The organism is Sphingopyxis sp. sgz302558 (genome assembly GCF_057220455.1).
In genome coordinates this window covers 591920-649590 of the sequence record NZ_JBXPUZ010000001.1, presented here as the reverse complement: position 1 = coordinate 649590, position 57671 = coordinate 591920, and the positions used below count along the sequence as shown (strand labels likewise).

Annotated in this window: 48 protein-coding genes, 1 pseudogene and 1 riboswitch (1 of these 50 cut by a window edge); of the genes and pseudogenes, 25 read left to right on the top strand and 24 right to left on the bottom strand. The window is 63.6% G+C overall.

Annotation, left to right across the window (positions count from 1 at the left end):
- The 6 genes and pseudogenes from AC2TC0_RS03135 to AC2TC0_RS03110 form a co-directional block, all read left to right on the top strand.
- Positions 1-18, top strand: partial view of a dipeptidase gene (locus AC2TC0_RS03135; RefSeq protein WP_484716024.1) — the final stretch only. 1161 nt of this gene lie to the left of the window's left edge; the window shows 18 of its 1179 coding nt (coding positions 1162-1179); the start codon falls outside the window, past its left edge; it ends in the stop codon at positions 16-18.
- Positions 15-1025: a bifunctional riboflavin kinase/FAD synthetase gene (locus AC2TC0_RS03130; protein ID WP_484716023.1), complete on the top strand. Its 1011-nt coding sequence runs from the start codon at positions 15-17 to the stop codon at positions 1023-1025. The genes AC2TC0_RS03135 and AC2TC0_RS03130 overlap by 4 nt, the downstream gene beginning before the upstream one ends.
- Before the next feature lie 20 nt (positions 1026-1045).
- A pseudogene (locus tag AC2TC0_RS03125) lies at positions 1046-1308 on the top strand (GIY-YIG nuclease family protein).
- A gap of 126 nt (positions 1309-1434) precedes the next feature.
- Entirely contained in the window at positions 1435-4635 is a 3201-nt protein-coding gene (locus AC2TC0_RS03120; RefSeq protein WP_484716022.1) for an isoleucine--tRNA ligase, read from the top strand.
- 135 nt (positions 4636-4770) lie between these two features.
- Positions 4771-5304, top strand: a complete 534-nt coding sequence (lspA, locus tag AC2TC0_RS03115) for a signal peptidase II (protein ID WP_484716021.1) — start codon at positions 4771-4773, stop codon at positions 5302-5304.
- A 7-nt stretch (positions 5305-5311) separates the two neighbouring features.
- Entirely contained in the window at positions 5312-5731 is a 420-nt protein-coding gene (locus AC2TC0_RS03110; RefSeq protein WP_484716020.1) for a DUF3035 domain-containing protein, read from the top strand.
- A 106-nt stretch (positions 5732-5837) separates the two neighbouring features.
- On the opposite strand, the gene AC2TC0_RS03105 is transcribed toward AC2TC0_RS03110, so the two are convergent.
- Together AC2TC0_RS03105 and dxs are read right to left on the bottom strand one after the other, a co-directional pair.
- A complete protein-coding gene (locus AC2TC0_RS03105) occupies positions 5838-6272 on the bottom strand; it encodes a hypothetical protein (protein ID WP_484716019.1) in 435 nt (144 codons plus the stop codon).
- Complete coding sequence (gene dxs / locus AC2TC0_RS03100) at positions 6269-8200, bottom strand: 1-deoxy-D-xylulose-5-phosphate synthase (protein ID WP_484716018.1); 1932 nt, start codon at positions 8198-8200, stop codon at positions 6269-6271. The genes AC2TC0_RS03105 and dxs overlap by 4 nt, the downstream gene beginning before the upstream one ends.
- An 81-nt stretch (positions 8201-8281) precedes the next feature.
- Here dxs and AC2TC0_RS03095 point away from each other — a divergent pair, with 81 nt between their 5' ends.
- Positions 8282-9340, top strand: a complete 1059-nt coding sequence (locus AC2TC0_RS03095; RefSeq protein WP_484716017.1) for an MBL fold metallo-hydrolase — start codon at positions 8282-8284, stop codon at positions 9338-9340.
- Here AC2TC0_RS03095 and AC2TC0_RS03090 read toward each other — a convergent pair.
- Both AC2TC0_RS03090 and AC2TC0_RS03085 read right to left on the bottom strand, forming a co-directional pair.
- Positions 9257-9562 carry a hypothetical protein gene (locus AC2TC0_RS03090; protein ID WP_484716016.1) on the bottom strand — a complete coding sequence of 102 codons (306 nt, stop codon included), beginning with the start codon at positions 9560-9562 and terminating at the stop codon, positions 9257-9259. The two genes, AC2TC0_RS03095 and AC2TC0_RS03090, sit on opposite strands and share 84 nt — an antisense overlap.
- The gene (locus tag AC2TC0_RS03085) at positions 9559-11028 is read right to left on the bottom strand and encodes an Nramp family divalent metal transporter (protein ID WP_484716015.1); all 1470 of its coding nucleotides are present in this window, start codon (positions 11026-11028) and stop codon (positions 9559-9561) included. Before AC2TC0_RS03085 ends, AC2TC0_RS03090 begins: the two co-directional genes overlap by 4 nt.
- A gap of 128 nt (positions 11029-11156) precedes the next feature.
- Between AC2TC0_RS03085 and AC2TC0_RS03080 the strand changes: the two genes are divergently transcribed.
- On the top strand, positions 11157-12584 hold the full coding sequence (locus AC2TC0_RS03080) for an HD-GYP domain-containing protein (RefSeq protein WP_484716014.1): 1428 nt from the start codon (positions 11157-11159) through the stop codon (positions 12582-12584).
- Here the strand turns inward: AC2TC0_RS03080 and AC2TC0_RS03075 are convergent.
- Together AC2TC0_RS03075 and AC2TC0_RS03070 are read right to left on the bottom strand one after the other, a co-directional pair.
- Positions 12573-13598, bottom strand: coding sequence for an alcohol dehydrogenase catalytic domain-containing protein (locus tag AC2TC0_RS03075; RefSeq protein WP_484716013.1), 1026 nt, complete (start codon positions 13596-13598; stop codon positions 12573-12575). The two genes, AC2TC0_RS03080 and AC2TC0_RS03075, sit on opposite strands and share 12 nt — an antisense overlap.
- A complete protein-coding gene (locus tag AC2TC0_RS03070; protein ID WP_484716012.1) occupies positions 13598-14017 on the bottom strand; it encodes a DUF4267 domain-containing protein in 420 nt (139 codons plus the stop codon). Before AC2TC0_RS03070 ends, AC2TC0_RS03075 begins: the two co-directional genes overlap by 1 nt.
- A 110-nt stretch (positions 14018-14127) precedes the next feature.
- On the opposite strand from AC2TC0_RS03070, the gene AC2TC0_RS03065 reads away from it, so the two are divergent.
- Positions 14128-15027, top strand: coding sequence for a LysR family transcriptional regulator (locus AC2TC0_RS03065; RefSeq protein WP_484716011.1), 900 nt, complete (start codon positions 14128-14130; stop codon positions 15025-15027).
- A 73-nt stretch (positions 15028-15100) separates the two neighbouring features.
- Here the strand turns inward: AC2TC0_RS03065 and AC2TC0_RS03060 are convergent, their stop codons facing one another.
- The 4 genes from AC2TC0_RS03060 to AC2TC0_RS03045 all read right to left on the bottom strand — a co-directional run bounded on the left by AC2TC0_RS03060 (position 15101) and on the right by AC2TC0_RS03045 (position 18982).
- On the bottom strand, positions 15101-15682 hold the full coding sequence (locus AC2TC0_RS03060) for a uracil-DNA glycosylase family protein (protein ID WP_484716010.1): 582 nt from the start codon (positions 15680-15682) through the stop codon (positions 15101-15103).
- Positions 15679-16365 (bottom strand): DUF6445 family protein, encoded by a 687-nt coding sequence (locus AC2TC0_RS03055; RefSeq protein WP_484716009.1) that lies wholly within the window; start codon positions 16363-16365, stop codon positions 15679-15681. Before AC2TC0_RS03055 ends, AC2TC0_RS03060 begins: the two co-directional genes overlap by 4 nt.
- A gap of 68 nt (positions 16366-16433) precedes the next feature.
- Complete coding sequence (locus AC2TC0_RS03050) at positions 16434-18476, bottom strand: putative bifunctional diguanylate cyclase/phosphodiesterase (protein WP_484716008.1); 2043 nt, start codon at positions 18474-18476, stop codon at positions 16434-16436.
- Positions 18449-18982, bottom strand: coding sequence for a heme NO-binding domain-containing protein (locus tag AC2TC0_RS03045; RefSeq protein WP_484716007.1), 534 nt, complete (start codon positions 18980-18982; stop codon positions 18449-18451). The genes AC2TC0_RS03050 and AC2TC0_RS03045 overlap by 28 nt, the downstream gene beginning before the upstream one ends.
- A gap of 141 nt (positions 18983-19123) precedes the next feature.
- Positions 19124-19229: riboswitch (TPP riboswitch) on the top strand.
- A 112-nt stretch (positions 19230-19341) separates the two neighbouring features.
- Between AC2TC0_RS03045 and thiC the strand changes: the two genes are divergently transcribed.
- The 5 genes from thiC (at position 19342) to AC2TC0_RS03020 (ending at position 23492) form a co-directional block, all read left to right on the top strand.
- Positions 19342-21225: a phosphomethylpyrimidine synthase ThiC gene (gene thiC / locus AC2TC0_RS03040; RefSeq protein ID WP_484716006.1), complete on the top strand. Its 1884-nt coding sequence runs from the start codon at positions 19342-19344 to the stop codon at positions 21223-21225.
- 57 nt (positions 21226-21282) lie between these two features.
- Positions 21283-22155 carry an HAD family hydrolase gene (locus tag AC2TC0_RS03035; protein ID WP_484716005.1) on the top strand — a complete coding sequence of 291 codons (873 nt, stop codon included), beginning with the start codon at positions 21283-21285 and terminating at the stop codon, positions 22153-22155.
- The gene (locus AC2TC0_RS03030) at positions 22152-22784 is read left to right on the top strand and encodes a hypothetical protein (RefSeq protein ID WP_484716004.1); all 633 of its coding nucleotides are present in this window, start codon (positions 22152-22154) and stop codon (positions 22782-22784) included. The genes AC2TC0_RS03035 and AC2TC0_RS03030 overlap by 4 nt, the downstream gene beginning before the upstream one ends.
- A gap of 74 nt (positions 22785-22858) precedes the next feature.
- Positions 22859-23176, top strand: coding sequence for a type II toxin-antitoxin system RelE/ParE family toxin (locus AC2TC0_RS03025; RefSeq protein ID WP_484716003.1), 318 nt, complete (start codon positions 22859-22861; stop codon positions 23174-23176).
- A complete protein-coding gene (locus tag AC2TC0_RS03020; protein WP_484716002.1) occupies positions 23169-23492 on the top strand; it encodes a helix-turn-helix domain-containing protein in 324 nt (107 codons plus the stop codon). The genes AC2TC0_RS03025 and AC2TC0_RS03020 overlap by 8 nt, the downstream gene beginning before the upstream one ends.
- Positions 23493-24298: 806 nt before the next feature.
- On the opposite strand, the gene AC2TC0_RS03015 is transcribed toward AC2TC0_RS03020, so the two are convergent.
- Entirely contained in the window at positions 24299-25768 is a 1470-nt protein-coding gene (locus AC2TC0_RS03015) for a PQQ-dependent sugar dehydrogenase (protein WP_484716001.1), read from the bottom strand.
- Between the two features lie 91 nt (positions 25769-25859).
- Positions 25860-25991, bottom strand: a complete 132-nt coding sequence (locus tag AC2TC0_RS03010) for a hypothetical protein (RefSeq protein WP_484716000.1) — start codon at positions 25989-25991, stop codon at positions 25860-25862.
- A gap of 303 nt (positions 25992-26294) precedes the next feature.
- Here AC2TC0_RS03010 and AC2TC0_RS03005 point away from each other — a divergent pair, with 303 nt between their 5' ends.
- Complete coding sequence (locus AC2TC0_RS03005) at positions 26295-26501, top strand: cold-shock protein (protein WP_484715999.1); 207 nt, start codon at positions 26295-26297, stop codon at positions 26499-26501.
- Positions 26502-26529: 28 nt separating this feature from the next.
- On the opposite strand, the gene AC2TC0_RS03000 is transcribed toward AC2TC0_RS03005, so the two are convergent.
- The gene (locus tag AC2TC0_RS03000) at positions 26530-27042 is read right to left on the bottom strand and encodes a hypothetical protein (protein WP_484715998.1); all 513 of its coding nucleotides are present in this window, start codon (positions 27040-27042) and stop codon (positions 26530-26532) included.
- A gap of 85 nt (positions 27043-27127) precedes the next feature.
- On the opposite strand from AC2TC0_RS03000, the gene AC2TC0_RS02995 reads away from it, so the two are divergent.
- Together AC2TC0_RS02995 and AC2TC0_RS02990 are read left to right on the top strand one after the other, a co-directional pair.
- Positions 27128-27580: a DUF3429 domain-containing protein gene (locus AC2TC0_RS02995; protein WP_484715997.1), complete on the top strand. Its 453-nt coding sequence runs from the start codon at positions 27128-27130 to the stop codon at positions 27578-27580.
- On the top strand, positions 27577-28182 hold the full coding sequence (locus AC2TC0_RS02990) for a pyridoxamine 5'-phosphate oxidase family protein (RefSeq protein ID WP_484715996.1): 606 nt from the start codon (positions 27577-27579) through the stop codon (positions 28180-28182). The genes AC2TC0_RS02995 and AC2TC0_RS02990 overlap by 4 nt, the downstream gene beginning before the upstream one ends.
- Here AC2TC0_RS02990 and AC2TC0_RS02985 read toward each other — a convergent pair.
- On the bottom strand, positions 28152-28592 hold the full coding sequence (locus AC2TC0_RS02985) for a hypothetical protein (protein WP_484715995.1): 441 nt from the start codon (positions 28590-28592) through the stop codon (positions 28152-28154). The two genes, AC2TC0_RS02990 and AC2TC0_RS02985, sit on opposite strands and share 31 nt — an antisense overlap.
- Positions 28589-29287 carry a uracil-DNA glycosylase gene (ung, locus tag AC2TC0_RS02980; protein WP_484716470.1) on the bottom strand — a complete coding sequence of 233 codons (699 nt, stop codon included), beginning with the start codon at positions 29285-29287 and terminating at the stop codon, positions 28589-28591. The genes AC2TC0_RS02985 and ung overlap by 4 nt, the downstream gene beginning before the upstream one ends.
- A 75-nt stretch (positions 29288-29362) precedes the next feature.
- On the opposite strand from ung, the gene AC2TC0_RS02975 reads away from it, so the two are divergent.
- The 5 genes from AC2TC0_RS02975 to AC2TC0_RS02955 all read left to right on the top strand — a co-directional run bounded on the left by AC2TC0_RS02975 (position 29363) and on the right by AC2TC0_RS02955 (position 39764).
- A complete protein-coding gene (locus tag AC2TC0_RS02975) occupies positions 29363-29710 on the top strand; it encodes a phosphoribosyl-ATP diphosphatase (protein ID WP_484715994.1) in 348 nt (115 codons plus the stop codon).
- The gene (locus tag AC2TC0_RS02970) at positions 29700-30077 is read left to right on the top strand and encodes a histidine triad nucleotide-binding protein (protein ID WP_484715993.1); all 378 of its coding nucleotides are present in this window, start codon (positions 29700-29702) and stop codon (positions 30075-30077) included. Before AC2TC0_RS02975 ends, AC2TC0_RS02970 begins: the two co-directional genes overlap by 11 nt.
- Before the next feature lie 59 nt (positions 30078-30136).
- Positions 30137-35968 carry an alpha-2-macroglobulin family protein gene (locus AC2TC0_RS02965; protein ID WP_484715992.1) on the top strand — a complete coding sequence of 1944 codons (5832 nt, stop codon included), beginning with the start codon at positions 30137-30139 and terminating at the stop codon, positions 35966-35968.
- Positions 35958-38120: a penicillin-binding protein 1C gene (pbpC, locus tag AC2TC0_RS02960; RefSeq protein WP_484715991.1), complete on the top strand. Its 2163-nt coding sequence runs from the start codon at positions 35958-35960 to the stop codon at positions 38118-38120. Before AC2TC0_RS02965 ends, pbpC begins: the two co-directional genes overlap by 11 nt.
- Before the next feature lie 81 nt (positions 38121-38201).
- A complete protein-coding gene (locus AC2TC0_RS02955; RefSeq protein ID WP_484715990.1) occupies positions 38202-39764 on the top strand; it encodes an amino acid permease in 1563 nt (520 codons plus the stop codon).
- A 55-nt stretch (positions 39765-39819) separates the two neighbouring features.
- On the opposite strand, the gene AC2TC0_RS02950 is transcribed toward AC2TC0_RS02955, so the two are convergent.
- The 4 genes from AC2TC0_RS02950 to AC2TC0_RS02935 form a co-directional block, all read right to left on the bottom strand.
- Entirely contained in the window at positions 39820-41079 is a 1260-nt protein-coding gene (locus tag AC2TC0_RS02950; RefSeq protein ID WP_484715989.1) for a multidrug effflux MFS transporter, read from the bottom strand.
- Positions 41080-41189: 110 nt separating this feature from the next.
- Positions 41190-41492 carry a hypothetical protein gene (locus AC2TC0_RS02945; protein WP_484715988.1) on the bottom strand — a complete coding sequence of 101 codons (303 nt, stop codon included), beginning with the start codon at positions 41490-41492 and terminating at the stop codon, positions 41190-41192.
- A gap of 28 nt (positions 41493-41520) precedes the next feature.
- On the bottom strand, positions 41521-44409 hold the full coding sequence (locus tag AC2TC0_RS02940) for a M16 family metallopeptidase (protein WP_484715987.1): 2889 nt from the start codon (positions 44407-44409) through the stop codon (positions 41521-41523).
- Positions 44410-44467: 58 nt separating this feature from the next.
- The gene (locus tag AC2TC0_RS02935; protein WP_484715986.1) at positions 44468-46615 is read right to left on the bottom strand and encodes an acylase; all 2148 of its coding nucleotides are present in this window, start codon (positions 46613-46615) and stop codon (positions 44468-44470) included.
- A 160-nt stretch (positions 46616-46775) separates the two neighbouring features.
- Between AC2TC0_RS02935 and AC2TC0_RS02930 the strand changes: the two genes are divergently transcribed.
- Entirely contained in the window at positions 46776-48359 is a 1584-nt protein-coding gene (locus AC2TC0_RS02930; RefSeq protein WP_484715985.1) for a leucyl aminopeptidase, read from the top strand.
- Between the two features lie 3 nt (positions 48360-48362).
- Here AC2TC0_RS02930 and AC2TC0_RS02925 read toward each other — a convergent pair whose 3' ends face one another.
- Positions 48363-49703 (bottom strand): alkaline phosphatase family protein, encoded by a 1341-nt coding sequence (locus AC2TC0_RS02925; protein ID WP_484716469.1) that lies wholly within the window; start codon positions 49701-49703, stop codon positions 48363-48365.
- Positions 49700-51979, bottom strand: a complete 2280-nt coding sequence (locus AC2TC0_RS02920) for a TonB-dependent receptor (RefSeq protein WP_484715984.1) — start codon at positions 51977-51979, stop codon at positions 49700-49702. The genes AC2TC0_RS02925 and AC2TC0_RS02920 overlap by 4 nt, the downstream gene beginning before the upstream one ends.
- Positions 51980-52196: 217 nt before the next feature.
- On the opposite strand from AC2TC0_RS02920, the gene clpB reads away from it, so the two are divergent.
- The gene (gene clpB / locus AC2TC0_RS02915; protein WP_484715983.1) at positions 52197-54776 is read left to right on the top strand and encodes an ATP-dependent chaperone ClpB; all 2580 of its coding nucleotides are present in this window, start codon (positions 52197-52199) and stop codon (positions 54774-54776) included.
- 8 nt (positions 54777-54784) lie between these two features.
- On the opposite strand, the gene AC2TC0_RS02910 is transcribed toward clpB, so the two are convergent.
- The 3 genes from AC2TC0_RS02910 to AC2TC0_RS02900 all read right to left on the bottom strand — a co-directional run bounded on the left by AC2TC0_RS02910 (position 54785) and on the right by AC2TC0_RS02900 (position 56799).
- The gene (locus tag AC2TC0_RS02910) at positions 54785-55141 is read right to left on the bottom strand and encodes a hypothetical protein (RefSeq protein WP_484716468.1); all 357 of its coding nucleotides are present in this window, start codon (positions 55139-55141) and stop codon (positions 54785-54787) included.
- A 30-nt stretch (positions 55142-55171) separates the two neighbouring features.
- The gene (locus tag AC2TC0_RS02905; RefSeq protein ID WP_484715982.1) at positions 55172-55498 is read right to left on the bottom strand and encodes a hypothetical protein; all 327 of its coding nucleotides are present in this window, start codon (positions 55496-55498) and stop codon (positions 55172-55174) included.
- Positions 55499-55608: 110 nt separating this feature from the next.
- Positions 55609-56799, bottom strand: coding sequence for an aspartyl/asparaginyl beta-hydroxylase domain-containing protein (locus AC2TC0_RS02900; RefSeq protein WP_484715981.1), 1191 nt, complete (start codon positions 56797-56799; stop codon positions 55609-55611).
- Positions 56800-56843: 44 nt separating this feature from the next.
- Here AC2TC0_RS02900 and AC2TC0_RS02895 point away from each other — a divergent pair.
- A partial coding sequence (locus AC2TC0_RS02895) for a hypothetical protein (protein ID WP_484715980.1) occupies positions 56844-57671 on the top strand: 828 nt, incomplete at its 3' end.

Below are 57671 nucleotides of genomic sequence, written 5' to 3'. Positions count from 1 at the left end.
ATGGCCATGGCCCCGTGACACGCCTCGACGGCCACCATGCCATCCCCGATCGCTTGCGCGGCGGGGTCATTGCGCTCGGCAATTTCGATGGTTTTCATAAAGGGCATCAGGCTGTCGTTGGCCGCGCCGTGCGCCACGCGCAGGACGAAGGCCGCCCCGCGATTGTCGCCACCTTTGACCCGCACCCGGTGCGCCATTTCAGGCCCGACACCCCGCCCTTTCGCCTGACCACGCTCGACCAGCGGCAGGAGCTGTTCGCCGCCGCCGGGGCCGATGCGATGCTCGTGCTGCCGTTCGACGCCACCCTCGCCGCGACCAGCGCAGAGGATTTCATCACCGAGCTGCTGCTCGCGCGCTATGGTGCGGCGGGCGTCGTCACCGGCGCGGATTTCGTGTTCGGCAAGGGACGCGGCGGCAATGTCGTCACGCTTGCCGACCACGCCCGCCGCCTCGGCTTTTTCACCGAAATGGTCGCACCCGTCGATGACGATGACGAAGTGGTGTCATCCAGCCGCATCCGCGCCGCATTGGCCGAGGGCGACTGCGCCACCGCGACGCGCCTGCTGACCCGCCCCTTCACCGTGCGCGGGACCGTCCAGCACGGCGACAAGAACGGCCGCAAGCTGGGCTTTCCCACCGCCAACATCGACATGGGCAGCTATCTGCGCCCGCGCTACGGCATTTACGCCGTCACTGGGCATCTACCCGACGGCCGCGTGCTGAACGGCGCCGCCAACCTTGGCATCCGCCCCAGCTTCACGCCCCCCAAGGAGCTGCTCGAGCCGCATTTCTTCGATTTCGCCGAAGACCTCTATGGCCAAGAAATCGACGTCGCCTTCCACGCCTTCATCCGCCCCGAGGCGAAGTTCGCCGATCTGGACGCGCTCATCGCGCAAATGGCGAGTGACTGTGATGTGGCGCGGGCGGTGCTTGGTGCAATGGACCCCGGCTTTCGCCGGGGAACAATTTTGTCGGCTGGCGTTCCCCGGCGAAAGCCGGGGTCCAGCGGCAAAGGTGCGTCATGAAACAAGGCTTTATCTACATCATGGCCAACAAGCGTAACGGCACGATATATATCGGCTGCACCAGCGACCTTCCCCAGCGCGTCTGGCAACACCGCGAAGGTGTCATCTCTGGCTTCACCAAGCGGTACGGCTGCAAAATGCTGGTCTGGTTTGAAGCGTTTGACGATCTTCAGGAAGCGCGAAAAGCGAATTGCAGATGAAGGAATGGCAGCGGAAATGGAAACTGGAGCTGATTGAGAAGCTCAACCCTGAATGGAATGATCTGTTCGACACGCTGGCATAGCTGGGCCCCGGCTTTCGTCGGGGAACGACCTTAACATGCTTGCTCCCCGGCGAAAGCCGGGGTCCAGCGCCCAACCCAAGCCTTTCGCTTGAGAGAGCGGCGCTTTGCCCCTAAAGCCCGCGCACCATGACCGAAGCCAAAGCCCCCGTCGATTACCGCGACACCGTCTTCCTGCCGACCACCGACTTTCCGATGAAAGCCGGGCTGCCGCAGAAGGAACCGGCGATTGCCGCAAAATGGGAGGCTGAAAAGCTTTACGACCAGCTGCGCGATGCCCGCCGCGGGCGGCCCAAGTTCATGTATCATGACGGCCCGCCCTATGCGAACGGCGACATGCACATCGGCCATGCGCTCAATCACACGATCAAGGACATGGTCTGCCGCACGCAAAATCTGCTGGGCAAGGACGCGCCATATGTGCCCGGCTGGGACTGCCACGGCCTGCCGATCGAATGGAAGGTCGAGGAGCAGTATCGCAAGAAAAAGCAGGACAAGGACCAGATCCCCCTGCTCGAATTCCGCGCCGAATGCCGCGCCTATGCCCAGCATTGGGTCGATGTGCAGCGCAGCCAACTAAAGCGCCTCGGCATCATGGCCGATTGGGACCACCCCTATCTCACCATGCAGCCCGAAAGCGAGGCGACGATTGTCGCGGAGCTTTTGAAGCTCGCCGCCGACGGCCAGCTTTATCGTGGGGCCAAACCGGTGATGTGGTCGCCGGTGGAAAAAACTGCCTTGGCGGAGGCTGAGGTTGAGTATGAGGATATCACCTCGACCCAGATCGACGTGGCATTCGAGATTGTGGAATCGCCCATCCCCGAACTGGTCGGTGCGCACGCGGTGATCTGGACCACGACGCCGTGGACGATCCCGGTGAACCAGGCGATCGCCTATGGGCCGGAGGTGGATTACCACCTTTTTTCTCTTTTCGCTGAGCCAGGTGGTGACGCCAAGACTAGCTCTGTCGCCGATGAACGCATGGCGCTTGCCGGAATTCCAATCGGTCAGAAGGTGTTGATCGCCGCACCACTCGTGCCGTCATTCATCGCTCGGCTTCAACGCATGGCTGATCAAATCGACTGGTCTGACCTATGTGACGCAACACCAACTGTAGTTCAGTTGTTCCAAAAGTGGAACTTCAAGGGCTCAGACCTCGCCGGAACCATCGCGCGGCATCCGCTAGCCAAGCTGTTCTCCGGCGAAAGCCGGAGCCCAGGGCAGCCTGACGCAAACGGTGCGGATACGGCGCTGGACCCCGGCTTTCGCCGGGGAGCAGAGGGTGTGGGTTCCAACCTCAACCCAGCCTCCCCGCTCGCCGAATTTTTTCTCCGCCCCCGCCCCTTCTTGCCCGGCGATTTTGTCACCACCGACAGCGGCACGGGCCTCGTCCATATGTCGCCCGACCATGGCGAGGATGATTTCGACCTGTGCAAGGCGCACGGCCTGAACCCCGTCTTCGCGGTCGAGGGCGACGGCAAATATCGCGCCGACTGGGCGTGGCTCGGCGGGCAGGGCAGCGTCATCAACCCCAAATTCAACGCCCCCGATGGCCCGATCTGCTCGGACCTGCGCGAAGCAGGCGCGCTGCTCGCGGCGAGCGCCGATTACCAGCACAGCTATCCGCACTCGTGGCGCTCCAAAGCCAAGGTCATCTATCGCTGCACGCCGCAATGGTTTGTGCCGATGGACAAGCAACTCCCCTCCCGCTTGCGGGAGGGGCCGGGGGTGGGCCTGTCTGTCGCCGCCACAGCTAATCCCGACCCGACTCACCCACCCCTAACCCCTCCCGCAAGCGGGAGGGGGACACTCAGGGAGATCGCCCTCGCCGAAATCGCGCGCGTGGCCTTCACCCCCGACAAGGGCCGCAACCGCATCGGCAGCATGGTCGAAGGCCGCCCCGATTGGGTGCTGTCGCGCCAACGCGCGTGGGGCGTGCCGATCACGCTGTTCGTGAACAAGCAAAGCGGCGACTATCTGGTCGACGAAGCCGTCAACGCCCGCATCGTCGCCGCGGTGCGCGCGCAGGGCATCGACGCCTGGACCCCCGAAACCGCGCACAGTTTCCTTGGCGACGCGTACAACGCTGACGATTGGGAGGCCGTGCCCGACATCCTCGACGTGTGGTTCGATAGCGGCACCAGCCACGCCTATGTGCTGGACAGCGGGCGCTGGCCCGATTTGAGCTGGCCCGCCGATATCTATGTCGAGGGCTCCGACCAGCATCGCGGCTGGTTCCAATCCAGCCTGCTGCACAGCTGCGCCACGCGCGGCCGCGCGCCGTACAACCAGATCCTGACCCACGGCTTCACCATGGATGCCAAGGGCATGAAAATGTCGAAGTCCTTGGGCAACACCGTCGATCCCAACAAGGTCATGGAAACCTATGGCGCCGACATCATCCGCCTGTGGGCGCTCTCCGTCGATTTCACCGAAGATCACCGCATCGGCGATGAGATACTGAAAGGCGTCGGCGACCAGTATCGCAAGCTGCGCAACACCTTCCGCTACCTGCTCGGCGCGCTCGATGGCTTTGGCGAGGATGAGCGCGTCGCGGTGGCCGATATGCCCGAGCTCGAGCGCTATATGCTCCACCTGCTCGCGCAGCTCGACGCGACGTTGAAGCAGGCGGCGGAAAGCTATGACTTCAACAGCTACACCCGCGCGCTCAGCGATTTCTGCAACGAAGACCTCTCGGCCTTCTATTTCGATATCCGCAAAGACAGCCTCTATTGCGACATCGGCCCCGCCGCGCCGCTGGGCACCGCCAAGCGCCGCGCGTACCGCACCGTGCTCGATACGCTCTTCCACGCCCTCATCCGCTACGCCGCCCCGGTGCTGGTGTTTACGGCCGAGGAAGTGTGGGGGACGCGCTATCCCGATGGCGGAAGCGTGCATTTGGTGGAATGGCCGGTGCTGCCAACTCCGTTCCCCGGCGAAAGCCGGGGTCCATCACCCGATGGTGCCGTGACGACAGACCCGGAGATGGGCCCCGGCCTTCGCCGGGGAACGGAATTGGTCGAGAAGTGGGATCAACTGCGTGCGTTACGTGAGCAGGTGAACGAAGCTATCGAGCCACTTCGGCGAGAGAAGACCGTCAGGTCGAGCCTCGAAGCTGAGGTTATAGTCGGCGACGAACTTGCCACACAATTTTCTTCGCCGGATTTGGCAGAGCTTTTCATCACGGCATCGGTCGAACGACTGCAGCATAGCAACCGCATCACCATCACCCGCACCACCCACCACAAATGCGGCCGCTGCTGGCGTCACCTGCCCGAAGTGACCGAGGACGGCACCTTGTGCAATCGCTGCACCGATGTATTGGGCTAATCCCAACACCGTAGCCCTGAGCTTGTCGAAGGGCGTGGCGCGTTCATGCGCCGGCCGCGACGACTGCTCCAGCCCGCTGGACGCCCTTCGACAGGCTCAGGGCTACGGTGATATCATCAGGACCAATGCTGCCCCATGACCACCCGCTCCCCCCACCTGTCGACCGGTTTGTCCATCGCCGCGCTGGCTTTCTTCCTCGACCAGCTGACCAAATTCGTCATCGTCGATGTGCTGACGCTTGAACGGCGCGGCAGCATTGCGGTGGTGGAGATTTTCGACCTCACCTGGGCGGAAAATTGCGGCATCGCGCTGTCGCTCTTGTCCAAATGCAACGACACCACGCGCTGGAGCCTGGTTGCACTGACCGGGGCGGTCGCGATTGCCGTCCTCGTCTGGATGACGCGCGAAAGGTCAAAGGGCGATGTCGCCGCGCTCGCGCTCATCTTCGGCGGCGCGCTCGGCAATATCGTTGACCGGGTGCGCTATGGCTATGTCGTCGATTTCGCCGACCTGCATTTCGGCGATTTTCGCCCCTTCCTGATTTTCAACGTCGCCGACGCGTGCATCACCATCGGCGTGCTGCTGCTGGTCGCGCGCGCATTGCTGTTAAGCGACAAGTCAGATAGTGAAGTCGACAAAGGCGAACCGGCCAGCGCGGCCAAGGAGTAAATGCCACGTGACTGCCAAGCGTAAAATTGCCGCCACGACGTTGATCGCCGCCACCTTGGCGGGCTGCGGCTCGACCAGCCTGTTCAACCGCGACCGCCCCGATGAAATGGCGGTGCAGCGGCAGGCGCCTTTGGTCGTCCCGCCTGATTTCGCGCTCACCCCGCCCGCCCCCGGCGCCGCGCGCCCGGGCAGCGAGTCGACCGCCGAGCAAACGCTGCGCGCGCTGTTCGGTGGCCCCTCGGCGCGCAGCGCCAGCGAAGCGCAAGTGGTCGCCGCCGCCGGCGCAACGCGCGCTGACCCCGGCATCCGCAGCCAGGTCGCCGATCCGGGTGTGCAAGTCGTCGACAAGGGCCTGATCGTCCGCGACATCCTCGCCGCCCCCGAAGGCGACGGCCAAAGCGCGCAGGCAGCGATCCCGGGGCGGTAACTCCGCCTTACGCCCACCCTGTTCCTAAACCCCGTCCGCCCTGAGCTTGTCGAAGGGCCGTTCTTTCCTGGCGAGGGTCAAAGTGAAGGACGGTCCTTCGACAAGCTCAGGACGGACGGCTTTTGGGTGATATTGCGTCCGTGAATGGGCCATCAAACAGCCAAACTGCAAAATTGCGCACGGTGGTTGATTGGTCCGGATTCCATTCTGGCCACTGTTCCCAATTATGGCCTCGAGCGGCGCAATAGCGTTCCAGCCAGTCGTTTGGTTCCTCGTCGTCGATGCCCAAATCCTTGATGAAGTCATCGTCGGGGTGCGGCTTCAGACCGAAATCACAATAAAATTCCAACTCGTCCCACAGAAACTCAGCGATGTCAGCACTCGCGTCATTAGTAAGGAGATCAATAAACTCTTGTCTTGACACGTTCGCGCGTCGGCGCAGCAGCTCATTGGCCTTTGCCTTCCGCTGCCGTGTTCCGATGACCCCAATCAAGATGAGCAGCAAAATACCAAGAGCAGCGCCAGACCACCACTCAATCACGCCACCCCGCCAACCTCGCTCACCACGCCGGCGCTATTGTGGCGCAGCGCTTTCAGCACGCAATCGACAATCTGCGGCGCATTCAGCCCCGCCGCGTCATATTGTTTGTCGGGCGAATCCTGGTCCTGGAACACATCGGGCAGGCGCAGCGTGCGCAGCTTCAGCCCCGCGTCGATCAGCCCCTCGTCGCTCGCCAGCGTCAGCACATGCGCGCCAAGGCCGCCGATACTGCCTTCCTCCACCGTCACGCACACCTCGTGCGTCGCCAGCGTGCGGCGGATCAGCTCTTCGTCCAATGGCTTGGCAAAGCGCAGATCGATGACGCTGGTCGACAGGCCCCGCGCTTCCAGCGTGTCGGCGGCCTTCAGCGCCTCGGCGAGCCGCGTCCCGAGCGAGAAAATTGCCACCTTTTTGCCGTGGCGCACCACGCGACCCTTGCCGATTTCCAGGCGTTGCGGCACTTCGGGCAGCGGCACGCCGGTGCCCGATCCGCGCGGATAACGGAACGCAATCGGCCCATCGTCATATTCGGCCGCCGTATAGGTCATGTGCACCAGCTCGGCCTCGTCCGCCGCCGCCATCACCACCATATTGGGCAGCGTCGCCAAATAGGTGACATCGAACGAGCCGGCATGCGTCGAGCCATCGGCCCCGACCAGCCCCGCGCGGTCAATGGCAAATCGCACGGGCAAATTCTGGATCGCCACATCATGCACGACCTGATCATAGGCGCGCTGCAGGAAGGTCGAATAAATCGCACAGAATGGCCGCATGCCTTGTGCGGCGAGTCCTGCGGCAAAGGTCACCGCATGCTGTTCAGCGATACCGACGTCAAAGGCGCGGTCGGGATGCCGCTTGGCAAAGCGGTCGACGCCTGTGCCGCTCGGCATCGCCGCCGTAATCGCCACAATGCGCGCGTCGCTGTCGGCGAGGTCCGCGAGCGCGTCGCCGAACACATTCTGGTACGCGGGCGGCCCCGGCGGGCCCTTTTGCTGCTCGCCGGTGACGACATTGAATTTCTGGACGCCATGATATTTGTCGGCCGCCGCCTCGGCAAAGCGATAGCCCTTGCCCTTTTGCGTGACGACATGGATCAGGCACGGCCCCTCGGCGGCATCGCGCACATTTTCGAGCACCGGGATGAGGTGGTCGAGATTATGCCCGTCGATCGGACCGACATAATAAAAACCCAGCTCTTCGAACAAGGTTCCGCCCATGGCGAGGCCGCGCGCATATTCGTCGGTGCGTTTGGCGGCGATATGCAGCGGCTCGGGCAAGCGCCGCGCAAATTTCTTCGCGATCTCGCGCAGTTCCAGGAAGGGCCGCGACGATACCAGCTTGGCGAGGTAGGCCGACAGCCCGCCCACCGGCGGCGCAATCGACATGTCATTGTCGTTCAAAATCACGACCAGCCGGTTGCCCGCCTGCGTCGCATTGTTCATCGCCTCATAGGCCATGCCGGCCGACATCGACCCGTCGCCGATCACCGCGATGGCGCGCCCCGGCTGGTCCTTGATCTTGTTGGCGACGGCAAAGCCCAAAGCGGCGGAAATGCTGGTCGAGCTGTGCGCCGCGCCGAACGGGTCATATTCGCTCTCGCTGCGCTTGGTGAAGCCGCTGAGGCCGCCGCCCTGCCGCAGCGTGCGAATCCGGTCGCGCCGCCCCGTCAATATCTTGTGCGGATAACATTGGTGTCCGACATCCCACACCAGCCGGTCATCGGGGGTGTTGAACACATAATGGATCGCGGTGGTCAATTCGACCACCCCCAGTCCGCTGCCCAGATGCCCGCCGGTCACGCCGACGGCGGCAATCATCTCAGCGCGCAGTTCATCGGCAAGCTGGCGAAGCTGGTCGGGGCGCAGTTTCCGCAAATCGGCGGGGATATTTACCGTATCGAGTAACGGCGTCGAAAGGCCTTCGGTCATCACGCCAGCATATCGGCCCCCATTGTAACTGTCGAACAAAAAGGCAAAGTGCCAAAACCAGACAATCGGGGGAGGCGGAAGATGGCACAGCGCAAAGTGGCAACCGGCTGCGGGCTGGTGGCGGTGTTGCTGGTCGCGGCAATCACGGTCGCCTTTGCGATGCGTGAACGCATCATGCTTGCCCTCTTCGACCGCGCGGTCGCGACGGCGATGTCGCCGCCACCCTATGCCAGCGACGGGCTTCACATCCTGTTCTGCGGCACTGGGTCGCCACTGCCCAGCCCCGACCGCGGCGAAGCCTGCACTGCGGTGATCGCAAACGGCCAGCTCTTCATCTTCGACGCGGGCGAAAGCGCCGGCCGCAGCCTCAGCCGCATGGCCGCGCCGCTGGGCCGCGCGCAGGCGGTTTTCCTCACCCACCTGCACAGCGACCATATCAACGGCCTTGGCAATCTTGCGCTCTTGCGCTGGGTCGGCAGCACGGCAAAGGCACCGCTACCGCTGCTTGGCCCCGTCGGCACGGCCGAAGTCGGCGCCGCCTTCAACGCGGCCTATCGCATCGATGCCGGTTACCGCACCGCGCACCATGGCGCGGGTGTCGCGCCGCCGTCTGGCGCGGGGGTCGCACCGCGCGAAGTTGACCCCGGCGTCGTCTATGATGCCGGCGGCGTGCGCATCACCGCCTTTGCCGTCAAACACGACCCGGTCAGCCCCGCTTATGGCTACCGGCTCGACTGGGACGGCCGCAGCGTGACGATCAGCGGCGACACCGCCGCGACGCCCGCGCTCGCCAAGGCGGCAGTGGGCACCGACATCCTCGTGGCCGAAATGCTCAACCCCGCACTCGTCAAGCGCATGTCGGCTGCCGCAGCCGCAAACGGCCAGCCACAGCGCGCCAAAATCTTTGCCGACATCATCGATTATCACATCACCCCGGCACAGGCGGGGCAGGCCGCGCATCAGGCGCGTGCGCGTCAGCTGGTCTTCACCCACATCGTCCCCGCCGTCCCAGGGTTTATGGAGGGGATGCTGGTCAAAGGCGCAAGCGCAACTTACTCAGGTCCGGTCAAAATCGCCGCCGACGGCGACGTCGTCACGATCGCCGCCGACAAGAGCATCACCCGCAGCAACAGATTCTGATTTGGCCGCTTCTGATTTGGCTGCCGCCCCCACCTGCGCATACAGCCCGCGTACCATCATGTCGGTGAACACCAGCATCACGCCAATCCCGCCGACCAGCAGCACGATGACGAGCGCCGGAAACGGCCCATAATTGCTCATGCCAAACTGCCGTGCCGCGACCGCGACGCCCAATGCGGCGAACATCAGTATCCAGCCAATACGGCGCGGAATGGGCGTCATCCACCGCTACCCAGACTGGTCAGCCACAGGATGACGAAGAAGCCATAGAATAGCGCCATCACCACCAGCGCGCCCCGCCGCCACAGCGGCGGGCGCAGCTCGGGCGGCAACATCGTCGTGTTGATATACAGAATGTGCAGCGATGAAATCACCATCACCACCCCCGCAACATTGGCGCTGATCTGCAGCAGGAAAAAGGGCGCGGCCAGCCCCATGGCGATCAGCCCCCAGCCGACAAAAATCGCCAGCACGCTGTAATAGACGCCGCGCACATCGCCTTTGCTCCAGCGCCGCACCCGGCGGCTACCTGCCCATAAAATATCGGTCACGGCGCGCGTCGTGCCTTCCAAAATGTCGAGCTGCGTTTTGAACAGCAGCCATGCCCCCATAAAGGCAACCGCGATGGCAAGGCCCGTGCCGGCGCCAAAGCCGTTGGCCAGCGCGGCGGCGACGCCCAGCCCGCGAATGTCCTCGCCCGTGCTCAGCACCGAGGTATAGAGGATGGCGGGCAACGCCATGCCCAGCAGCGCGCCCACAAAGAACACGCCCCACTGGTCGGCGCGCACGATGCGCCACCAGCCGCGCCAACGGTCCATATTGGCGGCGTCGGGCGCAAACACGCTGCCGGTATGCGCCAGCGGTGCGGCCTTTTCTCCCGCCGCCGCTGCCGAGATAAAGCCGACCACCCCGCCCATTCCGAACCCTTTGTCGCGCGACCAGTTTGACAGCGTCAGATTGCCCACCCCGCCGACGCCCGAATAGGCGGCGAAGGCCCCGATCAAAAACCAGTCGGCGTCTTGCGGCATGAAATTGAACCCGCCGTTCAGCCAGTCATACCCCGCAAAGCCCGTTGCGGCGGCCACCCAGCGTTCGGGCGGCGCGACGATCACGCACAGGATGAACAGCCCGGCGAGCACGGTCGAAACCAAAATCCAGTTCAATATCTCCAGCGTATGTTCGATCCGCCGCCCGACCAGCAAGATTGCGACGCAGGCGAGGTAAACGCCGACGCCGATCCAATAAACCTGCCCGCTCGCTGCCTCGTCCGCCAGCTTGCCCGCAAACAGATAGAATATCGCGCCCGCCGCCGCCCCCGCCCACGCCGGCCAACCCGTTTGCGCCAGATAGAGCAGCGCGTAAACACACGCCCAGAACCGCGCGTGCGGCCGCGTCCGCATGAAACCGATCACCGCCGGTTCGCCGGTGTAGAGCGTATAGCGCACCAGCTCGGTATTCAGCACCGTCTGCAGGAAAATCGCGATGCTCGACACCCACAGCAGGGTCAGCCCATATTTGACGAACACCGCCGGGCCAACCAGCCATTCGCCGCTGCCAATCGCGCTCCCCAGCAAAATCGCGCCCGGGCCGATGACGGCCAGTATCTGCAATCCCTGCGTCGGCGGCGGTGCGGGCAGATCGGCCCGGTTCCATGGCTCCAGCCCCGTACGTGCTTCGACTGCCGCCATTGCCCCACTCCCCCCGCGCTCGTTTTTGGCTGTTGCACAACGGGACAGCCCCTTGTCCCACCGCAACACCCCTTAACACCTTGCAAACCTTAACGTCGCAATCATCGCGGTGAAAGGCGAATCGGACCATGTTTCAGCGGCACGGCGACCAATTCACACCAGCATCCGGCGGCACCGGCGACAGCGCATTGGCGGGCATATTGGGGGCCTTTTCCTACGCGCTGGACATGACCGAGGGGCAGCCGGCGGGGCACAGCATCCGCGCCTGCTGGATCGGCACCGCGCTCGCCAGCCACATCGGCATCACCGGCGCGGCGCTCAGCGACATTTACTACGCCGTGCTGCTCAAGGATCTGGGGTGCAGCGCCAACGCCGCACGCGTCGCGCAATTGTTCGTCGGCGACGACCGCCAGCTCAAGCATAATTTCAAGCTGATCGGCCCCAAGCCTGAAGATTTCGGCGGCTTCATTATGACCGAAGTGGGCGTCGGCGCGATCGATGATATCCGCTCTTCGGCCATCGACCATCTGCTCGCCAACGCCCCGACCGAAATGACCGACATCATGGCCACCCGCTGCACGCGCGGGGCCGATATCGCACGGCAGCTGCGCTTTTCAGAGGATGTCGCGGCGGCCATTGCCCATCTCGACGAACATTGGGACGGCAGCGGCCTGCCGCTCGGCATCGCGGGCGAGGCGATCCACATGGGCGGGCGCATCGCGCTGCTGGCGCAGATCGCCGATGTGTTTTTCACCGCTTACGGCCCGGAGGAAGCCCGCACCGAAATCGCTGCGCGCAGCGGCAGCTGGCTCGACCCCGCGCTCGCGGACGCTTTCCTCGCCCTGTCGGCTGAGCCGGCTTTCTGGGCGTCGCTCGCAGCGCCCGACCTCGAATCCCGCCTGTTCGACCTGCCTCCCGCGCGTGTCGATCGTCCCGTCGATGCCGTCTATCTGGACGATATCGTTTCCGCCTTCGGGCAGGTGATCGATGCCAAGAGCCCCTATACCGGCGGGCACAGCGAGCGTGTCGGGATGATTGCCGACGCGGTCGCCGCCGAAATCGGCCTGTCCGCGACGGCGCGGCTGCGGCTGCGCCAGGCGGCAATGCTGCACGACATCGGCAAGCTCGGCGTGTCGAGCCACATTCTGGAAAAGCCCGGCCGCCTCGATGAACAGGAATGGGCGGTCATGCAAAGCCACGCCGCCGAAACCGGCGCGATCTTGAGCCGCGTTGCTGCGATGGCCGACATGGCGATGGTTGCCGCCGCGCATCACGAACGATTGGATGGCAAGGGCTATCCACTCGGCCTCGACGCGCGCAGTATCGGCCTGGAAACGCGGATTATCTCGGTCGCCGATTTCTTTGACGCGCTGACCGCCGACCGCCCCTATCGCGCGGCCATGCCGGTGGATGCCGCGCTCGGCATCATGCGCAGCGAAGTCGGCGGTGCGCTCGACGCCGCCTGTTTTGCCGCGCTCGAACGCGCGCTTGCCGCCGGAAAGCTCGACTTTGCCCCGGCTCCGGCCCCGGCCATGCCGCAGCGGCTAGTCGGCTAGGAACACAATCTTCGGCCCCGCTTCGTCCATCGCATCCACCGCATCGGCAAAGCCCGCGGTGCGGTGCGTTACGGCTTCGGGCTGCAATTTGCCGCAAGCGATGCACCCCAGCACGGCGGGCACGCTGGCGCGCGCGTGCACGCGCCCGGTGTGGATGCTGATCCCTTTGTAATAGGCCTGGTGTAGCGGTACCGGCGTGGTTGTGCCCAGATGGATGCTCACCACCGTCAGCACGCCGTTGGCCGCCGTCGATTGCACCGCAAAGCCCAGCGCCGCGGCGTCGCCCGCCGCCTCGACCACAATGTCATACTGTTCGGGCTTGCGGCCGTCGCTCAGCGCCAGCGGCGCAGCCGCGGCCCCCAGCATTGCGGCGCGCGCGCGCCGGTCGGCGTCGTCATCAAGGTAGGTCACGCGCGCGGCGCCCAGCGCCACCGCAGCAGCAGCGGCATAAAGCCCGACGCTTTGCGCAAGCCCGCCGATCACCAGCACGCTGGCCCCCGGCCGGTCAGCGAGCGGCCCTGCCACCCCGCGCCAGCCATCGGCGATATTGTCGGATATGTTGGCCGCCACCGCCACATCCATCGCCGCAGGGATCGGCACCAGCATATGGTCGGCAAAGGGCACATGCACCGCGTCGGCAAAGCCGCCACCAAAGTCGGGGCGTGGCCCGGCAGCCAGTCCATAGCTGGCAAAGGGTGGAAAAGCGGTGCAGCTGTTGGTCCACCCTTTGCGGCACGCCTCGCAGCGCCCGCACGACAGCTGGAACGGCACAATCACCCGCGTCCCCGGCACCACCGCGGCCTTCGGTCCCGCATCGACAACTTCGCCAACCATCTCATGGCCAAAGGCAAAAGGGCCGGGAAAGGGAACGCGCCCGGTGACAATATGATAATCGAGGTCGCAGCGTGCGACCGCCAGCGGGCGAACAATCGCGTCGGTATCGCAGGTCAGCTGCGGTGCAGCAACGTCGCGCCATTCAAGCTTGCCGGGGGAAAGGAAGGTCAGCTGCCGCATCACCCCGCCCCTTCGCGCTGCTTCGCCAGCCGCAGCAGCAATAGCGCCGTGACCACCAGATAGGCCGCAATGATGATATGGCGGACGACAATGCTGCTTGCGCCGCCCGCTGCATTGACTTGTGCGGCGTCCGCGACCGGCATGACGACCGCGACGGCGGCAAACAGCCCCAGCGCGCGAAACTGTCGCGATGCCAGCAGCGCCGCCGTCACCAGCGCCAGAAACAACGCCCTGCTGGCATAAACCTGCACGAACCCGGCATCGGCATCGGCCGCGCCAGCCAGCCCGAAGCGCACCGCAAAGGCCGTCGGCGCGGCGAATGCCTGCCACGCATTATACACCATCATCACCGCGATCAGCGCGGAAAGCCAGACGGCAGCGCTGCGCCAGGGAAAGGGAAGGGAAGGGGATAGCGACATAGTCCAGACTCCTGCTCTGCCGGACTTTAGCAACGCGCGAGCGCGCCGCTTATAAGCGATATCGCAAATCTGTTTTGCATCATCGCAATAGTGTGTCAGGTTTCGCCCTCATGGCTCTACCCGATGCGACCGACCTCGACGCGCTGGTTGCGCTGGCCCGCTATGGCAGCCTGAGCGCGGCGGCCAAGCGGCGGGGGGTTGCCGTGTCCACCTTGTCGCGGCGCATTGATGCCGCCGAAGTCAATCTCGGGCTCAAGCTGGTTACCCGGCATGCGCGCGGCGCTCAGCTGACCGAAGCGGGCCAGCATGTCGCCGCCGCCGCCGCTCCGCTATCGGGTCAGCTTGACCGCGTTGCGCAGCTCGCTGCCGCGCTGGCATCGGGCGCGGCGCTGCGTCCGGTGCGGTTGTCGGCAACCGAATTCATCGTGTCCGATGTGCTCGCGCCCCAGCTGCCTGCGCTGCTCGGCGGCCCAGCGCCCATCGCGGTCGAGCTCCGCTCGGAGGCCGATGTCATCAGCCTCGCCGCGCGCGATGCCGACATCGCGGTGCGCATGGTGCGTCCAACCGGGGCCAGCCTGGTCATCCGCAAGCAGCGGCCCATCGCCCTGTCACTCTACTCTTCCCGCGCGTACCTAGGCACCCGAGCGCCCGGCGCGCTCGATCTCGCTGGCGAAGCGCTGCTCGCCTATGACGACAGCTATGGCGCGCTCCCCGAAACCACCTGGATTGCCGCGGCAGGCTTGTCTCAGCGCGTGGTGCTGCGCTCGGGCAGCACGCGCGCGCTGCTCACCGCGACGCTGGCGGGCGCGGGCATCGCGCTGCTGCCCGATGTCATTGCCATTCGCCATGCCGAACTGGTCGCACTACCCACTGGCCCACGCATTCCGCCGCGCGTCCCCTATATTACCTATCACCGTGACCTTCAGCACGACCCGGCGGTGCGACGCGTTGCCGACTGGGTGATCGGCTGTTTCCAGCGGCTGACGGTTTACGCGCCCATGCGCGGATAATTGACCCGATCGCTGATGGGCGAAGGCGATGAGGCCAAAGGGTCAGGACCCCAGGGTCCTGACCCCGGATTGGTCAGACCAGCGCTGCCGCCACGCGCGCGCGCAGCACGGGCAGCAGCTCGGCTGCAAACCACGGATTTTTGCGCATCCACCCGGTGCTGCGCCAGCTGGGGTGCGGCAGCGGGAACAGACCCGCTGGAGCAGCCGCAAAATCGCGCACCGCCTGCGTCATTGTCCGCCCCGGCACCCGCAGCAAATAATGGTCCTGCGCATGATGCCCGACCAGCAACGTCAGCTGCACCATTGGCAGCAGCGCGCGCAGCCGGGCATGCCACAGCGGCGCGCATTCGCGGCGCGGCGGCAGGTCGGCCGATGCCCCCTTGCCCGGATAGCAAAAGCCCATCGGCATCAGCGCAACGCGGTCCGGATCATAGAATTGCGGCGGCCTGATCGCGGTCCATTCGCGCAGCCGTTCGCCGCTGGGGTCATCCCATGGCACGCCGGACGCGTGCACCGCCGAACCCGGCGCCTGCCCGATGATCAGGATGCGCGCGCCCGCCCCCGCCTGCACCACCGGGCGCGGGCCATGCGGCAGATCAGCGCACACCGTGCAGCCGCGAACCTGTGTCAGCAGCCCATGAAGCGCGCCGCTCACGCCCCAACCAGAAACATGTTGATGGTCAGCCGCCCGTGCACCGGGTCGGCGGTCAGCGCCCCCGCGTCGGGGATGACCCCCGAATGCAATTGCCGCCCACGATACAGCACCAGCCGGTCGGGCACCGCCTGAACCTCGTCAATCAGCTCGAACCAGCCGCTGTCGCCATAATGATAGCGCGGCGGCGGCGTGCCATGCTCGCGCGCGTCCTGCGCCAGCGCGGCATTATAGGCATCCTCGCGCGGCGGGGTGATCGTTTCGAAACCGGTGCGACGATGGCGATAAAAGGCGGTACCGCCGCTTTCGGGCCCCAGCAGATAATGCATGATCGCAATCACCTCGCCCCCCGCGTGGTCATAATGTGGGATGCGCTGGAGCGGCGCCAGCTGGTCTTCGGCCAGCGTGACCAACGAAAAGGTCGACGCATCCAGCCGCACCCCGCGCGTGAAGCCGAACACGCTTTGCATGATCTGCATCATCAGCGGGCGGCGACGGTCGAGATAGCTGGGGTCGGCCCACGCGCGAATGCCGGGATAGGACGCTCCCGCATGCTGGTAAGTCGCGGCGCGCCCCGCTGCGAGCAGCGCATCGGCCATCCCGCTGAACCCGTCGATCACCACCAGCGGTTCGCCTTCGCGCCCCATGCGGCGCACGCTCACCTCGGCTTCGGGCAGGGACATCATGCCAAAGGGATGCGCAGCGCGCCCAGCCAAGTCAATCGGCCAAGTCAATCAGCCGCCAGCAAAGGCACTCAGTCCATCGGCGACTGCGCTAGGAGCGAGAGAGCCTCCGCCTCTGGCACCGCGGTATGGAACAACCATCCTTGACCCAGCCGACATCCGATATTTTCCAGTTGCGATCGCTGCAATTCGGTTTCCACCCCTTCCGCCACCACGGCCAAGCCCATGGCGGCGGCCAGCTTCATCATGATGTCCACCAGCGTCCATCCCGTGTTGGTCTCGCTCTGATTCATGACAAAGGAACGATCAATCTTAAGCGTATCGAACGACATCGACTGAAGGTGCGCAAGCGAGGAATAGCCCGTCCCGAAGTCATCAAGACTGACGCGGATGCCCATGGTGCGAAGTTCATCGAGCACCCTTGCCGTATGGGTGGGGTTCAGAACTGCAGCACTTTCCGTCAGCTCGATCGTGATCTCGCTTGGCCTTGCATCGGTTTCGATCAAAATTTCGCGAACCAGATCGGCAAAGCCCGGCAATTGGAACTGGCTTGCCGCCACATTCACGCTGATCGAAAACGGCCGCAGATCGGGCACCGTTGCCCGCCACCGCGACGAGGCACGGCACGCCTCCCGTAACACCCATGTGCCCAGCGGCACGATCAGGCCGCATTGTTCGGCGACCGGCAGGAACTCATCGGGGGCGATGTACGAACCATCCTCTTGCGGCCAACGCAGCAGCGCCTCAAAGCCGACGGTTTGGCCCGTCGCCATCTTGACGATCGGTTGATAACAAAGCCGGAATTCCTGCTGGTCGATTGCCCTGCGAAGTTTCGATTCCAGCGCCAGGCGGGCCAAGGCGACGGCGCGCATTTTTGCATCAAAGCTCACGGTGCGGGGTTTGCCGTCGGCCTTGGCGCTGTATTTTGCTTCATACATCGCGACATCGGCATCGCGCATCAGGGCATCGGGGGCCTCATAGGAACAATCATCGTGCGCGATTCCGATGCTCGCGGCGGCACGGATCTCGCTCGCGCCGATATAGTGCACGGGATCCAGACTGTCGTGGATGGCACTGGCCAATTTGTCGGCAATCGCAGCGGCGTCCGCCGCGTCGATCAGGATGGTGAACTCGTCCCCGCCGATGCGCGCCAGCAAGATGGTGCCGGCTGGGTAAAGGCGCGCAATGTCCTCCGTGACATTCTGCAGCCGCTTGGCCATGGCGACAAGCAGCTGGTCTCCCGCCTGGTGGCCAAGCGTGTCGTTGACCAGCTTGAACCCATCAAGGTCGATGTAGATCAGCGACAGAGCGTATTTCCCGGCTGCCCGATTTGCCGCGAATATCTCTTGAATCCGCATTTCGAACAGCGCTCGGTTGGGCAGCCCGGTCAAGGGATCCCGCGTGGCGCTTTCGACCAGTTTGCGCGCGTGCTGCTGGCGCTTGAACACCCGGCCAGCCTGGGTTCCGATTTGCATTAGCAGGTCCAGAAATTCGGGCTCGGGCGCGGTCGTGTCGGTGCCGAAAAATTCGATCGCCGCGACAAGCTCCTGACCCATCAGCACGGGAGCAGCGACGCCCGAACGCAACCGACACCGCTTCGCCGGCCCGGAGCGCGAGAAGCCGGGCTGGGCATGAATATCGGGGACCCAGATCGGATGGGCGTCGATGAACAAGCAACCCGGCGGCGATGCAGAGGGCCAGACAACCAGCCTTTGCGACGCGTCCGCAAACGGAAACATCAGGTCGGGGTTGCTTGCGTACCAGACATTGGTGCCCTCCAGCCGCTCGTCGCCCGGTTCGCCGGTTCGCAACAGGACGGTGCCGATCGCCCATCCGGTCACTTGACAGATTTCTTTGGTCGCCATCCGCAATGTTGCAAGCGGGTCGTTCGACTCGTTGGCAACGATGGCGATCTTGTTCAGCAATTCCAGGCGGCGACGGCTGAGATAAAGGTCGCGCAATCCGCGTTCGGCAATGGCTTCGGCATCCTGCCGGGCCCGGCGTTCGCGCGACAGGCTCCGTTCCAGCCGGGCAATCGCTTCGTCCTTCGGATCCTGGCGAAATTCCGCCGAATCGAGCCTCTGGCTCATTGCCAGCTCAGCCGCAGCTGACATGACTGATGGCCTTCGTGCATGCAGCGCGGCTGGACGACGCTGATCGTCTCGCCATAGTGAGCGGCCAGCCCATCGATAAACCCATGGGCCAGATGGCACAGTTTCCGGGGGGAGTTGTACCCCAGCGTCAACGCGCCATCATCCTCTCCGAAGTGAAAATGCGGGCAGCCTGCGCCGGAATAAAGCTTGCGCACCTCGGGATGGATGATCGAGTTCAGGCTAAGGATGAAAGCCCGCGCATCGGGGGCCGCCTCGAAGAAATGCGGATAGCGGGCGTGCAGCCGGGGCATGGCCCCCGCGCCAAGCAGGCGGAGCACTTCGGGAGCAGAGGCCCCGGTCATCGTGCAGGCCACCTCGACCAGCGCAAACAGCTCGCCATCGTCATAGCTGCCCAGCGAGGTATAGCTGCCATCGAGACCCGCTACCGTCAGCATCGAATCCCAGGCATCGGGGCCATAGCGATCGTTGACGACCTCCTCGACAATGTTGAAAATTATCCCCTTCATCGAAGATGCCCCCTGTTTCTGCGCAGCCTGGAATTCCGTTTTGCGATTAACGGCCAAAGGTCGGCTAAGTTTAGCGGGTTGGCCCGCCCCACATTCGACCGAACGCCTGCTTGGCATGGCGCGATCGACGGTCTAGAACGGCCTCCATCCCCGGGGAGTCATGTGACTGAGAGGGGCTGGTCACGCAGCCCGACCCGTCGAACCTGAACCCGTTAGCACGGGCGGAGGGAGGGAGCGTTTTGCGCCACTTCTTCTCGGCCGTTCCAGCGGAATTGTTCCCCGGCGCAAGCCGGGGCCCAGAGCAGCACTGGATTCCGGCGTGCGCCGGAAAACGGTCAGCTCATCAATGGAGGAATAGCATGGCCGACCGTCCCGCCCGTACCGAAGTCCCCCAAAAGACGCCAAACGTCACCACCGGCCCCATCCGGGGGTCGCGCAAGATCCATGTCGGCACCCCCATGGGCCTGCGCGTCGCGATGCGCGAAATTCATCTGGAACCGACCAGCGGCGAACCCCCCGTGCGGGTTTACGACACCAGCGGGCCCTACACCGATCCCAATGCCAGCATCGACATCGACGCCGGCCTGCCCGAGCTGCGCGCCCCCTGGATCCGCGCGCGCGGCGATGTCGACGAAGTCCCCCAGCGCGAGGTGCGGCCCGAGGACAATGGCCAGCTCGGCCCCGACCGCAGCGGCGGCGTGAAGCCCTTCCCCAACGTCCGCAAGATGGTGCTGCGCGCCAAACCGGGGGCGAACGTCAGCCAGATGCATTATGCCCGCAAAGGCATCATCACCCCCGAAATGGAATATGTCGCCACGCGCGAAAATCTCGGCCGCGAACGCCTGCGCGAATATGTCCGCGACGGCGAATCCTTCGGCGCCGCCATCCCCGATTATGTCACCCCCGAATTCGTCCGCGATGAAGTCGCGCGCGGCCGCGCCATCATCCCCAGCAACATCAACCACCCCGAAAGCGAACCGATGGCGATCGGGCGCAATTTCCTCGTCAAGATCAACGCCAATATCGGCAACAGCGCGGTCGCATCCGATGTCGCCAGTGAAGTCGACAAGATGGTGTGGAGCATCCGCTGGGGCGCCGACACGGTCATGGACCTGTCGACCGGGCGCAACATCCACGACACGCGCGAATGGATCATCCGCAATTCGCCCGTCCCCATCGGCACCGTGCCGATCTATCAGGCGCTGGAAAAAGTCGGCGGCGTCGCCGAAGAGCTGACGTGGGAAATCTTCCGCGACACGCTGATCGAGCAAGCCGAACAGGGCGTCGATTATTTCACCATCCACGCCGGCGTGCGCCTGCCCTATGTCCCCCTCGCCGCGAAGCGCGTCACCGGCATCGTCAGCCGCGGCGGCAGCATCATGGCCAAATGGTGCCTCGCGCATCATCAGGAAAGCTTCCTCTACGAACGCTTCGACGAAATTACCGAGATTATGAAAGCCTATGACGTCGCCTACAGCCTCGGCGACGGCCTGCGCCCCGGCAGCATCGCCGATGCCAATGACGAGGCGCAATTTGCCGAGCTTTACACGCTGGGCGAGCTCACCAAACGCGCCTGGGCGCAGGATGTTCAGGTGATGATCGAAGGCCCGGGCCATGTGCCCATGCACAAGATCAAGGAGAATATGGACAAACAGCTCGAGGTGTGCGGCGAAGCCCCCTTCTACACATTGGGCCCCCTCACCACCGACATCGCACCGGGCTATGACCATATCACCAGCGGCATCGGCGCGGCGATGATCGGCTGGTACGGCACGGCGATGCTCTGCTACGTCACCCCCAAGGAGCACCTCGGCCTGCCCGACCGCGACGATGTGAAGGTCGGCGTCGTCACCTACAAACTCGCCGCCCACGCGGCTGATCTGGCCAAAGGCCACCCCGCCGCGCAAGTCCGCGACAATGCGCTCAGCAAAGCCCGTTTCGAATTCCGCTGGCGCGACCAGTTTAACTTGAGCTTAGACCCCGACACCGCCGAGCAATATCACGACCAGACATTGCCCGCCGAAGGCGCGAAGACCGCGCATTTCTGCAGCATGTGCGGGCCCAAATTCTGCAGCATGAAGATTTCACAAGAAGTGCGCGAATTCGCGCGGTTGCAGAATCAGGAAGCGAACGGGTTCATCGCGGCGGAAGAAGCCGAGGCCGGCATGGCCCAGATGAGCAAGGTCTATGACGAGACCGGGCGGGAGCTTTATATGGGCGCGGGCGATCGGGAGCATGATTGACAAAAACTCTATTTCTGTTCTATATATGTTCTAATGGTCGATCTTTGGTAGCCCAGCATGTCGAACAAAATTTTGGCAATCTTCGACTTCGACAACACACTCTTCGATTGGGTGCATGTCTGGTACAGCTGTTTTACGGCGATGATGACTGAAGTGGAACTCAAGACTGGTTTGTCAGTCAATGATTTGGCTGCCGAAATTCGGCCTATCCATCAGAGCCATGGCACCTCAGAATACGCTTTTCTCCTTGAGGCGCTTCCGAGCCTTCAATCACACCTTAACGGCCAAAGTGCATCGGTGGTTTTTGAGGACGCAATTCGTGCGTTTCGAAAGGCGAGAAAGCGCGAGCTCAAGCTTTATCCTTCCGTCGCTGAAACATTGTTGAAAATTAAGGGCTCAGGAGCTCGGCTTGCAATTTATACGGAGTCTCAAGGCTTTTACAGCTTCTATCGCTTGAAGCGTTTGGGCCTAGATGGGGTTATTGATCGCATTTATACCCCTCCTGACCACGATCTGCCGGATCGTTTCCTCGAAAATGGTGGTCGGCATTATGGCAGAGACTTCTACCACCTGCGACATACTGAACATCGCCACACACCAGCTGGCGAATTGAAGCCAAACCCTGATCTTCTAGCTCAAATAATCACCGACTTTGGCGTTTCAAAGCAGCAGACAGTTTATGTTGGAGACAGCCGTCAGAAGGACGTGGCAATGGCCAAAGACGCGGGCGTTGATTACGCTTGGGCTTCTTATGGAGAGGCCCAGGAAACCGAGGCTTATGAATTGCTCAAGCTCGTTACACATTGGAGTGATGCCGATGTGCAGCGGGAGGCGCAAATTCGAGCCAGAGTGGTGACGGCAGATCTCGAGTTGAGTGAGAGTCTGCTGCAGATTTTCGACCATTTTAGCTTCTCGGAGTATCATCAGTGACAACCCCGCCACAGCCTTCTGCACCGCCTCCGAAGGAACATGCTTTGTTGGCACTAGAAGCATGGAAAAAGGTAGTTCAGACTCAGGAACATTTTAACGAAATTTGCATGAAGGTTCGCACTCTATATGCGACGGTTTTAGCTGCAATTTTGTCTCTTTACGGAGTCTATTTGAAAGACTCGAAAAATCATGGAGTCGAAATATCTGGTTTTTATTTTGACACGCTTCTCATTGTTTTGTTTGCGGTCTTTTTGTCCACGACATTGTTCTATTTTGTAGATAAGGAATGGTATCATCGATTGCTCCTAGGTGCTGTCAATCAGGGCGCGGCCATTGAAAGGCGGTGGGAAGAAATATTGCCCGAAATACAGCTCGGATCGAAGATTTCGGACAGCAGCCCGGTTGATCTGTCACAACGCCCAAAACTCGCATGGTTTCTGAGGTTATTCGTCAATGATGCACGTCTGACGCAAAACAATCGGTTACATTCTGACGCTAAGGTTGAAGTGTTCTATAAGCCGATCCAAGTTTTGGCGATGTGGGGCTTTGTCAGTGCCTGCATTTTCGGCGGGATAACATACAATAACCGTTCGGTTGCAGGGTGGGTCTGGCAAATCATCTGCCCGTGACAATATACTAAAATAGGTATCTTTATCTCCCCGGCGAAACGCCTCTCGACTGGATCGGTTCGTCGAAGAAGGATTTGCTTGCCTTCCCCGAAGCACTGATCGGCATGATGGGTTATGCGTTGGGCGTCGCGCGGCTGGGTGGGAAGCATCCACATGCCAAGCCGTTGAAGGGCGAGGGCGGCGAGGTGTTTGAAGTGGTCGAGGACCACCAGGGCGACACCTATCGCGCGGTTTATACGGTGCGCTTTGCCGAGGTGATTTACGTGCTCCACGCTTTCCAGAAGAAATCGACCAAGGGCATCAAAACCTCAAAAGCAGACGTCGCAATGATCAAGGCGCGGCTGCGGCTGGCGCAGCAAGACTATCAGGCAAGGAAAAAAGCCGATGACTGACACCAACATCACCCGCGGCACCGCCAATGTCTTCACCGACCTCGGCCTGCCCGATCCGGCGGAACGTCAGACCAAGACCCGCCTTGCGCTCGCCATCAACCGGATCATCAAGGATCAGGGCCTGAAACAGGTCGATGCCGCCCGCCTGCTCGGCGTGCCGCAGCCCAAGGTTTCAGCGCTGGTCAATTACCGGCTCGACGGCTTTTCGGTCGAAAAATTGATGGATTTCGCGGTCGCGCTTGGCCGCGATGTCGAAATCATTGTCCGCCCCAAACGTGATGCGGCCGCCCGCGTGTTGGTGCTGGAGGCGGCCTGAACCTCCGCGCCCTCTGCGGATCTCTGCGCCTCTGCGCGAAAGCCCTTTCCTACATGTTCCTTTTATGTTCCACCCTTGTGGATGAGCACTACACCCTCCCCCGATTCGCCCCCGTCGCCCTTTGCCGGCGACGCCGATGCCCGCCGGCCTGCCGCGGCTTTCCTGCGCTATGAATTGCGCGCCGACGGCTGGTCTCCCGGGCGGCAGGCGGCTTTTCTGGCGCATCTGGCCGATCATGGCGTGGTCGCCGATGCCGCGCGCGCGGTGGGCATGTCGCTGGCCGGGGCCTATGCGCTGCGCCGCACCGCGCGCGGCTATCCGTTCAGCATGGGCTGGGAAGCGGCGCTGATCATCGCGCGGCGCATCGTCGTCGACAAACTGATGACCGCGGCGATACAGGGCGAACAGGCGCGCTGGGTGCGCGAAGAGGGCGTCACCACCTTTCACCGCCAAAATACCCGCCTGTCGCTCGCGCTGCTCGACCGCGTCAATCCGGCGGCAAGCGTGCCCGAAGTGTTGGCGGTCGCCACCAGCTTTGACTGGTTTGTCGAGCTGATCGATCGCGGCGCCAGCGGCACCGCCTTGTGGGATGCCTTTTTCGACGACGCGCTGCCGCACAGCGAGATCGAGGCGCGCGACAGGGTAAGGGGGTCGCTTCTACTTTGTGAAGAATCCGCGCTTTTTGACGAGGACGCGGCGGCGCCCGACGACGAGGAAGCAATCGACGACGAGGCGGGGCCCGATGATGAGGCGCCGGTCGAATATAAATCGCTCGATGCCCCCCGCGCCGCCGCACGGCGGCGCCCCTACCCCGCCACCACCATGAAAATCTCGCCGTCGAAATCGACGATGAACAAATTGCCCGCGCTGTCCTCGCCGAACGACACCAGCTGGTTGATGGTCCCGGCGTCGGGGGCGAAATCTTCGTTGCGGCGCTCGAATGCGCTCGATGCCAGCGTCTGGCCGTCGACCAGCGCGGTGACCGGCACGGTCCAGATATTGCCGCGCACAAAGTCGGCAAAGACATAGCGGTTTTGCAGGCTCGTCACCGGGCCGCGATAGACATAGCCGCCGGTGACGCTGTTGCCCTGTCTTGGGCCGGTGCCGTGGCTATATTCGGCGACGGGCGGGGTCAGCCCGGCGGGGGCGGTGCCATTGAACGGCGCGGTCCCTTCCAGAAAGCGCCAGCCGAAGTTGCGGCCGCCCTGCGCCGTGGTGAGCGCGCTGATTTCCTCGCGCGCGCCCTGGCCGACGTCGCCGATGATCAGGCGGTTGCCGAAAAAGGAGGCGCGGAACGGGTTGCGCAGGCCATAGGCAAAGATCCACGGATCGCCGCCGCCGCCGATAAAGGGATTGCCGGGCGCGGGGACATAAAGCGTGGGCGACGCGGTGTCGGGGTTGCGCGCCAGCCGGAGGATTTTGCCCAGCCGGTTATTCAGGTTCTGGGCATTGTTCTGCGGGTCGCCGCTGCCGCCGCCGTCGCCAATGCCGACATAGGCATGGCCGTCGGGGCCAAAGCCGATCCAGCCGCCATTATGGTTGCTGAAATCGGCGTGCGGCGTGCTCAGCACCGTGGTGAAGCCCGGGGTGCCCAGCACATAATGGCGCACCTGAACCGCGCCATCGGGGGCGGTGGCGACCGCGAGCAGCGCTTGGCTCGCGGCAAAATCGGGCCGCGCGGCCAGGCCCAAGAGCCCGCGTTCGCTGTCGGTCGACAGGCTCGCGGCGGTGAACAACAGGGTGCGGGTGCCATTGGCGGGGTCGAGCCGGTACACGCCGCCGGTTTTTTCGGCGACCAATACCCGCGTGTCGCCGGGGATCGCCGCGACATACAGCGGCTGCGAAAAGCCCGTCCCGACGCGGCGCACGGCAATGCCCTCGCGGCTGTTGGCGACGGTGATGTTGACATTCTGGTCGGCGCTCGCCTGCCCGTCGGACACGCGCAGGGTGATGGCATAGACATTGTCGCCATCGGCATCGCCGGGCAGGTCGAAATCGGGCGGACTGGCAAAGCTGACCGCGCCGGCGGACGTGATCGCAAAGCGCGCGGCGTCGGCCCCGCCGGTGATGCTGAAAGTCAGCGGGTTGCCATCGGGGTCGCTGGCGGTCGCCTGATAGGCGGCGGTGGCGTTCTCGGTCACCCCGGCGGTCTGCAGCGAGGTGAACGTCGGCGGACGGTTCGCGGCCGGCGGCGGATTGCCGCCCCCGCCACCACTGCCGCCGCCCCCGCAAGCGGCCAGCAACAACATCGGTGCGATGGCAATGAAGGTGCGCATGGGACAAGGCTATCGGCCCGGCGCCTTGCTGTCGACCCGGCTTGCGACCGGTTGTTAAGCCGAAATTCGCCTTATCCGCCCGGCGACGCGATTATTTCCTCATATTGTCCAGCCCCGCGACCACGCCGGTCTTCTGGCTGGGCTGCGAGGCGTTGGGCTTGGGCGGTTTTTCGGCCTTGGGCTTGCGCACTTCGCGGTTCGATTTCTTCTGGCTCTTGGCCATGGTCCATTTCCTTCGCGCCGGACTGGGTTGGTCGGCTGGTGGCCAGCCTAGGCGCTTTTTGGCAAATCACGGCATATATTCGGGGGCAAGGTCCGCACGGCGACCGGCGCACGATTTGCCAAGTCCCGCGTTTTCGCCTATACCCCAAATCGCTATCGTCGACGCAGACGGAATTTTCGGCGCAGGGGCTGCTCCTTTCGGGGAACGAATCCGGCGCACCCAAACTCCACTTCACGACCCTGGCTACCCCCGACGTGCGCTGTTGCACGGCGGGTTACTATGTTTCGTGAAAGGAACACTCCTATGCCAACCGGCACCGTAAAATTCTTCAGCACCGACAAAGGTTATGGTTTCATCGCCCCCGAAGACGGCGGCGCGGACAGCTTTGTCCACATCACCGCCGTGCAGGCCGCCGGCATGCACACGCTGGATAAAGACCAGCGCCTTTCTTACGACGTCGAAGTCGGCAAGAATGGCAAGGCTTCGGCGGTCAATCTGACCAACGCCTAAGGCCGATTGACGGGCGGCGGGGCTGGTTTCAGCCCTGCCGCTCTTCGATCATCAGCCCCGGGACATGGTTGGCCAGCCCGGCCGCCCAGTCGCGATAGGGCCAGGGCATGACCTCGTCCTTGGGAAAGGGCAGCAGTTCGCCGTAGCGGCCGTAAAGAAACAGCTCGTCAGCATCGCTGCCCTCGACCACCACCACGCGCGCAATATCGGCAAGCTTCAGCCTGCCAGCATCGGTCGCGCGGCCATCGGCAACCCGCCCTTGCCACCACACCAGCTCACGCGTCGCAGGATCGATAAAGCTGCCGCGGCTGGGGTTGACGATCAGCGAGGCCGCCCCGCCCATCGCGAACACCACGCCCAGTCCGCCTGCGACCGGCACCAGCCAAGGCGCGCATTCGCCATCGGCGCTGCAATTGGTCGCGGGATCTACGGTCCAGCCAGCATAGACGAAAATCAGCCCGACCAGCAACATGCCCCACCAGCGCACATCGCGCCGCGCGCTGCGCTCGAACCACAAGATCGGGCTCTCGGCTCTAACCACGCGCCAAATCCTAGCGTCAATTCCTTACAATGTCCTAATCCGGCCGACCCTTGCCCACGCACGCCGTCTGGCGCATGGCAGGCGCATGCTCGACCAGATTCCGTCCCCTCCTCGCGCGCTTGGACTTGCCGGATTGCTGCCGATGGCGGCGCTGCTGGCGGTGGTCATCGGCGGCGGCGATGGATGGCGCTTCGGCGCGCTGGCGCTCGGCTGGCTCTATGCCGCGCTGATCTTCAGCTTTCTTGGCGGGTTGTGGTGGGGACTGGCGGCGGCGGCGCGTACGCGCGCACCGTCTTGGCTTTATGGAGTCAGCGTGCTGCCCAGCCTTGTGGCGCTGGCATCATTGACCCCGTGGCTGATCGGCGAGCCTTGGCCGGGTCCGTCATTGGTCTGGCTGGGCATCGGCATTTTCGCATCACCGCTGGTGGACCGGCGCATCGCAGCGCTAGGACTGACGCCGCCATGGTGGTTGCCGCTGCGCCTGCTGCTCTCGGCGGGGCTGGGACTAATGGCCGTCGCCATGGGGCTGGCGGCATGAGTAACGATCCCTTCATTCCGCGCGATGATCTGGCGGCGATAGAGTCGGACCTGTGGGCGCGGCTCGCGCGCGGCAAGGCCGACCGCAAATCGCCCTGGCACACCCCCGTGGTCGGCACCGCTGATGGCGAGCTGCGGGTCATGGTGCTGCGCCACGTTGATCGGAGCACAGCGACGCTACGCTTTCACACCGATGCCCGCAGCCCGAAGGTTGGGGCGGTGGCTGTGAACCCACGCGTCTCGGTGCTTTTCTATGATCCGGGAGCAAAGCTTCAGCTGCGCTGTTCGGGCAGCGGCCAGATCGCTACCGCCGACGCCGTGACCGACGCGGCCTGGGCCGGCAGCGCCGCTACCAGCCGCCGCTGCTATCTGGCGCCGGTCGCCCCCAGCAGCCCAGCGGATGTCCCCACCAGCGGCCTGCCTGAAAAATTTGAACAGCGCTTCCCAACGCTGGCCGAAAGCGAGGCCGGTCGCGACCATTTCGCGACGCTCACCGTGACGCTCGACCGCATCGACTGGCTCTATCTCGCGCATGACGGCCACCGCCGCGCCCTTTTCACACGCACGGGCGTTCAATGGCAGGCAGACTGGCTTGTTCCTTGAAGCCGCTCATTTTCGGCCACGAGCAGGGCGTCGAGCTGCGTTACTGCACTTTGCCACCCCGGTGCAGCAGCTTCCCACAAGGGCCCGCTCGCAGCCTTTAGTTCGGCAAGGCACAGCGCCGTCCATGCCTGATAGCGGGCTCTGGCAATCGGTCCATAATTGCGGTGCAAATCGACCCAGTGTGCTGCGCTGCCCGCGGCCCAGCGCTCGCCGCTGGCCAGCGCGAACAGCAGTACGAATGTCTCGTCGGTCATCCGCAGCACCGCCGCATCGACGTTGATAAAGCGCGCCACTTCGTCGGGATATTCAGCCAGAAACCGGTCGAAAATCCGACGCGACACGGCGCGCATGTCGACCACAGCCATCAGACACGCCTCCATTGCTGCCAGCGTCGGGGCATCAGCTTTCATGGCAGCTCAGGCAAACGCCAGTCGATAGCGCCGCGTCCATGCGCATCCAGAAATGCGTTAGCCTTGCTGAAATGGCGGCAACCGAGAAAGCCGTTATGCGCCGACAGTGGTGAGGGGTGCGGCGCGCGTAACACCAGATGTGGGCTGCCTGTGCCGAGCTGCGGCACGGCGGCCGCCTTGCGTTGCGCATGGCTGCCCCACAACAGAAACACCGTCGGCTGCAGCGACGTCGCTACCTCCGCGACCACGGCATCGGTAAAGCGCTCCCACCCGCGTCCCTGATGCGACGCCGCCTGCCCCGCCTCTACTGTCAGCACGGCGTTGAGCAGCAACACGCCCTGCGCCGCCCAATGCGCCAGATGCCCGTGGCGCGGTGGCGCAATACCCAGATCACTGACGAGTTCCTTGTAGATATTGACAAGGCTCGGCGGCACCCGAACTCCCGGCTGCACGGAAAAGCACAGGCCGTGCGCTTGCCCAGGACCATGATAGGGATCCTGCCCCAGAATCACGACCCGCACCGCGTCGGGTGGCGTAGCGTCGAGCGCGGCAAACCAATGGCGGGGGGGCGGATAGATGGTCTTGCCCGCCGCGCGCTCGGCGGCCAGAAACGCCCTCAGTTGCGCCATATAGGGCTGATCGAATTCGCTGCCGACGCGCGCCAGCCATTCAGGATGCAGTTTGACCTCGCCCATCCGCTGACGTTCGGCGATGGCGCGCGCGCTGTCCAGCGACTTGTCGTAGCGCACGCAGCCCGATAGGCAGCTTCCATGATCCAAACACCCACTTCTGCCCTCGCCCGCCTCGAAGCCACCGTCCGCGACCGTATTCTGGCCGGGGAAGCGGAGGCAAGCTATGTCGCCAGCCTGATCGCCAAGGGCCATGGACATATCGCCCGCAAGGTGGGGGAAGAGGCGCTCGAGCTGGTCATCGCCGCTGTCGAAGGAGAAGAGCCCGAGATTGTGGCAGAAGCGACCGACTTGGTGTTCCACCTCACCGTGCTGCTCGCTGCGCGCGGCATCGGCTGGGACGCGATAGAGGCCGAACTCGAGCGCCGCGCGGGCACCTCGGGCCATACCGAAAAGGCAGCACGCACGGGAGCCTCGCATGCCGATTGACGCCACCCAGCCCTATGACGACCGCAATATCTTCGCACGCATCCTGCGCGGTGAACTGCCATGCAACAGTGTGTACGAGGATGAATGGGCGCTCGCTTTTCACGACATCAATCCGCAAGCGCCAGTTCATATCTTGGTTATCCCCAAGGGGGCTTATGTCAGCTGGGACGACTTTTCGGCGCGCGCGGGAGCCAATGAAATTGCCGGCTTCATCCGCGCGGTGGGGCAGGTTGCGCGCGATCTGGGGCTGCCAGCACCGGGATACCGCTTGCTCGCCAACATCGGCGGGCACGGCGGGCAAGAGGTGCCACACTTCCACGTCCACCTTTTCGGCGGCCAGTGGCTGGGGCCGATGCTGACGCGCTAGACAGCAACCCGGCCTTGGCGCAAGCTGTGGTTGCGGCTTGACGGGGGGATTCGCGGGCGATGGCAAAGCACCAGGACAAGCCGAAACCGCGGAGGTGGCCCAAGGCTCTGCTCGCGCCGCTGGCGCTGTTCGCCGCCACCGCCGCTAGCGGTGATACGGTGCCTCAAGTCGTTCTCGCCACGCCCGGCAGCGCATCGGCGGGCGACACCAGCATCAACCGTTTCACCCTGCGCTTCTCCGAGGCGATGGTGCCGCTTGGCGAGCCGCGCGCGCGCCCGCCCGCCAAACATAACTGCCCCGTCCCCGGCGCAGGCCGCTGGGTTGATCAGCAAACTTGGGTGCTGGAATTCGACCGGGCGATCCCGGCAGGCAACAGCTGCGAAGTGACGCTGACCGACCAGCTGTTCACCCAACGCGGCACCGAAATCACCGGCAACCGCAGCTTTCCTATCGACACTGGCGGCCCCACGGTTCGGGCCATACTGGCGGGCGGCTCGTATAGCGGGATTGAGGAAGACCAGATTTTCTTAATCGCGACCAATGCGGCCGCTGATCACCCCTCGATCAGTCGCTTTGCCTATTGTGCAGTTGACGGCATTGGCGAGAAAATCCCGCTCGACTTGCTGCCCGCCGCAACGGCGAGAGAAATCCTGACCGGTCTTGGCAACGCTGACTGGGAACGGCAGGATTTTCTGACCGCCGCAGGTTTGCCAACGCAAATCCCCACTGCGGGCGCCGAGCGTGACATTTTCTTCAGCCGCATTGTCACCGCCAAATGCCGTCGTCCGCTGCCGCCGGGGCGCGACATGGCGTTGGTGTGGGATGCGCGTATAGCCCAGGCTGGGGCGCCGACGCGCACCGCAGGGCGCGACCAACGTTTTGATTACAGCGTGCGCGCAGCCTTTTCCGCGCGTTTCACTTGCTCGCGTGTGCGCGCCGCCGCAGGTTGCAACCCGCTCAAGGACATCATCGTCAGCTTCACCGCACCGGTCCCGCGCAGCGCTGCGCTCGCCGCGACGCTGCGGATGGCCGACGGCAGCGTGCGTGCCGCCGCTGCCCCAGGCGACAATGATGCGTACCTTACCCAGGTACGCTTCACCGGTCCCTTCCCGCAAATGCAGCAGGCCTCGGTGATTTTGCCTGCTGACCTTGCGGACCAGTCGGGCCGCCTGCTCCAGAACGCAGCGCGCTTCCCGCAAGCCGTTGCCATCGACCGCACCCCGCCGCTTGTCAAATTCGCCGCACCTTTCGGCATTTTGGAAGCGCGCGAGGGCGGCGTGCTGCCCGTCACCGTGCGCGGCGTCGAACCAGAGCTGGAACGCCAACAATTGTCGATTGCCGGGGCAACTCTGCGCCTTGGCGACGATGATGCCGCCGTGCTCAAATGGTTGGACCGTGTCGAAGATGCCGACGACACCGACTATCGAGAACTGGATGATGGCAAAGGCGGGACTGTCACCGTTAATCATACTGGGACGAAATCGGTTTTCGCTGCCGTGCCCACCGGAACTCCCGCGCGCAGCGCCCTGACCTTGCCGTTGCCCGGTAAGGGCAAAGAGTTTGAGGTTGTTGGCATTCCCCTGACCGAGCCGGGTTTCCATGTTGTCGAACTGGCCAGCCCCGAACTGGGCGCGGCCCTGCTGGGGCGCAACGCGACACGCTTTGTCGCCTCGGCAGCGCTAGTCACCAATATGGCGGTGCACTTCAAATGGGGGCGCGAGGCGTCGCTGGCTTGGGTCACCTCGCTCGACACCGGGCTGCCGGTCGCGGGAGCCGAAGTGCGCGTCACCGACGCCTGCACCGGACGCCGCCTGACTAGCGGCACTACCGACGCGCTCGGACGGCTTGCGATTACGCGCGGCCTGCCCAAGCCCGAAACCTATTCGGATTGCCCTGACGATGCGACCGCCGCCAACACCAGCGAAGGCCATGCACTGATGGTCTCAGCGCGGTCGGGCGATGATTTCAGCTTCACCCTGACTGACTGGGGCGATGGTCTGCGCCCCTATGATTTCGACCTGCCCTATGGTTGGTCCGAACGCACCGACATCTTGCACAGCATATTTGATCGCGCGCTGGTTAAAGCAGGCGAGAGCGTCAGCATGAAGCATATCCTGCGCCGCCCGGTCGGCGTGGGCTTTGCCTTTGCGCCCACGCTGTCGGGTACGCTCCGGCTTGCGCATCGCGGCTCTGACACCAGTTTCGAGCTACCCTTCGCCATCAATGCGGGGGGTGTAGGCGAAAATATATGGAATGTTCCCGCCACCGCACCGATGGGCGATTATGACCTGCAATTCGTGACCAAAGACGCCACGGGCGAGGAGCGCACCATTTTTTCCCGCCAGTCGGTGCGTGTCGATGAATATCGTCTGCCGACCATGCGCGCCACTGTGACCGGTCCAAAGGAGCCACCGGTGCGCCCCGCTGTGGTTCCGCTGAACCTGTTCGTGGGCTTTCTGTCAGGCGGTCCCGCGGGCGGCTTGCCCGTCACCATACGTACCGCCTTCACGCAAAGCTGGTCACCGCCGGAGGATTATGACGGTTGGGATTTTGGCGGAATGCCGGTCAGCGAAGGCACGGTCCCACTCGACGATGCGGGCAGTGAGGTTTCTTCCCCGCTGCCGCTCGCGCGGACCGTGCCGCTTGCGCTCGGCTCCGATGGGACCGCACAGACCAGCATCGAGATCGACCAGCCGATTATCGAACCCACGTTGATGACGGTCGAAATGGATTATGAGGATGCCAATGGCGAGGTGCTGACCGCCAGCCGCCGCATCCGCCTTTTCCCATCGGCGATCCAGCTCGGCGTCAAGACCGATGGCTGGCTGATGCGCGACAGCGACCTGCGCCTGCAATTTGTTGCGTTGGGCCTCGATGGCGAGGCGATCTCAGGCCAAACCGTCAACGTCGCCGTCTATCGGCGCGAAATCACCACCGCGCGGCGACGGCTGATCGGCGGCTTCTATGCCTACGACAACCGAATGACGACAACCCGGCTGCCGGTGGCTTGCAGCGCCCGAACCGACAAGCTTGGCCGCGCTGCCTGTGCGTTGTCGCCTGGTGTATCGGGCGAGGTCACCGTCGTCGCGACCACACGCGACGCGGCGGGCAATGAAGCGCGCGCAGTGCGTACCGTCTGGCTCGCGGGCGATGACGAATGGTGGTTCGGCGGCGACAATGGCGACCGCATGGATGTGATCCCCGAAAGCCCGCGCTATCGGGCGGGCGACACGGCGCGTTTTCAGGTGCGAATGCCGTTCCGCGAGGCGACCGCGCTGGTCACGGTCGAGCGCGAAGGCGTGTTGTCGAGCTTTGTAACGCCCTTGAAGGGCACCAATCCGGTGGTGTCGGTCAATCTGCCCGCCAGCTATGCCCCCGATGTCTATGTCTCGGTCATGGCGGTCCGCGGGCGGGTGACCGGCAACGAAAGCTGGTTCCGCAAGGCCAAGCGCGCCGTGGGCTTTGACATCACCACCAGCGAGGGCGCACCACCAACCGCGCTCGTCGATCTTGCCAAACCCAGCTACCGCCTAGGCATCGCGCGCATCAAAGTAGGGTGGGAGGGCAATAAGCTTGGCGTCAAGTTAACCGCCGACAAAGCCAAATATGCCGTGCGCGAAACCGCCAAAGTCGCGGTGCAGGTCACCGCCCCCGGCGGCAAGCCGCCTTCCAACGCCGAAATTGCTTTTGCAGCCGTCGACGAGGCGCTGCTTCAGCTTGCACCCAACGACAGTTGGCAATTGCTTGATGCCATGATGGGGCAGCGCACCTTGGATGTGCTCACCTCGACCGCGCAGATGCAGGTGGTTGGCAAAAGGCATTATGGCCGCAAGGCGCTTGCCCCCGGCGGCGGCGGCGGCGAGGATATGTCGGGTCTGGCGCGCGAAGATTTCCGCCCGATGCTTTTGTGGAAGGGCCGCGTGTCACTGGACGCCAAGGGCCGTGCCATCATCGACGTGCCGCTGTCCGAAAGCCTGTCCTCCTTCCGCTTTGTCGCGATCGCCACCGCTGGCCCCGCGCTTTTCGGCACCGGGGAGACGAGCGTACGCACGGTACAGGATCTTGGCGTGTTTTCGGGGATTCCCGAATTGGTGCGCACCGGCGACCAGTTTGACGCGCGTTTCACACTTCGCAACGGTACCGACAAAGCGATGACGGTCACTGCCACGCCAACGCTTACGCCTGCCGTCGCTACGGGCGACCCGCTGACCGTCACCATTCCGGCGGGTGGTGCGGTTCCGGTGAGTTGGACGATGACCGCGCCCGACACCCCCGGCAACGTCAGCTGGGCGGTGGATGCGGTGACGAAAGACGGCACGCGCGACCGGGTGGTTGTCGAACAGACGGTCGAACCAGTTGTCCCTGTCGCAACCTGGGCCGCCACGCTGACGCCTGTCGGAGCGAACATTAACCTGCCCATCACTATGCCCAGGGGCGCTCTCGACGGCGGCAGCGTCGATATCCGGCTGTCGGCAACGGTAGCGCCCCCGCTTAGTGGCGTGCGCGACTATATGGCGCTTTACCCGTGGAATTGTTTCGAGCAGCAACTATCGCGTGCGGTGGCATTGGACGACACCGCGCGCTGGCAGGCGCTCGCGGGCGAGCTGCCGCTCTATCAGGATAGCGACGGTCTGATCCGCTATTTTCCCAGCGACCGCGTCAAAGGCTCGCCCGAGCTGACCGCTTATGTGCTGTCGATTACATCGGCTAGCGGTCTTGCCATCCCCGATGGCCCGCGCGCCAAGATGATAGCGGCCCTGCAAGCGGTGGTTGACGGGCGGCTGGGACGTGAAGCGCTTGGCCCAGGCGACTTGCGGCTCGTGCGCCTCACTGCGCTCGCCGCGCTCGCCCGTAACGGCGCAGCCAGCGCAGCGCTGGCTCAGCATATCGACATTGCCCCTGCTGCCATGCCGACCGGCCTGCTCGCTGATTGGCTGACGGCGATTGACCGCATTCCTGGACTGCGCGGCGCGGCGGCGTTGCGCATGGCCGCAGAAGCCGAGCTGCGGAAGCGTCTGGTCTACGAAGGCACCCGTCTCGACCTTATCGACGCGGCCAATGCGCCATGGTGGATGATGGTCAGCGGCGATGAAATGGCGATCAAGCTGCTCGACGCCGTGCTCGGACGACGCGGTTGGGAAGCTGACGCAGGCAAGCTGATGGTCGGCATTGCCCAGCGCCAGCGACGCGGCCACTGGGACACCACTCCCGCTAACGCCTGGGGCGCAGTCGTGGTGCGGCGCTTTGCCGGGCTTTATCCTGCCAGCGCGATTGCCGGAACAACCCGCGTCACTTTGGCAGGCCAGAGCGCAATGCAAAGCTGGCCCGCAGCCTTAGATGCCGCACCGCTCATCCTGCCGCTCAGTGCAGGTCCGCTAAACCTCCAGCATCAGGGCGCCGGCACTCCATGGGCGCTGATTGCGATCCGCGCTGCCGTGCCGTTGTTAGAGCCCTTGAACGGCGGATACCGCATTAGGCGCAGTACCAGCATCGTTAGGGCGGCAAACAAGGATCGGCTGACACGCGGCGATGTCATTAAAGTGCGGATTGAAGTGACCGCGACGGCAGGCCGCACCTGGGTAGTCATTGCCGACCCCGTCCCGCCCGGCGCGACAATTGTCGGCAATCTTGGTGGCCAGTCGCAACTGCTGGCCGCCGAGGCCGAAGGCGAAGGTTCGCAGCCTAGCTATGTCGAGCGCGGGCGCGATAGCTGGCGCGGCTATTTCGCCTGGCTGCCGCAAGGTACGCACAGCGTCGAATATGTCGTCCGCCTCAACGGTTCGGGGCGCTTCAGCCTACCGCCGACGCGCGTTGAGGCGATGTATTCGCCAGCGGTCAGCGGCGCATGGCCCAATCAGCCCATGACCATCTCCGCCGGCAATGGCCGCTGATCCACTTGCCACGACACCACCGACCGGCAGTATTCAGCCGCCGCGCCGCTTACGCTGGCGGTGGCTGGTGTCGGGCTTGCTGGCCGCAGCGCTGCTGACCCTGATATGGTGGACGCGCCCACCGCCGATGCCTGCCTATGCCGAAGTGCGCGCCGCGTGGAAGCCCAGCGAGGCGTGGCTATACGATCGCCATGGTGTTCTCCTCGACAGCCAGCGCATCGATTTTCAACGCCGACGCAGTATGTGGGTGCCGCTGGAGAGAATCGGCAGCGCCGTACCCGCCGCCGTTATCGGCGCCGAGGACCGCCGTTTTCGCAGCCACAATGGTGTCGACTGGCTTGCCGTGGCCGGTGCTGCGCGCGCGCGGCTGACCGGCGACCGTTCGCGCGGTGCATCGACCATAACTATGCAGCTCGCCGCGTTCCTCGCCCCCGAACTCGCGGCGCCCGGCCAGCGCAATTGGCTGCAGAAACTGCGCCAGATGCGTGCCGCGCAGGCACTCGGCCATGATTGGACACACGACCAGATTTTGGAAGCCTATCTCAATCTCGTACCGCTGCGCGGCGAGACGCAAGGAATCGGGGCAGGGGCAAGCGCGCTGTTCGGCAAAATCCCGGCACAAATGGGCGCACTCGACGCGGGGCTTTTCGCCGCGCTGCTCCCCGATCCCGCCGCCGGTCCTGAAGCGCTGGCGCGCCGTGCCTGCCGCAGTGCCGATGCAGCGCAGTGCGAGGCGTTGACCAGCGCTGCTGCCACTCTGACCAGCGGCGAACGAGCCGCCTCGCTCGACCCCGGCCTCGCCCCGCACCTCGCCGTGCGGCTGCTCGACAAGCCGGGAGCACGCATTACTTCTACCCTTGACGCCGCGATCCAGCGCGCCGCCGTAAAGGCTCTGCGCCGCCAGCTCGAAGCGCTTGGGCCAACGCGCGTCCGTGACGGCGCGGTGGTGGTGCTGGACAACGCCAGCGGCGCAGTACTTGCCTATGTTGGCGGGGTGGGCGGCCATTCGACCGCCGCAGCCGTCGACGGGGCGAGCGCGCGGCGACAGGCCGGATCGACCCTGAAACCGCATCTTTTCGCGCAGGTGATCGAGCGCGGCTGGCTGACCCCTGCCTCGATCCTTGACGACAGCCCCGTCCAACTCGACACCGCCTCGGGGCTCTATGTGCCCAAAAACTATGACCGCAGCTTTCGCGGTCCAGTCAGCGTGCGCGCGGCGCTCGCGGGTTCGCTCAACGTCCCTGCCGTGCGCGCACTCGTTCTTGGCGATGTTCAGGATTTCCGCGATCGGCTGTGGGATCTGGGCTATCGCGGCATCGTCGAGGACGGCGAATATTATGGCTTTTCGCTCGCGCTCGGCTCGGCCGAAGTCTCGCTGCTCGAGCAGGCCAACGCCTTTCGCACACTGGCCAATGGCGGGCGCTTTACGCCGCTGCGCCTGACACAGGCGGCACAACCGGGCGATGCGCGGCAGGTGCTCAGCCCTGCCGCCGCCTTTATCATTGGCGATATCCTCGCCGATGCTTCAGCACGCGCCGATGCCTTTGGCGCCGACAGCGCGCTGCGCTTGCCCTTTTGGGCGGCAGTGAAGACCGGCACGTCCAAGGCGATGCGCGACAATTGGTGCATCGGCTACTCCGATCGCTTCACCGTCGCGGTGTGGGTCGGCAATCTCGAGGGCGATTCGATGCGCGCGGTATCGGGTACCAGCGGCGCTGCGCCAGTGTGGCGCGATGTGATGCTGGCATTGCACGCAGGCCGCCCTGGCCGGGCGCCCGCCATGCCCAACGGGGTCGAAGCGCGCCAGATTGCGCTGCCAGGCACGCGTGAGCCGCCGCGCCGGGAGTATTTCCTGACCGGAACGGGACAGGCGCTGGTCGCCGCCGCCCCAGCCACCGCGCGCGCACCGCGCATCGTCAGTCCCGCCAACGGTAGCATCTATGCGCGCGACCCCGACATTCCAGCAGACCGCCAGCGCCTCGCCATACGCGTCAGCGGGGCAGCAGCGGGCCACCGCCTGCTGATCGGCAAGCAGCCGCTCGGCGATGCCGAGGTCGGTGCCAGCATCGCCCCGCGCCCTGGATCGCACCTGATCAGCTTGGTCGATCCGGGCGGCCGGACCGTCGACCGCATCCGCTTCACGGTGCGTTAAGCCGCGCCGAAATTAAGTTGCGCTAAGTTGGCAAGCGACTAGGGTCGCCGGTCATTACGAACGCCCAAGGGGAGACTATAAATGGCGACGAACGGGTCGGGGGGAGTGCTGGCGCGCATGATGGCGCGCAAGAGCATCGCCCAAGTGCAACGCGAAACCGAGAAGAGCGAACTCAAGCGCACCTTGGGCAAATGGAACCTGCTGCTGCTGGGCGTCGGTTGCATCATCGGCGCAGGCATTTTCGTGCGCACCGGCAACGCAGCCGCATTGCACGCTGGTCCGGCGGTACTTCTTTCCTTCGTCGTTGCCGGTCTGGTCTGCGCCTTTGCGGGCCTGTGTTATGCCGAGCTGTCATCAACGCTACCGGTCTCTGGCTCGGCCTATACCTACAGCTACACCACATTGGGCGAATTTGTCGCCTGGGTGATGGGCGCGCTTTTGCTCCTCGAATATGGCCTTGCCGCGTCGGTGGTCGCGGTCGGCTGGGGCGGTTATGTCGTCAGCTTGCTCAATGATTTCGGCATCCACATACCGGAACAATTTACTGGCCCTACCGGCATGACGCTGATGAAAGACGGGGCGCCGGTGCTGATCGATGGTCAGACGGTCACAACCATCTTCAACCTGCCTGCCTTCCTTGTTTGCCTGGCACTCGCGCTCCTGCTTGTCCTCGGCGTGTCGGAATCGGCCAAGGTCAACAACATCATCGTCGCAATCAAGGTCAGCGTGTTGACGGCCTTCATCGTCGTCGGTGGCCTGATCGTCTTGTCCAACTTCACCGAATTGGTGGCCAAGAATTGGACACCCTTCATCCCGGAAAACACCGGCCCTGGCGAATTCGGCCTTGATGGCATCATGCGCGCGGCATCGATTGTCTTCTTCGCCTATATCGGCTTCGAAGCGGTTTCGACCGCTGGGCAAGAAGCCAAAGACCCCAAGCGCGACATGCCGTTCGGCATTATCGGCAGCTTGATCGTCTGCACGGTCATTTACATGCTCGTCGCTGCGATCATGACGCTGCTGGTGCCCTATTCGACCCTCAACGTGCCTGATCCGGTTGCGGTGGTGGTCGATAATTTTGGCCCGACATGGGGCTGGCTTGCCAAGATCATCAAGATCGGGGCGATTATCGGCCTCACTTCGGTGGTGCTGGTGCTGATGTATGCGCAGACGCGCATCTTCTACACCATGGCGCGCGACGGTCTGCTGCCCAAAGTGTTCGCCCGGGTGCACCCCAAATATCAGACCCCCTATGTCAACACACTGCTTGTTGGCCTGATCACTGCCGTGGCAGCCGGCTTTTTCGACATCAACGTCCTCGGCGACGCGACCTCGGTGGGAACGCTGGCCGCCTTTGCCATTGTGTGCCTGTCGGTCATCTTTTTGCGGCGCACTGCCCCCGATCTGCCGCGGGGGTTCAAGGTGCCATTCTATCCGGTACTGCCGGTACTCGGCATTTTGTCGTGCTTCTATCTGATCACCACGGTACCGCCCAAGGTCCTCATCTTCTTTGTCTGGTTCATGATCGGTGCGGTTGCGCTCTACTTCATCTACGGCATGCGCAATTCCAACCTGCAGCATGGCGATGCTCAGGATGATGCGCCTGACATGCCCGAATTTCCGGGCCCGGTTGCTGGCAGCTGAGGTGCGTTTGGAACGCTAACGGAAAAGGGGGCTGCGGCCCCCTTTTCTTTGCCTGTCAGAAATGATCCTTGGGCGCGGTCCCCGGCCTGGTGAACAAGCGCCCCCGCTCGGCCCACAGCACCAGCGCGATACCGATCACTGCCGCGACGGTGAAGGACTGGGCCAGCGGCATCGTCGTGCCGTCGAATTGCTGGCCGATACCGACACCGACCAGCGCGGCGATCAGTCCGCGCGCAAAACCCTGATAGCTGCTGGCGACGCCCGCCATGCGCCCAAAATCCTCCATCGCGATGGCACCGAAATTGGCACCGACAAAGCCGATCAAACCCACATTGAAGGCCAAGAGCAACGTGAACAGCGCCAGCGTCTCGCGCCCGCTGTCCGCCGCCAGCACCTGCAGCAAGGCAAAGGTCAGAAACGCAAACAGGGCGCTGTGCGAGACGCGCCGTGCGCCAAACCGCTCGACGATGCGCGAGTTGGAAAAATTGGCGGCGGCGATGCCTACCGCAACCGCCGCGAACACCAGCGGGAAGGCGCTGCGCGCGTCGAACACCTCGCTAATGATCTGCTCGCTGCTGTTGAGATAGCCATAAAGCGCGCCCTGCATCACCCCGGCGGCGACCATATAACCTGCCGCGCGGCGATGCAGCGTCACCGCAAGCCAGCCCGACGCCATGGTACGCACGTCGAGACTGCGCACATTGGCGGGGTCCAACGTTTCGGGCAGTCGCCGGATCCACAGCAGCATCACAAGCCCCAACGCCGCCATCACCACGAAAATCGCGCGCCAGCTCGCGACCAGCAATATCCCGGCGCCAATCGTCGGCGCGATCACCGGCACCACCATGAACACCAGCATGATGCTGGACATCCGCCGCGCCATCGCATCGCCCGCGAACAGATCGCGGATGATCGCAGTCACCACCACACCCAGCGCCGCGCCGGCCAGCCCATGCCCCAGCCGCAGCGCCAGCATGATTTCAAATCCGTTCACCAGCGCCCCCGCCAATGCCAGCACCGCATAAGCCAGCAGCGCACTGCGCAGCACCGGCTTGCGCCCAAACCGGTCGGCGAGCGGACCATAGAAGAGCGACCCCGCCGCCGTGCCGATCAAATAGACGGCGATGATATATTGCCGGTGATTGTCCACGCGGATGTTCAGGTCGCGCGCCATGTCGGGCAGCGCGGGCAGCATCGTGTCGATGGCCATGGCGTTCAAGGCCATCAGCATCGCCATCATCGCCGTCATCTCGCGCGCGCCGGGCAGGCCGGGGCGTGATTGGGCTGCGGGTGGAACAGGATCGGTGCGAGACATAGGCAGCGGCTATGCGCCCATGTGCCTGTCAGGACCACCCCCGCCGGCAAAGAAAAAGCCCGTGCCAACGATCCGCTGGCACGGGCTGTTCCCCAAAAATCGCTAGCGGATTAACCCTGGCGCGTACCGGTCATCGCCATCGAGCCAAAGGGGCCCGCCTTGATCGAGCCGGTCAGCGTGTCACCATCCACCGTGGCCTCGCATTCCAGCGTCATCGGCATCGGCACCTTCATATTCATCGTCCAGGTCAGCTTGTTGCCATCGACCTTGCCATTTTCCACATCGAGCGCACCCATGGCCCCGGCGTTGCTGCCGGTGAAGCTGTCGCCATCGACATTGACGGTGAAAACCGATTTTTGATCGCCCATCGGCGATTTGGTGACGCAGTCATAGCTGCCCGCGACGTTCGACATTCTTTCTCTCCTCAAAACCGGGTTAGAATCACTGGGCAGGCGCGCCTGCTGCAGGCACCACTTCCACGGGCAGCCCCAGCGCGTCAAGCTGGGGTTTGACCGTCGCGAGGTCGCCCACGACTACATACGTCAGGTCATCGACGCTCAGCGCGGCGCGCGCCGCAGCGTCAATCTGTGCCGCGGTCATCCCGCGATACACATCGGCCAGCTTCTCGTAATAATCGTCGGGTCGGCCAAAACGCGCATTATTCTGCAAGCCGCCAAGCACATCACCCGACGTTTCAAAGCTGCCCGGTAATTCGCGGATATTGCCGTTGGCCATGCGCGTCAGCTCTTCGGGGCTCACGCCCTTGTCGGTCAGCAATCCGCGCAGATCATTCTGCAGTTCGCGGATCGAATCGCCCGTGCGGTCGGCCTGCACCGGAGCCACCGCCAAAAAGGCGACCCGGTCGCGATTGTTCAGCACCTGGCTGCGCACGCCATAAGACCAGCCCTTGGTCTCGCGCAGGTTCATGTTGAACCGCGAAAGGAAGCTGCCCCCGAAAATCTCGTTGGCGGCACGCAGCACCTCCAGGCTATCGGTGCCCTTCGCGGCCAACACCTTGCCCGCAACGATCACCGACTGCGGCGCCTTGGGCCGGTCGACCAACAATATGCGCGGCTGCGGCGCTGGAATGGCAGCAGAAAAATCCTTTTCCGGTTTGGGCGCTGCCGGTGCCTTCCATTGGCCCAGACTAGCATCGAGCAGCTTTACCACTTCTTTCAGGCTGGTGTCGCCGACCACAAAGATGCGCGCATTGTCTGGACGCAACCAGGTGGCGTGAAATGCAGCCAGACTATCGCGGGTTGCCGCCTGCACCGCAGCGGCTTCACCCAGCCCCGATGGGGGGATACCATAGGGATGGTCCTTGCCAAACAGCACCGGCGCAATGGTGCGCGTTGCCAGCGCATTGGGGTTGTTCAGCTCGGCCTGCAGCCGCGTCAGCTGGGTGGCCTTGATTCGCTCCAGTTCCTTGGCGTCGAACGCCGGATTGCGGACATAATCGGCGAGCAGATCGATTGACGCCGCCAGATTGGGCTTGAGTGCGAACAGCGAAAACACCGTCTCGTCACTGCCGGCCGTGCCCGAAATGCGCGCACCGAGCCGCTCCTGCGCTTCGGCGAGGGCCGTGGAATCCCGGGTGGTGGTGCCTTCGCCCATCAGGCTGAGCATCAGCGACTGGGTGCCAAGTGCATTCTTGGGATCGGCGGCATAGCCCGCGTCAAAGCTAACCGCGACATTGACCGTCGGCACCGTCGCGCGGCGCGCAAAGACGACTTCGATACCGTTCTTGAGTTTGCCGCGCTCGACCGCCGGAAAATCGAGCCCTTTGAGCTCGCCTACCGGCGGGAAGGTTGACCGGTCGACCTGCGCCTGCGGATCGAAGGCAGCCTCGCCAAGGGACGGATCGGCATAATATTCGGGCGCGGCCGGATTAGCCTTGACGTCCAGAGCCTCCGGCGTCGCCGCACCGCCACGATTTTCGCCGCCCGCGACGCGCTCGCCGGGTTCATAGGTTAGCGCGAACACGGGGCGGCTCAGCCATTTCTGCATCGCCGCCGTAACACTGGCCGGGGTAGCTGCCGCCATGCGCTCAAGCTCAACCTTGTAGTAGCCTGGATTGTTCGAATAAAGTGCGCCTTCGGCCAGCGCGACCGCCTTGCCCGAAAAGCCGCCGACCGATTCAAGCCCGCCAATTGCCCCGCCAAGGAAGCTCGCGCTTGCGCGCTGCAACTCGTCGGCGCTCGGTCCGCTGGCCATGAAGGCAGCGATTTCTTCGTCGAGCCGCTTGGCGACATGCGCCGGATCGACCCCGGGCTTCACATCGGCCTGCACCATGAAAATGCTGGCATCTTCGAACGGCAGGGTGAAGGCCGACACGCCAACCGCAATCGCCTCGCCGCGCACCAGCTTATTGTCGAGCCGCGACGATGACAGCCCGCCGAGCACTGACGCCGCGAGTTGCATATCGACCGCGTCCTTTTCGTTGAGCCCGCCATAGGTCCACAGCCGATGAATGCGCGTCGTCGGAATCTGGTCCTTCACCGTCTTGGCGAGCGGCGCAGGCAGCGTCGGCACCCCGCCGTTGACCACCGGAATGTCCGGGCCGCGCGGGATATCGCCGAACCATTTGGTCACTCGCTCCTTGGCTGTCGCCACGTCAATATCACCCGCCAGCACCAGCACGGCGTTGTTGGGGCCATAATTGTCGGTGAACCATTTGCGCACATCGTCCATCGATGCCGAGTTGAGGTCGGCCATCGAACCGATGGTGCTGTGGTGATAGGGGTGCCCCTTGGGGAACAGATTTTCCTGAATGTCATAGAAAAGCAGACCAAAGGGCTGGTTGTCGCCCTGACGCTTTTCATTCTGGACCACGCCGCGCTGGTTATCGAGCTTTTCCTGCGTCACTGCGCCCAGCAAATGGCCCATCCGGTCACTTTCCAGGAAAAGCGCCAGATCGAGCGCGCCCGTCGGTACCGTCTGGAAATAATTGGTGCGGTCGAGCCAGGTAGTGCCATTGAAATCGGTCGCACCAACCTGTTGCAGCGGCTCAAAAAAATCATTGGGAGCGTTTTCCGACCCGTTGAACATCAAATGTTCGAACAGATGGGCAAATCCCGTCTTCCCCTTGGGCTCATGCTTCGATCCGACGCGATACCACACGGACACAGCAACCACGGGCGCCTTGCGATCCTCGTGCACGATCACGCGCAGTCCGTTGGGCAGGGTGAAGCTTTCGTGCGGAATCGCGACCGCCTTCACCAGCTCGGAAACCGGCGCGGGCTGCGCGGCCTTGCGTTGCGCCACCGCAGGGGCTGCGACGAGCGCAGTCGAGAGCACGAACGCGACGGCCAGCGAGCGAATGGGGGTCATGGGCATCCTTCCGAATTTTGATCACTGGAGACGAGGCTAGTCAGTGCCGCCTTGCCAATCAAGGGCGATAGCGGCGCACTTTCGTGGCGAACAATGCGCTCGGTTCGAACAGCACAGGCTTCAGCCGTTTTTCGACGAACAGCGGCGCCTGGTCGGCATAATGCGGGCTGTCGGGCCGCGTCGTCGCCGCGCCGAACGGCTGAATGGATTCGGACCTGACATTACCCGCCCGGTCCCAGGTCACGAACATCAGGAAGCTGTCGCCGTGACGCACCTTCAACCGCCCGTCGTCCTCGACATCCCAAAGCGTCGAGGCACGCAGCGTGTCGTTGCCGCCATCGAGGGGCAAATCAACCTTGCCGCGCCGCAGCCGCAGCACTGTGCCAAGCGGCGGGTCAAGCGCGCCAAAATTCTTCTGAAGATGCCCCGCCATTTCGTTCAGCGTTTCGCGCGGGTCGGGTCCTTCCTTCGTGCGCAGATAATGGGCACGGTTGCCCGGGCGCAGCACCATCAGCGCCAGCGCATCGCCCTTACCCTTGCCGTCGAGCGTCCAGTCCCATTGGCGGAGCAGGGCTTGCGCCGCCGCCACCTGCTTGTCGCCCTTGGGATCGAGCGCCAGCAACCTGTCCATCCAGGCCTTGGCATAGCTGGCGTTGGCATAGCCGGTGTCAAACTTGATGGCTTTCAGCCGCGCCTCGTCGATCTGGCCCGATTCCTCGAACAGCTCGATGGCGCGGATCGAACGGTTGGTGACATCATCCTCAACCCCCAGCAACGGCGAGAACGCCGCCGGATCCAGCTCGTCGCCCGGTCCCGCCGCAGCCCAAGGGCTGTTGTTCGCGTTCATCACATAGCCCGAACCCGGATTGACCAGCGCAGGCACGCGTCCAAACGGCAGCGTCCTGGTCCACAAGGCGCGCGGGTCGTCCCCGGGCAGCTCGCCGCGCCAGTTGAAACCTTCGGCGCGGTCGGGGAACATGGCGTTGTAGAACAGCGCAATATTGCCCGCCGCGTCGGCGTAGATGAAATTGGTCGCAGGCACGCCTTGCCCCGCCATGGCCGCGCGCCATTCGGCGAAATTCTTCGCTTTGTTCAGCCGATAATATTGTTCGACCATTTTCAGCTGGTCGATCCCGGCATAGCGTATCGCAAATGCGCCGCGCTCGTTAATGATCACCGGCCCATGCACCGAGCGGTGGATGGTGCGCGGCACGGGAATGACGAACGGCCCCCATTTCGCCTTGAGCCAAACGCGTTTGATCGTCAGCGGCAGCCATTTACCACCGAAGCGATAGCGTTTGCCCTCCGCATCCAACGTCAGCTTGTAGATATCGATCAGGTCCGGCCGGTTGACCGTGTTGGTCCAACCCAGAAACTTGTTGTGACCCAGAAATGGATAGGGCGAGCCCGGAAAATTGGCCCCTGCGAAATCCCATCCCTCTTTGCTGTGCACCACCAGTTCGTACCAGGCGACCCCGCCCTCCCACGGCTGGTGCGAGTTGGAAACGAGGCGCGTCGCGCCATCGGCCGAGCGCGCTGGGGCGACGGCGAACGCGTTCGATCCATTGTCCGGGGCATCGCTGCCGACCGGTGTCGCCCCGCTCTTGGGCGCGCCCGCCGTCGGAGTAAGCACTGGCCCACCTTCGCGCCCGCGCGGCTTGCCCTCGACCAATGCGCCCAGCGTCTGGTCGAGCCCAAAGAAAAAGGGCGAGCGCAGGACAAAGCCCGCCACCACATCCTGCCCCGACACTGGGAACAGCCGCGCCATCCGCACCTCGTCGGGATGCTTATCGGCAAAACGGTTGAGACCGGCGGCATAGGCGTCGAACAATATACGCACGTCGGCGGGCAATTTATCCCAGTCGCGGTCCACCGTGCTGCGGATATCCAGCAAATGCGCAGCGAAATCGATCTTCGCCCCGTCGGTGCCCAGCATCGCCCCCGCGCGCCCGCGCGTCATCGCCAGCACTTCCTGCAACGTCGCAAAATCATCCTCGGCATGGGCATAAGCGACGCCGTAAGCGACATCGGCATCGGTATCGCCAAAGATGTGCGGTACGCCAAAACCGTCGCGGACAATTTCGACATTCTTGGGAGTGTAGGTCGCAGCGACCGTCTGCCTGACGCTGAGCGGTTCCCACAGCGCCAACCCGCCCGACACCGCAAGCAACAATAGCAGCAACCCGATCGCAGCTTTGCGCAGCATTAACTCACTCTCCCATGCTTTGGCGTCTTCATGCGGACGCTGTCGCCGGTTGGCAAGCCACGGTTGTTTGTCGACGCCATCTTGCGCATCGTGACAGCTTGATTACCAAGCGCCCATCAATGGCCATCCCATAAGGTCAAAGCCCAGAGGAGAAATTTGAATGCGCATCCGTTTTGCGCTGCTTGCCAGCTGTCTTGCCGTTTCGCCATCCGTTCCTTCCGTTCAGGCGCAGGATTTTGTCGGATCGGGCGTGGCCCCCGCGACTGTCGGCCACAGCGCAGAGCGGCCTATTGCCTTTGCCGACAGCGCAGTGGCGGGCGGTGCGCTCGTCATCCTGATGACCGATGCATCGTTGCCCGCACTGCCCGGCATCGCGATGACCGAAGCCGAGCGCGCGGCGGTAACGGCAGCCATTGCATCGGCCAAATTTGAAGGCAAAGCAGGCAGCACATTGTCGCTGCGTGGGATTGGCAACCACAGCCGTATCCTGCTGGTCGGCACCGGCACCGCGCCGAAAATGCTGGCGCGCGCTGAGGCGGGCGGCAAGGCAGCGCAGGAGCTGCGCAGCGAGGCAGCGCCCGTGACAATTGCTGGTGCATTCACCGGCACCGAGGCCGCCGATGTCGCCTATGGCTTTGCGCTCGGCCAATACCGTTTTGACCGCTACAAGACGGTCGATCACAAGACCCCGCCTGCAGATGCGGTGACCCTTGTCGGCGGCGATGTTGTCGCCGCACGCGCTGCCTATATCAGCCGCCAAGCGCCGCTGGTTGACGGCGTGCGACTGTCGCGCGACCTTGCCAACGAGCCCGCCAATGTCATCTACCCTGAAAGCTTCGTAGCGGAAGTGCGCAAAGCGTTCGGCAACACCGCAGGCGTGTCGATCGAAGTGCTCGACGAGGCCGCGATGCGCAAGCTCGGCATGGGCACGATTGTCGGGGTCGGTCAGGGCAGCCCGCGCGGGTCGCGTATGATGCTGGTGCGCTATCGCGGCCCCGGCAGCAATGCCGCGCCGCTAGCGATGATCGGCAAAGGCATTACGTTTGATAGCGGTGGTATTTCGCTCAAGCCCGGCGCGGGGATGTGGGCGATGAAGGGCGACATGTCCGCCGCCGCATCGGTGATGGGTGCAACGCTCAGCCTCGCCAAATCGCGCGCGCCGGTGCATGTCGTCGCGGTCGCGGCGCTCGCCGAAAATATGCCCGACGGCAATGCCCAGCGCCCCGGCGATGTCGTGCGCACCTTATCGGGCAAAACCATTGAAATGCTGAACAGCGATGCCGAAGGTCGCCTCGTTCTGGCCGACGCCAATGAATATACTGCGCGCCAATATACGCCGCGCGCCATCGTCAATATGGCCACGCTAACGGGATCGATTGTCGGCGCGCTCGACGACCAGTTTGCCGGGCTGTTTGCGCGGGACGAGGCACTCGCCGCCAAGCTGCTCGCGGCGGGCGAGACCAGCGGCGAGCGGCTGTGGCGCATGCCGCTGCACCCCAAATATGCCGAACGGATGAAGTCGGACATCGCCGACATCCGCAACATCGCGCCGAGCCAAGGCCCCGGCGCCAGCCTCGGCGCGCATTTCATCGGCTTTTTTGTCGATGAGAAAATGCCGTGGGCGCATCTCGACATCGCCGGGGTCAATGACACGAGCAGCGGTTCGGCGCTGGTGCCCAAGGGCATGACCGGCTTTGGCGTGCGCCTGCTTGACCAGCTCGCCCGCGACGCGGAAACGCCCTGAGGATTACGGTATTAGCGCCTGGACTTCGGCGTCGGGCAAGGCGACGTCCATGATCCGCGCGAGCGTCGGGGCAATGGCGCGCATGTCGACATCGCCCAGATTGCGCCCGCGCGCAATGCCGGGGCCCATCAGCATGAAGGTCGAACGCATGAAGCGTGCATCGGGGAAATAGCCGTGCGTGCCCTTTGACCCCGATGGCCCGACCAGCGGCGCATCGGCGCCCTTGAAGCCGCCGGCGTAGGCATTGGAAGCGAAATTGACATAGAAGCTCGCCGCCGGATTGCCGCCCATTTTGGCGATCGCGGCGGCATCGGCAATGCGTGCGATGCGGTTGGCGGGGTCGGCCTTCAGCTTCGCCAGCACATCGGCGACCCGCGCGCGCAGTACCGCATCCTCCGGCCGCGCCAGCATGATCGCCGACGATCCCCCCGAATTCCAAGGACTCGCGTCCCAGCTGGCGATCTTGCCCTTGTCATCCAGCCTGATCAGCCCGGCGTCGATGAAGGCGCGGTACAGATTGACCTCGGTATCGACACGCGCGAAGCCGTGGTCCGATGCAACCGCGATGACGCTGTCCGGGTGCGCGCGCCGCTGCGCCGCCACCAGCTTGCCAACAATGGCGTCAATGCGCCGCAAAATCGCATGTGCCTGCGGCGTGTCGGGTCCCTCGCCATGCTGCTCATGGTCAAGCGCAGTCAGATAAACGGTGATGAAATAGGGCTTTTCGCGTTCGATGAGCGCAGCCGAAAATCGCCCGCGCGTCTCGTCGCCGGTGATGCTTTCATCGATGCCCGGCGCATAGTCGCCAAGGCCGGCTTCCAAAGATTCAACCAGCCCGGGTGTCGCCAGCGCCTTGACCAGCTTGGCGTCATCGCTGTGACCGGTGCGCCATATTTGCGGGATGTTCCAGCGCACGCTGCGCGCGGCCACGCTGACCGGCCAGTGCACACTGGCGGTGGTCCGGCCAGCTTTCGCCGCCGCATCCCACAGCGTCGGCACCTTATAGTCGCTGGCATACCAGTACCAACCGCTCTGGTTGATCTGCATAGGATCGAAAGTCGTATTGCCGATAATTCCGTGCTTCGCCGGACTGACGCCCGTCACCAGCGTCGCGTGGCTCGGGTAGGTTACGGTGGGCAGCACGCCGATGACGCTGCTGGCATAGCTGCCTTCGGTCACAAAGCGCTTGAGGTTGGGAATTTCGATCCCACGCGTGTCGGCCTCGATGACATCGGCGGGTTGCAGCCCGTCGATTGCGATCAGCAGCACCGGCTCGGCCAGCGCTGACGACGGGAGGCTGCCGATCAGCAGCAGCCCCCCGATCACCAGTGTCCGGTCCATCAGAAACCCGCGCGCAGCGTCACGAAGAATTGTTGCGGCGCGCCCGCTAGCAACGTCTGGTTATCGCCGCTGTTGCCGAACCCGTTCGAGCCGATGGTCGCGACATAGCGTTTGTCGAACAGGTTGGTGGCGTTCAGCTGAATCTCAACCGGCTCGCGCGCACCAATGTCGAAGCGATATCCCAGCGTTGCATCGACCAACAACCGCGAGCCAACCGAACGGTCGTTCAGATAGTTGAAATAGCGCTTGCTGTTGAAATTGGCCCCGACGCGCGCGAAAATCGTTTCACTGTCATAGGCGACCTCACCGCGCAGCAGATGCTTGGGTGTATCGACCACCGTCTTGCCATCAGTCGCGGCGACAACCACGCCTGCCGCATTGACGACATCGTCCTGATAGGTGGCATCGGTATAGCTGTACGAGGCAAACAGCGTCACGCCATAGCCAAGGCGGATGTCACCCGCCGCTTCGAAACCATAAGAGCGCACCGAGCCGACATTCTGGAGCACCGACGGATTGCCGACGATCCCGGCGCCGGTGGTGATACCCAGCAGGCGGTTGCGGAAGTTGACCAGATAAACCCCAACCACGGCATTGACGGTGCTGTCGTTGTAGCGCGCACCCAGTTCATAAGTGTCGGTTTCTTCGGGCTTCAGCGTGCTGCGGATCGCATCGAAGCCCGCCTGTGTGGTCGAGAACGGCCCGCTGGTGGTCGACGAGACAAAGGCGCGCGTGGCTTGCGTGAAGCCGCCAAACACCTCGGCATTGTCATTGATTTTATAGGCGGCGCCCACGTGCGGCTGGAACCAGTCGGTGACGCTGATCTCGCCCGTCGCACGCCCGCCCTGAACGATGGCGTTGGCCTCGTTGCGGACATCAAAGCCCTTCCAGCCGATGTTGACGGTCAGGTCACCAAGGTCAATCTTGTCCTGCACATGATATTGAAAAGTCTGGGTATTGAAGTCAATTTCCCACTGGGTGAAGAAGGGATTTCGGGCAAAATCACGGTGGTTGTAGCCCGGATTGGTGCGGCTGGCATAGGCATAGAAGCGCCGCGCCTGGATGAAATCATTGTTCTCGAACCAGGCACCTGCGGTGACCGTGTGCATCCCAACCTCGGCTGACAGATTGGCAAACACCCCCGTGCGCTGCAGGTCATATTCGGTCGTCCGCACCGACAGCGGTACGCCATTCGGGCTGGGGACATAGGGCGTGCCCCAGGTGCCTTGACCGTCATTCTCGTGATAGTAGGCCTTGACCTTGATGCTCGCGCCTTCGGCCACCGGCAGGGTCAGCCCGACCGCCGCCAGCGTGTCCTTGCGCAGGCCAGAGGCGTCGTAATAGGCGTCATCGACCGTCTGGATCGGCGAAGGATAGACCGTCCCCGCCGCCGGATTGGATGGCGTCGCACCTGAATCACCGCGGTTGGCAGCAATGTCCGCAACCAGCACGGCCGTCGCATAGTCTGGGAAGAAATTGTCCCAATCATAACCCAACCGCGAAATCATCTCGAGGCTGAGATCCTGATAGTCCTGCTCGGCGCGGTCGCTATAGGCGAAATAGGCGTCAAATTCGACGCTACCCACGGGCACGATGGCTTTGGCGTTGACCGTCCAGTTGCGCTGCGACCCGTCGCCCTTCCACTTCTCAGCATCGTGATAGACGCCGGAGATAAAGGCACGCGCGCCGTCGGCGCTGCCGATGTTGAACCGCCCGAAACCGCGAATGGTGTTTTCCGACCCATAGGTCGCATCGACATCAAGCCCGATGGTGTCGAACGGATCGACCGAGAAAAATTCCAGCGTGCCGCCCAGATTGTTGGTCGAATTCGCCCCGATCGAACCCGCGCCCTGCGACACGCGCGTCACGCCGAGATTTTCGGGCGCGATCGCGCGGCTGATGTGCAGGCCATTGTTGTTGCCATAGGTAAAATCGCCCAGCGGGATGCCATCAAGCGTGTAGCCCAGCTGATTCTGATTGAAACCGCGGATCGAAATGCGCTGCGACCATTCATAATTGCCAAATGGATCGGCCGACTGAAAGTTGACTGAAGGCAGCTTTTCAATCGCTTTGAGCGGGCTGGTACCCGCGGCCAAAATGGTCAGCGCCGCGCTGTCCAATTCCTGCACCTGCCGCGTTTCGCCGCGGCCATAGACGACAATTTCGGCGTCACTGGCCTCGGCCTCGGGAACCGGGGCGACGTCTTGGGCAGCGGCAGCGACCGGCACAAAGGTGGCAGCGGTTCCAAGCAAGGCAATGATATGCGACTGGATTTTCATATTGGTCTGGCCCCTATCAAAATTGCCGGTGCAGGCCCTCTGCACCGTCTGGCGGAGGCGGCGCTAAGCCCGCAGTGTGACGACACCAGTTGCAAATCGGGACGTAATGATGACGATTGAAATAGCAAAATGTGACAAGTCACCGCCGCACCGGCCAACCCCTTGTGTTGCAAAGACGCAACACTATCTTGTCGGCTGAGAAAGGGGCCAATCGTCCATGAACCTCGAAAAATTTACCGACCGCGCCAAGGGTTTCCTGCAAGCCGCGCAAACCATTGCTATCCGGCTGAACCACCAACGCATTGCGCCCGAGCATATCGCCAAAGCGCTGTTCGACGATAGCGAGGGCATGGTCGCTGGGCTGGTCACGCGGGCGGGCGGGGATGCCAAGGCGGCGCGGTCGGCGATTGACGCGCTTGTCAGCAAAATTCCCGCTGTGTCGGGATCGGGCGCGCAAGCGACGCCGGGGCTCGACAACGATGCCGTGCGTCTGCTCGACGCAGCCGAGCAGGTGGCGACCAAGGCAGGCGACGGCTTCGTCACGGTCGAACGACTGCTGCTCGCGATGGTGCTGGCCAGCGGCACGCCGCTGGGCAAGATTTTTGCCGATGTGGGCGTGAAGCCTGAGGCGCTCAACGAAGCCATCAACGCGCTGCGCGGCGGCCGCAGTGCCGATAGCGCCAGTGCCGAGGATCGCTATCAGGCGCTCGAAAAATTCGCCCGCGATCTCACCGCCGTTGCGCGCAGTGGCAAGCTCGACCCGGTCATCGGTCGCGACGAGGAAATCCGCCGCACGGTGCAGATATTGGCGCGGCGGACCAAGAATAACCCGGTGCTGATCGGCGAACCAGGTGTCGGCAAGACCGCAATCGCCGAGGGGCTAGCGCTGCGCATCGCCAATGGCGACGTGCCCGACAGCCTGAAGGGTCGCCGCTTGCTGTCGCTTGACCTGGGCGCGCTGATCGCCGGGGCCAAATATCGCGGCGAATTTGAAGAGCGGCTCAAGGGCGTGCTCGATGACGTCAAGGCCGCCGAAGGCGAAATCATTTTGTTCATCGACGAAATGCACACGCTGGTCGGCGCAGGAAAAAGCGAGGGCGCGATGGACGCGTCGAACCTGCTCAAACCCGCGCTTGCGCGCGGCGAGCTGCATTGCATCGGCGCAACCACGCTCGACGAATATCGCAAACATGTGGAGAAAGACGCCGCGCTGCAGCGCCGCTTTCAGCCGGTGTTCGTCGGCGAACCGACCGTTGAAGACAGCATTTCGATCCTGCGCGGTCTGAAGGAGAAATATGAGCTGCATCATGGCGTGCGCATTGCCGACGGCGCGATCGTCGCCGCCGCCACCCTGTTTCACCGCTATATTTCCGACCGCTTTCTGCCCGACAAAGCCATCGACTTAATGGACGAGGCGGCGAGCCGGATCCGCATGGAGGTGGAATCAAAGCCCGAGGCCATCGAAACGCTCGACCGCCGCATTATCCAGATGAAGATCGAGGAAGCCGCGCTGTCGAAAGAGAGCGATGCCGCATCAAAGGAGCGGCTAGCCGCGCTACAGTCGGAGCTCGCCAATCTGGAGCAGCAGTCCGCCGAGCTGACCCAACGCTGGCAAGCCGAGCGCGAAAAGATTCACGCTGAGGCCAAGATCAAAGAGGCGCTCGACGCCGCACGCAGCCAGTTGGAGCAGGCGCAGCGCGCGGGCGACCTCGCCAAAGCCGGGGAGCTGTCTTATGGCACTATCCCGACGCTCGAGAAGCAACTCGCCGAAGCCGAGGCCGCGGCCGGCAACGCCATGCTGCGAGAGGAGGTCACCGCCGACGATATCGCCGCCGTGGTCAGCAAATGGACCGGGATTCCGGTTGACCGCATGCTGGAGGGCGAGCGCGAGAAATTGCTGACAATGGAAACAGCGCTCGGCCAGCGCGTCATCGGCCAGGCCGAAGCCGTTCGTGCCGTGTCCACCGCGGTGCGCCGCGCGCGCGCAGGCCTGCAGGATCCGAACCGTCCGCTGGGCAGCTTCCTGTTCCTCGGCCCTACGGGCGTTGGCAAGACCGAACTGACCAAGGCTTTGGCAGGCTTCCTGTTCGATGATGACACCGCAATGGTGCGCATCGACATGTCCGAGTTCATGGAAAAGCACAGCGTTGCGCGGCTGATCGGCGCGCCGCCGGGCTATGTCGGCTATGAAGAAGGCGGGGTGCTGACCGAGGCCGTACGCCGCCGGCCCTATCAGGTGGTGTTGTTCGATGAAGTTGAAAAGGCACACGGCGATGTTTTCAACATCCTGCTGCAAGTGCTCGACGACGGCCGCCTGACCGACGGGCAGGGGCGCACCGTGGATTTCACCAACACGCTGATCATCCTGACCTCAAACCTCGGCAGCCAGCATATCGCCGCGCTCGCCGACGATGACCCGGTCGAAAAGGCCGAAGCGGCGGTGATGGAGCAGGTCCGCGCCCACTTCCGCCCCGAATTTCTCAATCGGCTGGACGAGATCGTGTTGTTCCACCGGCTGGGACAGCAGCATATGGGCGGCATCGTCGATATTCAGGTAGCGCGCGTGCAGAAACTGCTCGCCGACCGCAAGCTGACGCTTGATTTGACAGATGCGGCGCGGGCGTGGCTGGGGCGTGTCGGCTATGATCCAGTTTATGGCGCACGGCCCCTCAAGCGCGCGGTCCAGACCTATCTGCAAAACCCGCTCGCCGACCTGATCCTCAAAGGTGAAGTTGTCGGCGGCATGACACTGAAAGTGGACGAAGGCGACGGCGGGCTGGTCATCCAGCCCGCCTGAGGCAGTGCTCAGCAGCCGCCGTTGTTACGGCAGTCCTGAAACTTGGGCGCAAAAGCATCGGCGGTGTCGCGGACATTGCGATTGCCCTTTTCCCAGCTTTGCGCCCATTGCTCGTTGGTCCGGCACACCCGCGCTTTTTTCACCAGCGAGCCGGTTTCCTCAATTTTGCGGCATTTAATGAAATCGGGATGGCGCAGTTCCAGCCCCTCATTATGCGCGGCAATCTCGGCATTGGTCATCGCCGATGGCGGGCCTTCGGGGATTTTGCGCGCAATGGTCGGCGCGATCCCTTCGCTGGCCAACGCAAGGGTTGGCGATGTGGCAATGGCCAAAGCCCCGACCACCGTGAATATGCGTCCAACCATTTTCACGCCCCCCGTTCCTTAGAATGACCGTCAGTTCGACGTCAGCGACTTGTTGGTCATCGCATCGATTGTGTCGCGCGAATTCTGGTTGCCGACGGCAAATGCCTTCTTCCATTCCTCATTGGTGCGGCACACCCTTGCCTTCTTCACCAACGAGCCTGTTTCCTCGATCTTGCGGCATTTGATGTAATAGGGATGGCTGGCGTTCAGACCTTCATTATAGGCCGCAATTTCCTTGTTGGTCATGGCCGAGGGCGCTTTTTCGGGCGGGTCGCGGTCGAGCGCTGCATCGTTGGCAAGCGCGAAAGAAGGTGCCAATGCCAGAAGCGCTAAAGCGGCGCAGGAGAGATTTTTCATGGATAGCTTGTCCTTGATTTCAGGCCGTCCGCAATTGTCCAACCGTTGAGGCATCGTTGGTAACATCTTGCCGCCGCGAATGACACGCCATTTTCGACGAATGACGGTGCTCAGCCAGTAGGCAGCATGCTGAAACCGGTCGCATCGGCGGCCGCATAATAGGCCGTGATCATTGCCTGCTCGGCGGCGCTCAGGTGCGGGTTCCACACATCGCAAATCAGCACGGCACGCAATTCATCGCTGTCATTCCACGCTTCATGTTCGATCGTATCGTCAAAGGCGAAGGCTTTTCCTTCCACCCACGCCCGCGTTTCGCCGCCGACGCGAAAGCCGCAGCCCGGCGGGACAATCAACGGCAAATGAACAATTGCGCGCGTGTTCGTCACTCCAGTGTGCGGCGGAATGCGCGCGCGTGGGCGCAGCAGCGAGAAAAAGGCCGAGGGGGATCGTCCGGCAATGCGCGATCCCGGGATTGCGGCCAGCGCGGCTGCGGTCGCCGGACAACGATCGAGCACTAACTGATTAGGCACACCATATTCCCACAGGAAGCAAGCCCCCCAGTCGAGGCGGTTGTCGAGCCCGGACCAGATGCTGTCCGGCGCCCCTTCGCCCATGCGCACATAAGGGCGCAACGCATCGCCCGGGTCGGCGAGCAGCGCCTGCAATTCCTCCCGGATCGCCGCTGTCGTCGCCTCGAAAGCGGCGAACCAGGGAAAATGATGATCATCGAAAAACTCGTCGGCCGGCAAAAAGGGATAAAATAGCCCCGCGCACTGATTCTGATAAACCGGTCGCCCTTTCAGCGCATGCGCCGCAAAAGCCGCGCCGCGCCGAGCGCTGGCCGGATCGGCGTCGGCAAGCATCGGCGCCAAAGCTTCATCGACGGCAGCGGCGATGCCTGTGGTTGCGCGGGCGATGTAATCGCGGCCATGCTGGATCAGCGGCACAAGCGGCGGCGGCAGAGGATTAAGTCCCGCCGCCAGCTGCACCGCTGCGTTCCATGCGGCAAGCGCCGACGCGTTTTCCCCTTGGCGTTCGTGCAGTTCCGCCTTGCGCAGCCACGCCATGAAATCGCGCTGGTCGATGGCAATGGCCGCCTCGAGCGCTGCGCGCTCGCCTGCGTCGTCATTTGCCAGCCGATAGGCCGACGCCAGATTGCGCTGCAACGCACCCGAGCGCGGGTCGGCCAACACGGCTTCGCGAAAATGTGCGGCGGCGGCTGAACCGTCGCCGGCCTGCAACGCGGCCATGCCGAGCCGGTTGGCGGCGGCAGCCGCGGGATTGGGTGCAGGCATGGCCATGCCCCGTGCTTGCCATCGCGCGCGCGGCTGGGCAAGGTCTAGCCATGGCATCCCGCCCCGATCTGAGCGCCATAATGCATTCGCCCGAATGGCTGGCGCACCGTTATGACGAGGCGCAGGACGCCTTTCAGTTCCGTCGCGTCGAACGCACGGTCCATGCCAGCGTGCCGTTCCTGTCGGACCAGCATTTGGGAACGGCCGATCCGCTGGTTATCCGGCGCGACGAGATCGAGGCGGCCTTGCCGGACTCACCGACCGCGCCCACCCATTTCCTGTTCCATTCGGCATATTGTGCGTCGACCATGCTGGTGCGCTTGTTCGACCAGCCGGGGCGCACCATGGGGCTATCAGAGCCGCAGCTGCTTAACGATATGACCGGCTGGCGAAGGCGCGGCGCGCCCATTCCCGACCATGCCGCCGTTATGGGGACAGCGCTCTCGCTGCTGGCGCGTCCCTTTCCGGACGAAACGGCGACCATCGTCAAGCCGTCAAACGTCTTTGCGGCGCTGGCCCCCGCCGCGCTGGCGCTGCGGCCGCAGTCGCGCGCGGTGCTGCTTTATGCGCCGCTCAAGGATTTCTTGCTGTCGGTGGCGCGCAAGGGGCTGTGGTGCCGTCTGTGGTGCCGCGAGTTGTTGGAAGGCTATTTGCAGGATCGCTTTGTCCAGCTGGGGTTCGATCCGCGCGACTTTTTCCGCCAGTCGGACCTGCAGGTCGCCGCCGTCGGCTGGCTGGCGCAGCAGGCCGCCTTCGTGCGGCTCGCCGAACGCTATGGACCGCGCATCGCGACGCTGGACAGCGTCACCCTGACGCGCGATCCGGTCGCAGCGGCGGCCGCGGCCGCCCGCCATTATGGCATCGCCGGTCTCGCCTTT

What these genes read in the sequence shown, in the direction of transcription:
- AC2TC0_RS02940 (WP_484715987.1), bottom strand. Translation starts at nt 44,409, where the DNA reads ATGACCCCCATTCGCTCGCTGGCCGTCGCGTTCGTGCTCTCGACTGCG.
- AC2TC0_RS03065 (WP_484716011.1), top strand. Translation starts at nt 14,128, where the DNA reads ATGGCTCTACCCGATGCGACCGACCTCGACGCGCTGGTTGCGCTGGCC.
- AC2TC0_RS03015 (WP_484716001.1), bottom strand. Translation starts at nt 25,768, where the DNA reads ATGCGCACCTTCATTGCCATCGCACCGATGTTGTTGCTGGCCGCTTGC.
- AC2TC0_RS02905 (WP_484715982.1), bottom strand. Translation starts at nt 55,498, where the DNA reads ATGAAAAATCTCTCCTGCGCCGCTTTAGCGCTTCTGGCATTGGCACCT.
- clpB (WP_484715983.1), top strand. Translation starts at nt 52,197, where the DNA reads ATGAACCTCGAAAAATTTACCGACCGCGCCAAGGGTTTCCTGCAAGCC.
- AC2TC0_RS02920 (WP_484715984.1), bottom strand. Translation starts at nt 51,979, where the DNA reads ATGAAAATCCAGTCGCATATCATTGCCTTGCTTGGAACCGCTGCCACC.
- AC2TC0_RS03005 (WP_484715999.1), top strand. Translation starts at nt 26,295, where the DNA reads ATGCCAACCGGCACCGTAAAATTCTTCAGCACCGACAAAGGTTATGGT.
- AC2TC0_RS03075 (WP_484716013.1), bottom strand. Translation starts at nt 13,598, where the DNA reads ATGCGGCAGCTGACCTTCCTTTCCCCCGGCAAGCTTGAATGGCGCGAC.
- AC2TC0_RS02930 (WP_484715985.1), top strand. Translation starts at nt 46,776, where the DNA reads ATGCGCATCCGTTTTGCGCTGCTTGCCAGCTGTCTTGCCGTTTCGCCA.
- AC2TC0_RS03070 (WP_484716012.1), bottom strand. Translation starts at nt 14,017, where the DNA reads ATGTCGCTATCCCCTTCCCTTCCCTTTCCCTGGCGCAGCGCTGCCGTC.
- AC2TC0_RS02990 (WP_484715996.1), top strand. Translation starts at nt 27,577, where the DNA reads ATGAGTAACGATCCCTTCATTCCGCGCGATGATCTGGCGGCGATAGAG.
- lspA (WP_484716021.1), top strand. Translation starts at nt 4,771, where the DNA reads ATGACCACCCGCTCCCCCCACCTGTCGACCGGTTTGTCCATCGCCGCG.
- AC2TC0_RS02935 (WP_484715986.1), bottom strand. Translation starts at nt 46,615, where the DNA reads ATGCTGCGCAAAGCTGCGATCGGGTTGCTGCTATTGTTGCTTGCGGTG.
- AC2TC0_RS02955 (WP_484715990.1), top strand. Translation starts at nt 38,202, where the DNA reads ATGGCGACGAACGGGTCGGGGGGAGTGCTGGCGCGCATGATGGCGCGC.
- AC2TC0_RS02975 (WP_484715994.1), top strand. Translation starts at nt 29,363, where the DNA reads ATGATCCAAACACCCACTTCTGCCCTCGCCCGCCTCGAAGCCACCGTC.
- AC2TC0_RS02970 (WP_484715993.1), top strand. Translation starts at nt 29,700, where the DNA reads ATGCCGATTGACGCCACCCAGCCCTATGACGACCGCAATATCTTCGCA.
- AC2TC0_RS03095 (WP_484716017.1), top strand. Translation starts at nt 8,282, where the DNA reads ATGGCACAGCGCAAAGTGGCAACCGGCTGCGGGCTGGTGGCGGTGTTG.
- AC2TC0_RS03020 (WP_484716002.1), top strand. Translation starts at nt 23,169, where the DNA reads ATGACTGACACCAACATCACCCGCGGCACCGCCAATGTCTTCACCGAC.
- AC2TC0_RS02950 (WP_484715989.1), bottom strand. Translation starts at nt 41,079, where the DNA reads ATGTCTCGCACCGATCCTGTTCCACCCGCAGCCCAATCACGCCCCGGC.
- AC2TC0_RS02995 (WP_484715997.1), top strand. Translation starts at nt 27,128, where the DNA reads ATGCTCGACCAGATTCCGTCCCCTCCTCGCGCGCTTGGACTTGCCGGA.
- AC2TC0_RS03080 (WP_484716014.1), top strand. Translation starts at nt 11,157, where the DNA reads ATGTTTCAGCGGCACGGCGACCAATTCACACCAGCATCCGGCGGCACC.
- AC2TC0_RS03050 (WP_484716008.1), bottom strand. Translation starts at nt 18,476, where the DNA reads ATGTCAGCTGCGGCTGAGCTGGCAATGAGCCAGAGGCTCGATTCGGCG.
- pbpC (WP_484715991.1), top strand. Translation starts at nt 35,958, where the DNA reads ATGGCCGCTGATCCACTTGCCACGACACCACCGACCGGCAGTATTCAG.
- AC2TC0_RS03035 (WP_484716005.1), top strand. Translation starts at nt 21,283, where the DNA reads ATGTCGAACAAAATTTTGGCAATCTTCGACTTCGACAACACACTCTTC.
- AC2TC0_RS03010 (WP_484716000.1), bottom strand. Translation starts at nt 25,991, where the DNA reads ATGGCCAAGAGCCAGAAGAAATCGAACCGCGAAGTGCGCAAGCCCAAG.
- AC2TC0_RS02965 (WP_484715992.1), top strand. Translation starts at nt 30,137, where the DNA reads ATGGCAAAGCACCAGGACAAGCCGAAACCGCGGAGGTGGCCCAAGGCT.
- AC2TC0_RS02985 (WP_484715995.1), bottom strand. Translation starts at nt 28,592, where the DNA reads ATGAAAGCTGATGCCCCGACGCTGGCAGCAATGGAGGCGTGTCTGATG.
- AC2TC0_RS02900 (WP_484715981.1), bottom strand. Translation starts at nt 56,799, where the DNA reads ATGGCCATGCCTGCACCCAATCCCGCGGCTGCCGCCGCCAACCGGCTC.
- AC2TC0_RS03045 (WP_484716007.1), bottom strand. Translation starts at nt 18,982, where the DNA reads ATGAAGGGGATAATTTTCAACATTGTCGAGGAGGTCGTCAACGATCGC.
- dxs (WP_484716018.1), bottom strand. Translation starts at nt 8,200, where the DNA reads ATGACCGAAGGCCTTTCGACGCCGTTACTCGATACGGTAAATATCCCC.
- AC2TC0_RS02945 (WP_484715988.1), bottom strand. Translation starts at nt 41,492, where the DNA reads ATGTCGAACGTCGCGGGCAGCTATGACTGCGTCACCAAATCGCCGATG.
- AC2TC0_RS03090 (WP_484716016.1), bottom strand. Translation starts at nt 9,562, where the DNA reads ATGACGCCCATTCCGCGCCGTATTGGCTGGATACTGATGTTCGCCGCA.
- AC2TC0_RS03085 (WP_484716015.1), bottom strand. Translation starts at nt 11,028, where the DNA reads ATGGCGGCAGTCGAAGCACGTACGGGGCTGGAGCCATGGAACCGGGCC.
- AC2TC0_RS03120 (WP_484716022.1), top strand. Translation starts at nt 1,435, where the DNA reads ATGACCGAAGCCAAAGCCCCCGTCGATTACCGCGACACCGTCTTCCTG.
- ung (WP_484716470.1), bottom strand. Translation starts at nt 29,287, where the DNA reads ATGGGCGAGGTCAAACTGCATCCTGAATGGCTGGCGCGCGTCGGCAGC.
- thiC (WP_484716006.1), top strand. Translation starts at nt 19,342, where the DNA reads ATGGCCGACCGTCCCGCCCGTACCGAAGTCCCCCAAAAGACGCCAAAC.
- AC2TC0_RS02910 (WP_484716468.1), bottom strand. Translation starts at nt 55,141, where the DNA reads ATGGTTGGACGCATATTCACGGTGGTCGGGGCTTTGGCCATTGCCACA.
- AC2TC0_RS03055 (WP_484716009.1), bottom strand. Translation starts at nt 16,365, where the DNA reads ATGATGTCCCTGCCCGAAGCCGAGGTGAGCGTGCGCCGCATGGGGCGC.